At 69.6% G+C, this 56,366-nt stretch carries 52 protein-coding genes (2 of these 52 cut by a window edge); 26 read left to right on the top strand and 26 right to left on the bottom strand.

Translation table 11 applies throughout. The features are described 5' to 3' along the window. Positions 1 to 388, bottom strand: the 5' end (the start) of a protein-coding gene (gene pgm / locus BKA15_RS02995) for a phosphoglucomutase (alpha-D-glucose-1,6-bisphosphate-dependent) (RefSeq protein WP_179748029.1). Its footprint begins 1,241 nt before the window's first position; 388 of the gene's 1,629 nt are visible here — the first part of the coding sequence; the start codon lies at positions 386 to 388; its stop codon lies beyond the left edge, outside the window. A 99-nt stretch (positions 389 to 487) separates the two neighbouring features. Between pgm and BKA15_RS02990 the strand changes: the two genes are divergently transcribed. Continuing rightward, positions 488 to 1,420 (top strand): tetratricopeptide repeat protein, encoded by a 933-nt coding sequence (locus BKA15_RS02990; protein ID WP_179748028.1) that lies wholly within the window; start codon positions 488 to 490, stop codon positions 1,418 to 1,420. A 515-nt stretch (positions 1,421 to 1,935) separates the two neighbouring features. On the opposite strand, the gene BKA15_RS02985 is transcribed toward BKA15_RS02990, so the two are convergent. After that, on the bottom strand, positions 1,936 to 2,988 hold the full coding sequence (locus tag BKA15_RS02985) for a LacI family DNA-binding transcriptional regulator (protein WP_179748027.1): 1,053 nt from the start codon (positions 2,986 to 2,988) through the stop codon (positions 1,936 to 1,938). Between the two features lie 189 nt (positions 2,989 to 3,177). Between BKA15_RS02985 and BKA15_RS02980 the strand changes: the two genes are divergently transcribed. From BKA15_RS02980 to BKA15_RS37460, 8 genes are read left to right on the top strand one after another with little or no spacing between them, the layout of a single operon-like run. Further along, positions 3,178 to 4,461: an ABC transporter substrate-binding protein gene (locus BKA15_RS02980; protein WP_179748026.1), complete on the top strand. Its 1,284-nt coding sequence runs from the start codon at positions 3,178 to 3,180 to the stop codon at positions 4,459 to 4,461. 6 nt (positions 4,462 to 4,467) lie between these two features. Further along, positions 4,468 to 5,427 carry a carbohydrate ABC transporter permease gene (locus tag BKA15_RS02975; RefSeq protein WP_179748025.1) on the top strand — a complete coding sequence of 320 codons (960 nt, stop codon included), beginning with the start codon at positions 4,468 to 4,470 and terminating at the stop codon, positions 5,425 to 5,427. Beyond that, positions 5,414 to 6,319 (top strand): carbohydrate ABC transporter permease, encoded by a 906-nt coding sequence (locus BKA15_RS02970; RefSeq protein WP_218871036.1) that lies wholly within the window; start codon positions 5,414 to 5,416, stop codon positions 6,317 to 6,319. Before BKA15_RS02975 ends, BKA15_RS02970 begins: the two co-directional genes overlap by 14 nt. Positions 6,320 to 6,338: 19 nt before the next feature. Beyond that, entirely contained in the window at positions 6,339 to 7,100 is a 762-nt protein-coding gene (locus BKA15_RS02965) for an SDR family NAD(P)-dependent oxidoreductase (RefSeq protein WP_179748024.1), read from the top strand. Then, positions 7,097 to 8,950 (top strand): heparinase II/III domain-containing protein, encoded by a 1,854-nt coding sequence (locus BKA15_RS02960; protein ID WP_218871035.1) that lies wholly within the window; start codon positions 7,097 to 7,099, stop codon positions 8,948 to 8,950. The genes BKA15_RS02965 and BKA15_RS02960 overlap by 4 nt, the downstream gene beginning before the upstream one ends. Next, entirely contained in the window at positions 8,947 to 10,923 is a 1,977-nt protein-coding gene (locus BKA15_RS02955; protein WP_218871034.1) for a DUF4962 domain-containing protein, read from the top strand. The genes BKA15_RS02960 and BKA15_RS02955 overlap by 4 nt, the downstream gene beginning before the upstream one ends. Then, positions 10,920 to 11,549: a DUF624 domain-containing protein gene (locus BKA15_RS02950; protein WP_179748023.1), complete on the top strand. Its 630-nt coding sequence runs from the start codon at positions 10,920 to 10,922 to the stop codon at positions 11,547 to 11,549. Before BKA15_RS02955 ends, BKA15_RS02950 begins: the two co-directional genes overlap by 4 nt. A gap of 42 nt (positions 11,550 to 11,591) precedes the next feature. Continuing rightward, positions 11,592 to 11,879, top strand: coding sequence for a hypothetical protein (locus tag BKA15_RS37460; RefSeq protein WP_246322248.1), 288 nt, complete (start codon positions 11,592 to 11,594; stop codon positions 11,877 to 11,879). Positions 11,880 to 12,108: 229 nt separating this feature from the next. Here the strand turns inward: BKA15_RS37460 and BKA15_RS02940 are convergent, their stop codons facing one another. From BKA15_RS02940 to BKA15_RS02925, 4 genes are read right to left on the bottom strand one after another with little or no spacing between them, the layout of a single operon-like run. Next, complete coding sequence (locus tag BKA15_RS02940) at positions 12,109 to 12,897, bottom strand: NUDIX domain-containing protein (RefSeq protein ID WP_179748021.1); 789 nt, start codon at positions 12,895 to 12,897, stop codon at positions 12,109 to 12,111. Next, positions 12,897 to 14,864 carry a 1,4-alpha-glucan branching protein GlgB gene (gene glgB, locus BKA15_RS02935; protein WP_179748020.1) on the bottom strand — a complete coding sequence of 656 codons (1,968 nt, stop codon included), beginning with the start codon at positions 14,862 to 14,864 and terminating at the stop codon, positions 12,897 to 12,899. The genes BKA15_RS02940 and glgB overlap by 1 nt, the downstream gene beginning before the upstream one ends. Then, a complete protein-coding gene (locus BKA15_RS02930) occupies positions 14,857 to 16,230 on the bottom strand; it encodes a maltokinase N-terminal cap-like domain-containing protein (RefSeq protein ID WP_179748019.1) in 1,374 nt (457 codons plus the stop codon). The genes glgB and BKA15_RS02930 overlap by 8 nt, the downstream gene beginning before the upstream one ends. Then, positions 16,227 to 18,209 carry an alpha-1,4-glucan--maltose-1-phosphate maltosyltransferase gene (locus tag BKA15_RS02925; protein ID WP_179748018.1) on the bottom strand — a complete coding sequence of 661 codons (1,983 nt, stop codon included), beginning with the start codon at positions 18,207 to 18,209 and terminating at the stop codon, positions 16,227 to 16,229. Before BKA15_RS02925 ends, BKA15_RS02930 begins: the two co-directional genes overlap by 4 nt. A gap of 238 nt (positions 18,210 to 18,447) precedes the next feature. Here BKA15_RS02925 and glgP point away from each other — a divergent pair, with 238 nt between their 5' ends. From glgP to BKA15_RS02905, 4 genes are all read left to right on the top strand, one after another. Next, a complete protein-coding gene (gene glgP / locus BKA15_RS02920; RefSeq protein WP_179758192.1) occupies positions 18,448 to 20,985 on the top strand; it encodes an alpha-glucan family phosphorylase in 2,538 nt (845 codons plus the stop codon). Positions 20,986 to 21,121: 136 nt separating this feature from the next. Beyond that, positions 21,122 to 22,450 carry an ABC transporter substrate-binding protein gene (locus BKA15_RS02915; protein WP_179748017.1) on the top strand — a complete coding sequence of 443 codons (1,329 nt, stop codon included), beginning with the start codon at positions 21,122 to 21,124 and terminating at the stop codon, positions 22,448 to 22,450. After that, positions 22,447 to 23,415, top strand: a complete 969-nt coding sequence (locus BKA15_RS02910) for a carbohydrate ABC transporter permease (RefSeq protein WP_179748016.1) — start codon at positions 22,447 to 22,449, stop codon at positions 23,413 to 23,415. Before BKA15_RS02915 ends, BKA15_RS02910 begins: the two co-directional genes overlap by 4 nt. Further along, positions 23,412 to 24,299 carry a carbohydrate ABC transporter permease gene (locus BKA15_RS02905; RefSeq protein WP_179748015.1) on the top strand — a complete coding sequence of 296 codons (888 nt, stop codon included), beginning with the start codon at positions 23,412 to 23,414 and terminating at the stop codon, positions 24,297 to 24,299. Before BKA15_RS02910 ends, BKA15_RS02905 begins: the two co-directional genes overlap by 4 nt. 125 nt (positions 24,300 to 24,424) lie before the next feature. Here the strand turns inward: BKA15_RS02905 and BKA15_RS02900 are convergent, their stop codons facing one another. The 3 genes from BKA15_RS02900 to glgX all read right to left on the bottom strand — a co-directional run bounded on the left by BKA15_RS02900 (position 24,425) and on the right by glgX (position 28,468). Continuing rightward, entirely contained in the window at positions 24,425 to 25,309 is an 885-nt protein-coding gene (locus BKA15_RS02900) for an endonuclease domain-containing protein (protein ID WP_179748014.1), read from the bottom strand. Positions 25,310 to 25,388: 79 nt separating this feature from the next. After that, entirely contained in the window at positions 25,389 to 26,339 is a 951-nt protein-coding gene (locus BKA15_RS02895; RefSeq protein WP_179748013.1) for an alpha/beta hydrolase, read from the bottom strand. Between the two features lie 26 nt (positions 26,340 to 26,365). Next, on the bottom strand, positions 26,366 to 28,468 hold the full coding sequence (gene glgX, locus BKA15_RS02890; RefSeq protein ID WP_179748012.1) for a glycogen debranching protein GlgX: 2,103 nt from the start codon (positions 28,466 to 28,468) through the stop codon (positions 26,366 to 26,368). A gap of 120 nt (positions 28,469 to 28,588) precedes the next feature. On the opposite strand from glgX, the gene BKA15_RS02885 reads away from it, so the two are divergent. The 4 genes from BKA15_RS02885 to BKA15_RS02870 are packed head-to-tail and all read left to right on the top strand — an operon-like array spanning position 28,589 to position 32,000. Then, complete coding sequence (locus BKA15_RS02885) at positions 28,589 to 29,527, top strand: class I SAM-dependent methyltransferase (RefSeq protein ID WP_179748011.1); 939 nt, start codon at positions 28,589 to 28,591, stop codon at positions 29,525 to 29,527. After that, complete coding sequence (locus BKA15_RS02880; RefSeq protein WP_179748010.1) at positions 29,524 to 30,204, top strand: acyltransferase; 681 nt, start codon at positions 29,524 to 29,526, stop codon at positions 30,202 to 30,204. Before BKA15_RS02885 ends, BKA15_RS02880 begins: the two co-directional genes overlap by 4 nt. A gap of 50 nt (positions 30,205 to 30,254) precedes the next feature. Then, complete coding sequence (locus BKA15_RS02875) at positions 30,255 to 31,034, top strand: electron transfer flavoprotein subunit beta/FixA family protein (protein WP_179748009.1); 780 nt, start codon at positions 30,255 to 30,257, stop codon at positions 31,032 to 31,034. 12 nt (positions 31,035 to 31,046) lie between these two features. Further along, positions 31,047 to 32,000 carry an electron transfer flavoprotein subunit alpha/FixB family protein gene (locus BKA15_RS02870; protein ID WP_179748008.1) on the top strand — a complete coding sequence of 318 codons (954 nt, stop codon included), beginning with the start codon at positions 31,047 to 31,049 and terminating at the stop codon, positions 31,998 to 32,000. A gap of 369 nt (positions 32,001 to 32,369) precedes the next feature. On the opposite strand, the gene BKA15_RS35220 is transcribed toward BKA15_RS02870, so the two are convergent. Further along, positions 32,370 to 32,849, bottom strand: a complete 480-nt coding sequence (locus tag BKA15_RS35220) for an ATP-binding protein (RefSeq protein ID WP_179748007.1) — start codon at positions 32,847 to 32,849, stop codon at positions 32,370 to 32,372. A gap of 27 nt (positions 32,850 to 32,876) precedes the next feature. Between BKA15_RS35220 and BKA15_RS02860 the strand changes: the two genes are divergently transcribed. From BKA15_RS02860 to BKA15_RS02850, 3 genes are all read left to right on the top strand, one after another. After that, positions 32,877 to 34,043 (top strand): cysteine desulfurase family protein, encoded by a 1,167-nt coding sequence (locus BKA15_RS02860; protein ID WP_179748006.1) that lies wholly within the window; start codon positions 32,877 to 32,879, stop codon positions 34,041 to 34,043. A gap of 108 nt (positions 34,044 to 34,151) precedes the next feature. Beyond that, complete coding sequence (locus BKA15_RS02855) at positions 34,152 to 34,370, top strand: hypothetical protein (protein ID WP_179748005.1); 219 nt, start codon at positions 34,152 to 34,154, stop codon at positions 34,368 to 34,370. A 44-nt stretch (positions 34,371 to 34,414) separates the two neighbouring features. Next, positions 34,415 to 35,524, top strand: coding sequence for a hypothetical protein (locus BKA15_RS02850; RefSeq protein WP_179748004.1), 1,110 nt, complete (start codon positions 34,415 to 34,417; stop codon positions 35,522 to 35,524). On the opposite strand, the gene ltrA is transcribed toward BKA15_RS02850, so the two are convergent. The 3 genes from ltrA to BKA15_RS02835 form a co-directional block, all read right to left on the bottom strand. Then, entirely contained in the window at positions 35,466 to 36,827 is a 1,362-nt protein-coding gene (gene ltrA / locus BKA15_RS02845; RefSeq protein WP_312878799.1) for a group II intron reverse transcriptase/maturase, read from the bottom strand. The genes BKA15_RS02850 and ltrA overlap by 59 nt on opposite strands. A gap of 898 nt (positions 36,828 to 37,725) precedes the next feature. Then, positions 37,726 to 38,532 carry a hypothetical protein gene (locus BKA15_RS02840; protein WP_179748002.1) on the bottom strand — a complete coding sequence of 269 codons (807 nt, stop codon included), beginning with the start codon at positions 38,530 to 38,532 and terminating at the stop codon, positions 37,726 to 37,728. Next, positions 38,529 to 39,500, bottom strand: a complete 972-nt coding sequence (locus tag BKA15_RS02835) for an aminoglycoside phosphotransferase/kinase family protein (RefSeq protein ID WP_179748001.1) — start codon at positions 39,498 to 39,500, stop codon at positions 38,529 to 38,531. The genes BKA15_RS02840 and BKA15_RS02835 overlap by 4 nt, the downstream gene beginning before the upstream one ends. 149 nt (positions 39,501 to 39,649) lie before the next feature. Here BKA15_RS02835 and mnmA point away from each other — a divergent pair, with 149 nt between their 5' ends. Both mnmA and BKA15_RS02825 read left to right on the top strand, forming a co-directional pair. Continuing rightward, positions 39,650 to 40,750 (top strand): tRNA 2-thiouridine(34) synthase MnmA, encoded by a 1,101-nt coding sequence (mnmA, locus tag BKA15_RS02830; RefSeq protein ID WP_179748000.1) that lies wholly within the window; start codon positions 39,650 to 39,652, stop codon positions 40,748 to 40,750. Then, a complete protein-coding gene (locus tag BKA15_RS02825) occupies positions 40,747 to 41,736 on the top strand; it encodes a uroporphyrinogen decarboxylase/cobalamine-independent methonine synthase family protein (protein ID WP_179747999.1) in 990 nt (329 codons plus the stop codon). Before mnmA ends, BKA15_RS02825 begins: the two co-directional genes overlap by 4 nt. A 6-nt stretch (positions 41,737 to 41,742) precedes the next feature. Here BKA15_RS02825 and BKA15_RS02820 read toward each other — a convergent pair whose 3' ends face one another. Together BKA15_RS02820 and BKA15_RS02815 are read right to left on the bottom strand one after the other, a co-directional pair. Then, positions 41,743 to 42,189, bottom strand: a complete 447-nt coding sequence (locus tag BKA15_RS02820; RefSeq protein WP_179747998.1) for an ATP-binding protein — start codon at positions 42,187 to 42,189, stop codon at positions 41,743 to 41,745. A gap of 13 nt (positions 42,190 to 42,202) precedes the next feature. Further along, entirely contained in the window at positions 42,203 to 43,708 is a 1,506-nt protein-coding gene (locus BKA15_RS02815) for a hypothetical protein (RefSeq protein WP_179747997.1), read from the bottom strand. A 108-nt stretch (positions 43,709 to 43,816) separates the two neighbouring features. On the opposite strand from BKA15_RS02815, the gene ligA reads away from it, so the two are divergent. From ligA to BKA15_RS02800, 3 genes are read left to right on the top strand one after another with little or no spacing between them, the layout of a single operon-like run. After that, on the top strand, positions 43,817 to 45,946 hold the full coding sequence (gene ligA / locus BKA15_RS02810) for an NAD-dependent DNA ligase LigA (RefSeq protein WP_179747996.1): 2,130 nt from the start codon (positions 43,817 to 43,819) through the stop codon (positions 45,944 to 45,946). Between the two features lie 2 nt (positions 45,947 to 45,948). Next, positions 45,949 to 46,563: a class I SAM-dependent methyltransferase gene (locus tag BKA15_RS02805; protein WP_218871032.1), complete on the top strand. Its 615-nt coding sequence runs from the start codon at positions 45,949 to 45,951 to the stop codon at positions 46,561 to 46,563. Between the two features lie 10 nt (positions 46,564 to 46,573). After that, complete coding sequence (locus BKA15_RS02800) at positions 46,574 to 46,813, top strand: hypothetical protein (protein WP_179747995.1); 240 nt, start codon at positions 46,574 to 46,576, stop codon at positions 46,811 to 46,813. Between the two features lie 16 nt (positions 46,814 to 46,829). On the opposite strand, the gene BKA15_RS34745 is transcribed toward BKA15_RS02800, so the two are convergent. From BKA15_RS34745 to BKA15_RS02760, 9 genes are all read right to left on the bottom strand, one after another. After that, positions 46,830 to 47,234 (bottom strand): VOC family protein, encoded by a 405-nt coding sequence (locus tag BKA15_RS34745; RefSeq protein ID WP_218871031.1) that lies wholly within the window; start codon positions 47,232 to 47,234, stop codon positions 46,830 to 46,832. Further along, positions 47,231 to 47,470: a hypothetical protein gene (locus BKA15_RS34740; protein WP_218871030.1), complete on the bottom strand. Its 240-nt coding sequence runs from the start codon at positions 47,468 to 47,470 to the stop codon at positions 47,231 to 47,233. Before BKA15_RS34740 ends, BKA15_RS34745 begins: the two co-directional genes overlap by 4 nt. Positions 47,471 to 47,499: 29 nt before the next feature. Then, complete coding sequence (locus BKA15_RS02790; RefSeq protein ID WP_179747994.1) at positions 47,500 to 49,260, bottom strand: type 2 periplasmic-binding domain-containing protein; 1,761 nt, start codon at positions 49,258 to 49,260, stop codon at positions 47,500 to 47,502. A gap of 35 nt (positions 49,261 to 49,295) precedes the next feature. Further along, positions 49,296 to 50,264, bottom strand: coding sequence for an ABC transporter permease (locus tag BKA15_RS02785; RefSeq protein WP_179747993.1), 969 nt, complete (start codon positions 50,262 to 50,264; stop codon positions 49,296 to 49,298). A 7-nt stretch (positions 50,265 to 50,271) separates the two neighbouring features. Beyond that, a complete protein-coding gene (locus BKA15_RS02780) occupies positions 50,272 to 51,207 on the bottom strand; it encodes a carbohydrate ABC transporter permease (RefSeq protein WP_179747992.1) in 936 nt (311 codons plus the stop codon). 343 nt (positions 51,208 to 51,550) lie between these two features. After that, positions 51,551 to 52,018: a VOC family protein gene (locus tag BKA15_RS02775; protein ID WP_179747991.1), complete on the bottom strand. Its 468-nt coding sequence runs from the start codon at positions 52,016 to 52,018 to the stop codon at positions 51,551 to 51,553. Positions 52,019 to 52,047: 29 nt separating this feature from the next. After that, positions 52,048 to 52,518 (bottom strand): helix-turn-helix domain-containing protein, encoded by a 471-nt coding sequence (locus tag BKA15_RS02770; RefSeq protein ID WP_179747990.1) that lies wholly within the window; start codon positions 52,516 to 52,518, stop codon positions 52,048 to 52,050. Between the two features lie 2 nt (positions 52,519 to 52,520). Further along, positions 52,521 to 53,021 (bottom strand): hypothetical protein, encoded by a 501-nt coding sequence (locus tag BKA15_RS02765; protein ID WP_179747989.1) that lies wholly within the window; start codon positions 53,019 to 53,021, stop codon positions 52,521 to 52,523. A 29-nt stretch (positions 53,022 to 53,050) separates the two neighbouring features. Continuing rightward, complete coding sequence (locus BKA15_RS02760; protein WP_246322558.1) at positions 53,051 to 53,668, bottom strand: ACT domain-containing protein; 618 nt, start codon at positions 53,666 to 53,668, stop codon at positions 53,051 to 53,053. 72 nt (positions 53,669 to 53,740) lie between these two features. On the opposite strand from BKA15_RS02760, the gene BKA15_RS02755 reads away from it, so the two are divergent. After that, positions 53,741 to 54,913 carry a DUF1015 family protein gene (locus BKA15_RS02755; protein ID WP_179747988.1) on the top strand — a complete coding sequence of 391 codons (1,173 nt, stop codon included), beginning with the start codon at positions 53,741 to 53,743 and terminating at the stop codon, positions 54,911 to 54,913. A 66-nt stretch (positions 54,914 to 54,979) separates the two neighbouring features. Here BKA15_RS02755 and BKA15_RS02750 read toward each other — a convergent pair whose 3' ends face one another. Together BKA15_RS02750 and dgoD are read right to left on the bottom strand one after the other, a co-directional pair. Further along, positions 54,980 to 55,492: a DinB family protein gene (locus tag BKA15_RS02750; protein WP_179747987.1), complete on the bottom strand. Its 513-nt coding sequence runs from the start codon at positions 55,490 to 55,492 to the stop codon at positions 54,980 to 54,982. 1 nt (position 55,493) lies between these two features. Next, a protein-coding gene (gene dgoD / locus BKA15_RS02745) for a galactonate dehydratase (protein WP_281385369.1) crosses the window boundary here: on the bottom strand, positions 55,494 to 56,366 show its 3' portion. The gene runs 471 nt beyond the window's last position; the window shows 873 of its 1,344 coding nt (coding positions 472-1,344); the start codon falls outside the window, past its right edge; it ends in the stop codon at positions 55,494 to 55,496.

Below are 56,366 nucleotides of genomic sequence, written 5' to 3'. Positions count from 1 at the left end.
TGTGCACGACGATCGCCCGCGACACGGCCGGGGTCGGCGTGTACTCGTCCGTACCCTCGCAGCGGACCGAGACGCCGGCGGCGACCAGCACCTCGATCGCGGTCTGCCAGGCCGGCAGCGACAGCGCGTGGGTGTCCTTGCCCAGGTAGAGCGGCCCGGTCACGCCCTGCGCCTTGCGGTACTCGACGATCGCCTGCGTCGTCGCCGCGATGTGCGCCTCGTTGAACGCGGTGTCGAGGCTGGCGCCGCGGTGACCCGAGGTGCCGAAGACGACCTGCTGCGCCGGGTCGTCCGGGTCGGGCCGGCGGTCGTAATAGGCGGTGATCACGGCGTCGACGTCGATCAGGTCTTCGGGGAGTGCCGGCTGACCGGCTCGTGGGTGCGCCATGCACGCCATTCTGGTGCAGATCGGCCCCACTCATCAGATCGGACCGCGCGTTCCGGACCCTTGCCACCGTCCCGGCGCCGGCTTTGACAGGATGGGCCCATGAGTTCGTCGAGCTTCAACCCCAGGGGTGCGGTCGACCTGTCCCAGCTGGCCGAGCAGGCCAAGCAGCGGGCCGCGAGCGGACCGGGCGGATCCCCCGGCGCGAAGGCGGGCGGCAGCTATGTCGTCGAGGTCACCGAGCAGACCTTCGAGGCGCAGGTGATCCGGCCCTCGCTGCAGCACCCGGTCGTCGTCGAGTTCTACTCGCCCCGAGTCTCCAGCGGCCAGCAGCTGTCCGACGCGCTCGCCGCCGCCGCCTCCGAAGCCGGCGGGAAATACCTGATCGCCCGGCTCAACGTCGACGCCGCGCCGCAGCTCGCCCAGCAGCTCGGCCTGCAGGCCGTGCCGACCGTCGTCGGCGTCGTCGGCGGCCAGCTGGTGCCGCTGTTCCAGGGCGTCATCCCCGCCGATCAGGTACGGGCCGCGCTGGACCAGCTGGTCAAGGCCGCCGTCGCCAACGGCATCGTGGGCCGGGCCGAGCCCGTCGGCGGACCGGTCGACGACGGTGCCGAGGACGAGCCCGATCCCCGGTTCGCCGCCGCCGACGCGGCCCTGGAGCGCGGCGACTTCGCCGCCGCCGTCGAGGAGTTCGACAAACTGCTCGCGGCCAACCCGGCCGACGCCGAGGCGAAGGCCGGCAAGGCGCAGGCAGGCCTGCTGGCCCGGACCGCCAACACGTCCGCCGACGTCGTCCTGGCCGCCGCCGCGGCACCCGACGCCGACCTCCAGGTCCACCTGGACGCCGCTGATCTTGAGGTGGTCGGAGGCCAGGTCGACGAGGCCTTCGCCCGCCTGATCGACCAGGTCAAGCGCCGGAGCGGCGACGAACGCGACCAGGCCCGCCTCCGCCTCCTGGAACTCTTCGAAACCATCGGCAACACCGACCCGAGAGTCCAGAAGGCCCGCCGAAACCTGATGGCCGCCCTCTTCTGACCCCCCTCAAACACCGCCGACCGGTCACGAACGCAGCGTTTTTTGCGGCGTGTCGCTGCTGAATTGACTGGTCGGTGGGAGGGGTTGGAGCCGGCTCGCTGATGATCAACGTCATGTCGGCGACCGAGTCAAAGGTCGCGGATCGAGTGAGCGGTCGCCGAGTGCCCTGCGGCATCGCGTGGGCCGGGCTCGGGTCCGGCAGCCGGAGTCTTCTCGCGGCTAAGGCCGGGCTCGACTGCGATCAGCCGCGACCGCTTCTCGTGTCCGCGACTGATGCAGCGGTCGCGGATGGGTGCAGCGGTCGCGGCTGCGTCGGGCGTGCGGTCCGGGCGCGTTCCGGCCGGCGCTTCTCGCGGCGCGATGCGCGGCTGCGCGCTCGTGGTCGTGGCGGCAGGCGCGGTGTGGATCCGCGACCGTTTCTCGTGTCCGCGACCGTTGCAGCGGTCGCGGATGGGTGCAACGGTCGCGGCTGCGTCGAGCCCAAATCAGCCACAGCGGGGACTTCGGCCACAACCTCAGCTGCCGGGGACGGGGGCAGTCGAGGCTCGGACGACCAGGTCGGGCCGGAACAGCAGTGAGCGGCCCGGCTGGACGGTGGCGTCGTCGAGGCGGAGCCGGAGTTCGGTGAAGGCGGCGGCGGCGAGGTCGGGGAGGGGCTGCCGGATCGTGGTCAGCGGCGGCGAGGACAGGTCGGCCAGCACGATGTCGTCGAAGCCGATCACCGAGACGTCCCGGCCGACCTCGAGCCCGGCGTCCCGGACGGCCCGGCAGACCCCGAGCGCGGTCATGTCGTTGATCGCGAAGATCGCGGTAGGCCGGTTCCGGCGGCCCAGCAGCGCGGCGGCGGCCCGGGTCCCCAGTTCGGCGGCCTCGACGTCGCCGAGTTGATCATCGCCCTTCCCGGTCCAGCGCAGCACGTCCTGCTCGCCGATCCCGGCCCGGGACAGCGCGGCCAGGAAGCCGCGCAGGCGCTCCTGCCGGTTGATGCTGCGCAGGGCGCCGGACACGAACGCGATCCGCCGATGGCCCAGCCCGACCAGATGATCACCGGCCAGCTCGCCGCCGATCGCGTTGTCGACGGTGATGCTGACCAGCGAAGCCGGGTCACCGGCCTGGGCCTTGCGGTCGAACGCGACCAGCCGCAGACCTTGATCAACCAGCGGCAGTACGTGCTCCAGCGACGGCAACGACGAGCAGAGCACGATCCCGAACACCCCGTCGGACAGCAGCTCCGACACGTACTGCCGCTCCCGGTCCGGGTCACGCTCGGAGTTGCAGAGCAGCACGTGATAGCCCTCGGCCAGGGCGGCCGACTCCAGGTGCCGCGCGAACGCACCCCAGTACGGGTTGCCGACCGACGGCACCACCAGCCCGATCACCTGGGACCGGCCGGTGCGCAACTGGCGCGCGGCCCGGTTCGGCCGGTAGCCGAGATCCTTGATCGTCCGCTCGATCCGTTGCCGGGTCTCCGGCAGCATCCGGTGCGCCCGGCCGTTGAGCAGGTTCGACACCGTGCTCGGCGAGACGCCGGCAGCGGTCGCCACGTCCTTGATCGTGACATCACTCACCGCAGACCCTCCTCCCGTTGATCATGGTGCAACGATTCGCGGCACGATCACCCTATCCCCATTGACTCCTCTGTCAATCCGTGTCTAGTCTCAGTGCATCGTTGCACCAGGATCGAGGAGAGCCGCGGTGCAGGAGCCCGGGTGCAGCGCCCGCACCCACGGGGTGGTCTCGATGAGGAGAAGACGATCATGGATGTTTCCCGGCGGACCCTGCTGGCGGCCCTCGGACTCGGCGCCCTCGGCACCGCGGCCGGCTGTTCCAGCGGGACCGGAACGACGGGTTCGGCCGACGGCCCGGCCAGCGGCGAGATCACCTTCCTGACCGCGATCTTCGAGGGCGCCACGGGCAAGGAGACCCTCGAGGGTCAGTTGCTGCCGAAGTTCAAGGAGAGCCACCCCGACGTCACGGTCAAGGTCGACTACACCAACTACTCGGCGCTGAACGAGAAGATCACCACCGGCCTGGCCAGCGGGCTGATGCCGGACGTGCTCACCCTCGGCGTCGGCTGGGTCGAGCCGTTCGCATTCAAGAAGGCGATCGCACCGCTGCCCGACGAACTCGGCACCCGCTACGACTACCAGGAACGCGTGCTCAGGCCGTCCCGCTTCGACGACAAGCTGTACGCGTTGCCGATTGTGCTGGACACCCGGTTCGTCGCGTACCGCAAAGATCATTTCGCCGAGGCCGGGATCACCGAGACCCCCAAGAACTTCGCGGAGCTCCGGGCGGCCGCCAAGGAACTGGCGCGGAACGAGGGCGGCAGGCTGACCCGGGCCGGGCTGGACCCGTTCTCGATCGATCTGCGGCAGTGCTGGGAGACGTTCCTGTTCGCCGGCGGCGGTGAGCTGTTCTCGGCCGACGGACGGGAGGTCCTGTTCAACAGCGAGGCCGGAGTCGGCGCGCTGCAGTTCTTCCTGGACCTGGTCGCGGACGGCTCGGCCTCGTTCGACCTGAAGACGGCACAGGGACAGCCGAGCACGCTGCAGCAGGGCACGGCGTCGATGATGATGGTCAACAACTCGCTCTGGATCAACCTCGAGGAAGAGAATCCGGAGTTGATCGAGGACGACCGGATCGGCTCGTTCGTGCTGACCGGGACCCGGCCCGCGCTGTTCCAGGGCGGCACCCTGGTGGCGCAGTCGGCGAGCAGCAAGCATCCGGCCGCTGCCCGGGCCCTGGTCGAGTTCCTCGGATCGCCCGATGTGGTGCTGCCGGCCTGCGAGCAGCGCGGTGCGGTGCCAGGGATGGCGGAACTGGCCGATTCCGAGTACGTGAAGGGCAACGCCTTCGTCGACTTCGCGCTGAGCAATCTTGATCAAGCCTTCTCCGAGGGTGGCACTCCGGCCTGGATGGAGATCCGGGAGAAGATCAAGCCGACCCTGGAATCGGCCGTGGTCGGCCAGCAGTCCGCGCAGCAGGCGATCGAGCAGCTGGCCGGCGTGGCGAACGAGGCCATCGGCCGGCTGGGCTGATCGCCGATGGCCACGATCTCGGCCACGGCGGCCGATCCGCCGGCCGCGCCCGAGCGAGGCGGACGTCCGGGCAGACGGCGCGGCACCAGATCCGGCGCCGTCCGGGCCCGGCACCGGGCCGGCTGGCTGATGGTCGCCCCCGCCCTGCTGCATGCGCTGCTCTGGATCGGCGTTCCGGTGGTGGCGGCGTTGATCTTGTCGCTGACCAGTTACGACGTGCTAACCCCGCCGCGCTTCATCGGCCTGGACAACTACGTCGAGGCGCTCGGCGACCCGGTGTTCCGGCGGGCGATGGCGAACACGGCCGTCTATGCGTTCTTCACGGTGCCGGTGGCGATGGCCGTCGCCCTGGTGATCGCCGTTATGCTCAACACCAGGCTGCGCGGCCGGGCCGTGTTCCGGACCGCGATCTTCCTGCCCCAGGTGACCGCGACGATCGCGGTGGCGCTGGTCTGGCTGTGGATCTACGAGCCGCGCAACGGCCTGGCCAACGCGGTGCTGTCGTTCTTCGGCCTGTCCGGCGTCAACTGGCTGTCCTCGACCACGTTCGCGATGCCGGCGGTGATCGTCGTCGGCATCTGGCAGGGGATCGGGCTGAAGATGTTGATCTACCTCGCCGCCCTGCAGGGACTGCCCCGTGAGCTGTTCGAGGCGGCGTCGGTGGACGGCGCCAGCCGGTTCCGGCAGTTCTTCTCGATTACCGTGCCGCTGCTCCGGCCGGCCACGTTCTTCGTCTTCGTGACCTCGGTGATCGGTGCGTTCCAGTCCTTCGACCAGATCTACATCCTCACCGACGGCGGGCCGGCGAACACCACGACGATGATGACGTACGAGATCTACAAGTCCGCCTTCCGGGAGTTCCGGATGGGGTACGCCTGCGCGCAGTCGCTGATCCTGTTCGTTGTGCTGGCCCTGCTGACGCTGGCCAACCGCCGACTGACCAGGAGTGCCGATGCCGGTTCGTGAGGTACGGCAGCGGCGCGGCACCGATCCCGCCCGGCTCCCGGTGCCGGCCCGGGCCGCGCTCTATCTGGCCCTGATCATGATCGGCGTGATCATGATCGTGCCGTTCGTCTGGATGGTGCTCACCTCGCTGAAGACACCGGCCGAGATCGCTGCCGTACCGCCGCAGCTGCTGCCCGGCGAGTGGGCCTGGAGCAATTACGCCGACGCGATGCGGGCGGCGCCGTTCCCGACCTACGCCCGGAACTCGTTCGTGATCGCGCTCAGCCACACGGTGATCAACCTCACGTTCGCCTCGATGGCCGGCTATGCCCTGGCCCGGTTGCGGTTCCGCGGCAGCGGCGTGATCTTCTTCGGCTTCATCGCCTGCCTGATGATCCCGACCTACACCAAGATCATCCCGGAGTTCCTGATCGTCCGGTTCATGCCGCTGTTCGGCGGCAACGACATCCTCGGCCAGGGCGGCACCGGCTGGCTGGACACCTGGTGGGCCTTGATCATCCCGGGCGCGGTGACGCCGTTCGCGGTGTTCCTGTTCCGGCAGTTCTACGTCGACCTACCGGTGGAACTGGAGGAGGCGGCCCGGCTGGACGCCCTCGGCGAGTTCGGCATCTACGCCCGGATCATGAGCCCGTTGATCAAGCCGGCGTTCATCACGGTCGCGCTGCTCACGTTCGAGAGTTCGTGGAACAACTTCCTCTGGCCGCTGCTGGTGACCAGGTCGGACAGCCTCCGGGTGATCCAGGTCGGCCTGTCGGTGTTCCGGACCGAGAACGCCACCCAGTGGGCGTTCCTGATGGCCGGGACCACCCTCGCCACCGTACCCATGGTGCTGCTGTTCATCATCGGCCAGCGCTACTTCGTCCAGGGCTTCGCCACGGCGGGCATCAAATGATCACGAGGAGATTCCAACCATGACAGACCTCAGCGACACCCGGGCGCTGGTCACCGGCGCCGGCCACGGCATCGGCCGCGGGATCGCGCTCGGCCTGGCCGCGGCCGGGGCGGACGTCGCCGTGCACTACGGCAGCTCGGCGGACGCGGCCGCGGAGACGGTGTCCATGATCGAGAAGCTTGGCCGGAAGGCGACCGCCGTCCAGGCCGACGTGACGTCCGCCGAGCAGGTCGACCGGATGGTCGCCGAGGCGGTCTCGTTCCTCGGCGGCCTGGATGTGCTGGTCTGCAACGCCGGTCACCTGATCGGCCGGGTCCCGGTCGCGGAGATGGCGGAGGAGCACTATCAGCGCGTCGTCGACGTCAACCTGGGCGCGACGTTCCGGACCTGCAAGGCGGCGATCGAAGCGCTCCGGGAGTCCGATCGGCCGAGGATCATCACGATGTCGTCGCTGGCCGCGCACAACGGCGGCGGGCCGGGCTCGGTGATCTACGCGGCGGCCAAGGCCGGCATCCGCGGCTTCACCAAGGGCCTGGCCAAGGAGCTCGGCCCGGACAAGATCACCGTGAACGCGGTCGCTCCCGGCTACATCGCTGACACCGCCTTCCACAACACGTTCAGCACCGCCGAGGCACAGCAGACCATGATCAGGAACGCGCCGATCGGCCGGTCCGGCCAGGTCGAGGACGTCGCCGCGGCGGTGGTCTTCCTGGCCTCCGCCGAGGCCGGCTACCTCACCGGCAGCACGCTCGACATCGACGGCGGGACCTGGCCGCGATGATCATGAACGGTCCGCCAGAGGAGCGGGGCGGCTGGTGGCACGACTACGTCTGCGGGGTGCACGGAGTCGAGCTGGAGCCCGGCGACCTTCTGGGTACGTTCCCGGCGGCGGGAGCGGTCTGCCGGCACGGCTGCCGCCTGGCCTCCGAGCGGGTCCGGGCGGCCTGGCTGGTGTTGTCGCACCAGGCCTGGGCGCGGCGGGCGCGCCGCCTGGCCGGCCACGACGACTCGGCCGACCGGGCGGAGGCGCTGCGGCTGCTCACCGCGTACGCCGGGATCCATGCTCGGCTGGCCGTCGCCGATCATGATCAGGCGCAGGGCTGGATGCTGCGCGGCCGGCTGTTCCACCAGGCCCTGACCGACGCGGTGTGGGGCGTCAACATCGGCCATGCCGCCTGGTCGCTGGCCACGGCCGAGGTCGACAGCGGACGCCGAACGCGCACTGAGCCTGTCGAAGTGCCGGGCCAGATCCGGTCTTGCCCTTCGACAAGCTCAGGGAACGAGTCGTTGGACCCGCTGCTGCCGCTGCTCGACGAGCTGGCCGACGCCGCGCTGCGGGCGCGCGGCGTGCTCATCGCGGAGGACCGGTTCGACTCCAACTACGTCGCCTGGCTCAACGCGGCCGGCCTCGCCTGCTCCCGGGCGGCCGCGCTGATCCGCGGCGGCGACTGTGCCGACCGGGACGGCTGGCTGGCCGGTGATCATGGTCAGCTGGCCCATCTGCTGGCGGCGACCGGTGACGACGGTTGGGAGTGGGAGGGCAGCACGTACTACCACGGCTTCGTCCTCCGGGCCTATCTGCTTTCCTTGCGGGACAGCGATCCCGGCGAACTGCCCGCCGAGGTCGCCGAGCGGCTCGCCGGCATGATCACCGCGCTGGCCCGGCTGGCCACACCCGGCGGCGTGCTGCCCGCGGTGCACGACGGCCCGTACCGGCGCGAGGCGCTGGCGTTGGAGTGGCAGGAGCTCGGCGAGCTCGCCGGTGGGCTGGTCGCCGGCGATCCGCTGCGCTCCGTGACCGACCGTGCGGCGATCGAGTCGGGCAGCCTCGCGGATGATCTTGCCGACGGGTTGACCGGCTGGTTCGCCGGTCCGCCGCTCCCGTACCGCGACAAGCCGGGGGCGATCACGGTGTCCGAGCGGGTCGGCCTGGCCGTCCTCTCCGGAGCCGGGATCCACGCCGTGCTGGACTACGGCCCGCACGGCGGCAGCCACGGGCATCACGACAAGCTGTCCCTCCATCTCTACGGCAGCGAGGATCCGTGGCAGCCGGACTACGGCCAGGTGCCCTACGGCAACCGGCCCTGGCGGGACCGCTACGCCGTGGCGGCAGCGCATCCGACGATCCGGATCGATGACCGGGAACCGGGCGAGGCGGCCGGCCGGCTGGTCGAGCGGACGGAACGGTCGATCACCGTCGCCATCGACGATCCGGCCTGGTGTCCGGGCGTGTCCGCCAGCCGCCGGGTGTCCCTTGAGGATGATCACCTGATCGATCTGGTGACCGTCCGCTGCACCGAGGAGCACCGGATCCGGCTCGGCCTGCGCGCCGGCGTCGACGTGAGCGCCGTCGATCACGTGCCGTACACCCGCACGGAGTGGTCCGGCCGGGAGTCCTTGTCCGGTTGGCATCTGGGCGCCCCGCTGATCGCGTACCCAGGTTTCGGGCCGGCCGACGACCCGGCCCGGCAGCGCACCTGGTTCGACTTCGAGACGACCGGCCGGGAAGCCGTGTTCTGCTCGGTGTATCAGACGAGGGCGGCGAGCCGACGCATCTCGGCGGTCTCCCTGGTCGGTGGCGAGGCCGTGATCGACTTCGAGCCCTACGGCGAGCTCGGGGGACCGGCATGATGATCTTGACCGAGGAACGGCTGACCGGGCTCCGGGCCGGGCTGACCGGTCCGTACGCGGGGGAGTGGCAGCGCCTGGTCGAGCAGTGCGACCGGTACCGGCAGGCGGCCCCGCCGGAGACGCATCCCGAGGCGAGCATCACCTACCTCGGCCCGACGGCGATCAACCTCGCGCTCGCGTACCGATTGACCGGGCACCGGCACTACCTGGACGAGGCCTGGCGCTGGATCTCGGCGACGATCCGGCTGCCGCACTGGGGCCGGGCCCACCTGCCCGATCATGATCTCGACGCCGGCTGGCTGTTGCACGGGCTGTCGCTCGCCTATGACTGGATCGGCGATGATCTTGCACCGGCCGACGCCGAGGAACTGCGGGCCAAGCTGGAACTCCAGGGCACCAGGCTGTACGACTACGCGGTCGAGACCGAGGGCCGCTGGTGGAGCTCCAGCTACTGGCAGAACCACAACTGGATCTGTTACACCGGCCTCGCCGCCGCCGGGTACGCCCTCGGCCGGACCGACTGGACCGAGCGGGCGAAGCTCAACGTCGAGCGGGTGGTGGACCTGCTCAACGACGACGGCTCGGACTCCGAGGGGGTCGTCTACTGGCGCTACGGCGTGATCTGGATCGCGGTCTATCTCGACCTGCTCCGGGACCGGGAGGGGATCGACTGGTTCGGCCGCTGCGCCTTCCTGGCCAACACGTTCGCCTACCGGCTGCACCAGGCGGCGCCCGGCTACGGCGAGATCGTTGATCATGGTGACTGTCATGATCGGCGCAGCGGCCACAGCGTCGCGCTCTACCGCAAGCTCGCGGCCGAGTACCGGATCGGCGAGGCCCAGTGGCTGGCCGACTTCGTCGTGGAACGGCTCTACTACCGCGAGGCGTACGAGAGCGGCGTGAAGCCCGGCGTGCTGCCCGAGGTCTGGGCCGAACTGCTCTGGCTGGACCGCAGCGTCACCCCGGTCGACCCGGCGGAGGGGACGCCGACGACGGCCCACTTCCCGGACCTCGGCCTGATCAGCGCCCGCACCGGCTGGGACGACAAGGCGAGCCTGGTCTCCTTCAAATCAAGCCCGGGCGGCGGTCACCGGGCCTGGCGGGAGTCGCACCGGCTCGACGCCGAGCACGGCTGGGACACGCTCAGCGCCGGTCACCATCATCCGGATGCCGGCTCGTTCGTGCTGATCAGCCACGGCGCGCACCTGCTGGTCGACGAGGGCTACAGCAACGCCAAGCGGACCGCCCACCACAACGCGCTGCTGGTCGATGATCACGGCTACGCCGACGAGGACAGATATCACGTCTACCAGGGCATCCCGGCGACCAGGACCGCCGATCTGACCGACGTCGTGATCATGGACGGCTTCGTCCACGCCACTGCGCGGGTGGCGGCGATGTATCCGGCGGAGCTCGGCCTGCGCCGGCTGGACCGGACCATGATCAGGTTCCCGTCCGGCCGGCTGGTGCTGCGCGACCGGCTCGCCGCCGACCGGCCGCGGACGCTGACCGTCCTGCAGCAGGCGGACTGGCCCTGGCAGCCCGGCGAGGACGGTCGCTGGTTGGTCCGGTCCGGCTCCGGCCAGGCGTGGATCAGCCCGCTGACCCCGCCGGCGACCGCCGAGCAGGTGATCTCCGCGGTGCGGGCCAACCCGACCTCGAGCACGCCGAGCCTCAGCCTGGCCCGGACCCTGCACACGCTCCGGCTGTCCGCGGCGCCGGCCGCCGAGACGACCATGATCACCGCGATCGAGCCGACCTCCTCGCTGACGCCGGCGCGGCCGACGGCGATCTTGGTCGAGGCCGCCGGCGGGACAGCGGCGGTGCTGGGTGACGAGCTCGTCTGGTTCGGCGATGATCAAACCGTGCTGGTGGCGGGCGATCGCTCGGTCCCGGTCCGGGCCGTCGCCGGCGTACCGGCACCGGCAGCGGCCGATCTGTGGGCCGCGGTCCGAACCGGGGTCGGCGGATGATCACGGCGGCGACCGCCCGACCGGGCCGAACCAGGCGCTCCTGGTCGTCGGCGCTGCTCGGCGGCCTCGGCTATCTGGCTCATCCGGTTCAGGCCGGTGCCGCGCTGCTGTTGCTGGGCCTCGGCGTGATCACCTGGCTGCCGGCCGCTGCGGCCGCCGCGCACGCGCTGCACCGCTGGCGCAGCGACGACGACCAGGCCTGCTTCACCGAGACGTTCCGGGCCTTCCCGCGCTACTGGCGCCGGCTCTGGGGGCTCGGAGTCGTCGCCGCGGCCGGCGCTGCCCTGCTGATCGCCAACCTGAGCTTCCTGTACGGCCGCGGCGGCCCGGCCCCGATCCTGCTGCTGGCCCAACTCGGGCTGATCGCGGTGGCGGTCCCGTACCTGCTGGCCGTCGCGGTCGTCGCCGCTCGCGCCCCGGACCAGGCCACCCGGGACTGGCTCCGCGTCGCCGCCTGGTTCGCCTTCGGCTCGGCCGCCCGCGGCACGGCCCTGCTCGGCGCCGCCGTGGCAACGCCGATCGTGTCGATCGTCGTGCCGGCCGGCCCGCTGCTGCTCGGCGCGACCGTACCGCTGCTGGTCGGACTGATCATCGCGGAACACACCGCGAAAACCTCGACAGCGTAACCTGGGCGGAGTCGGCTACGGACCCGAGGAAGAGGAGTCGTCATGGGAGCCCTGACTCGACTGCTCGGTCGGTCCGTCGGTCGGTTCGTCGGAGGGTTCTTCGCTCTGATCACTCGACTGGGCGGATGGCTGTTCGGTCGGCTCTTCGGATGGTTCCTCGGCTGGCTGATCGGTTGGATCGTCGGACGGCTCGTCGGTCTGGCCGGTGGGCTGCTCGGACGGCTGGTCGGTGGGGTCTTCGGCGGGCTCCTCACCGGGCTGATCGGTGAGTTCCTGCGATGGTTCCTCGGATGGCTGCGCGGTCGGGTCTTCCCCCGCTGGCCCGGTTGATTCCGCGTCCGGGGTCGGCTTGGCGTTCTCGTCGTCCCTGCCGTCGGTGCCGCGGCCGGAGCCGCCCTCGACCAGCTCGCCGACCGTCGTCCGACCCTGGCCACCGGCCAGCGAGGAACCGCTGACCAGTTCGATCCCGATCACCAGCCCGGCCGCGACCGCGGTGGCAGCGGCCAGGCCGCCGCCGGCCGCGTGGCAATCAGCGGAACCGGTGAGGTTCGCGGGAGCCTCAGACCCGGCGGCCGTGTTCGGTGTACGCGGTCTCTCCGTCGGCCACCGTGCAGGCGGCGGTGAGCCGCCGATGGGCTCCCTCGGTGACCAGGCCGGCCGCCTCCTCGAGGGTGCACAGCCGGACGGCAGCGATCTCGCGCTGGTCCAGCACGAAGCCGGCCAGGTCGTCGGTGGTGACCGGCCCGCCGTCGAAGATCAACTCGCAGGCGTCCTCCCAGCCCAGGTACGGCGGCAGCCAGTCGACCACCAGCAGCCGGCCGATCTCCCGGTCGACGCCCAGCTCCTCCTTGACCTCGCGGACGGCGCCCTGCCGCGGCGGCTCACCCGGCTCGACGATGCCGCCGGGCAGTTCCCAGTCCGGCTTGAACGTGGTCTGGCAGAGCAGCACCCGGCCGCCCTCGTCCCGCATCACGACGTGCGCGATCAGCCGCTTCCTGGGCAGCGCGGAGTTCATCACGCCGGAGAAGCCGGTCTGCCCGTGCACGGCGTCCGAGGCCAGCCGGGCGTAGACGACCAGATCGCCGTGGCCGCCGTCCGGCAGCGGCGCCGCCTGGCGCAGCACGCCCTCCTGCCGGAACCCGGACAGCAGCAGGGCCCGCCGGCCGAGCAGGTCGCCGGCCGGCCGGGTCGCCTCGACCCGGTGCCGGCCCCGGCCCAGCACGTCCTCCGCTGCCGCCACCACGGCGATCCGCAGCGTCTCGACGTCGGCCGGCTCCGGGGCGTCGGGCCAGCGCAGCGCGGCGCTGCCGTCCCGGATCGGCACGACCTCGATCACGAACTCCGTCATCAGGAGACCAGCCGGGCTGCCTCGTGTGCGGCCGCGTCGGCCTTCTCCTGGTCCGGCTGGTCGTCGACGACGTGCGGCTCGTACCGGAACCACACCGCGCCGAGCGGCGGCACCGCAACCGTCGCCGAGGCCGGGAAGCCGTTCAGCCCGACCTCGTTGGCGACCACCTGGCCCAGGTTGCCGATCAGGCCGCTGCCGTCGTAGATCGTCGAGTCCGTGTTGAGGATCTCGGTCCAGATCCCGTCGGCGGGCAGGCCGATCCGGTAGTCCGGCCGCGGATCGGCGGAGAAGTTGATCACGCTGGCGATCAACTGGCCCTCGCCGTCGACCCGGAGGAAGGAGAACACGTTGGAGCCGGCGTCGTCGGCGTTGATCCAGCGGAACCCGGCCGGGTCGTTGTCCAGCTTCCACAGCGCGGGGTGAGCCCGGTAGAGCCGGTTCATGTCCTTGATCAACAACTGCACGCCGCGGTGGCCCCACTGCTGGGTCAGGTCCCAGTCGATGCTGCGCTGCTCGGAGAACTCGCGCCGCTGCCCGAACTCGGTGCCCATGAACAGCAGGTTCTTGCCGGGATGGGACCACATGAACGCGTAGAACGCCCGCAGGGTGGCGAACTTGCGCCACTCGTCGCCGGCCGCCCGTTCGAACATCGAGCCCTTGCCGTGCACCACCTCGTCGTGACTGATCGGCAGGATGAAGTTCTCCGAGTACGCGTACGACATGGCGAACGTCAACTCGTGATGATGATGCTGGCGGTGGATCGGGTCGCGGCCGAAGTAGCTCAGCGAGTCGTTCATCCAGCCCATGTTCCACTTGAACCCGAAGCCGAGCCCGTCATGATCAACCGGTGCCGTCACGCCGGGCCAGGAGGTCGACTCCTCGGCGACCAGGAAGACCCCGGGCTTGCGCCGGTACGCGTGCGCGTTCACCTCCTGCAGCAGCGAGATCGCCTCCAGGTTCTCGTTGCCGCCATGGACGTTCGGCACCCATTCGCCCGGTCCGCGCGAGTAGTCGAGGTAGAGCATCGAGGCGACCGCGTCGATCCGCAGTGCGTCGATGTGGTACTCCTCCAGCCAGTAATAGGCGTTGGAAACAAGGAAACTGCGCACCTCGTTGCGCCCGAAGTTGAAGATGTAGGAGCCCCAGTCGGGGTGCCAGCCGAGCCGCGGGTCCTCGTGCTCGTAGAGCGCCGTGCCGTCGAACCGCTGCAGCGCCCAGGCGTCGGTGGCGAAGTGCCCGGGCACCCAGTCCACGATCACGCCGATCCCGGCCTGGTGAAGTTGATCAACGAGAAAACGGAACTCGTCGGGGGAGCCGAACCGGGAGACCGGTGCGAAGTAGCCGGTGACGTGATAGCCCCAGGAACCCTCGTACGGATGCTCGGCGACGGGCAGGAACTCGACGTGGGTGAAGCCCTGCCAGGTGACGTACTCGACGAGTTCCTTGGCCAGTTGCAGGTACGTCAGCCCGCGGCGCCAGGAGCCGAGATGGACCTCGTACACGCTCATCGGCTCGGCGTGCGGCCGGTAGTCCCGCCGCTGCTCCAGCCACGCGTCGTCGTTCCAGGCGTAGCCGCTGGAGTAGACGATCGAGGCGGTGTGCGGCGCGGCCTCGCAGAACCGGGCCATCGGGTCCGCCTTCAGCCGCCACACGCCGTCGGCGCCGAGGATCTCGAACTTGTACAGCGCCCCGGTGCCGACGCCGGGCAGGAAGGTGACCCAGACCCCGGAGTCGGGCACCCGGCGCAGCGGGGTGTCGTCGCCGGACCAGCCGTTGAAGTCGCCGACCAGCCGGACCTGCTGGGCGTTCGGGGCCCAGACCGAGAACCGGGTCCCGGACACCGGACCGTCCGGGCCGTCGACCGTGAGCTCGATCGCGCCGAGCCGCCGCCAGCACTCGGTGTCGTGCCCGCCGTGGAAGCCACTCAGGTCTGTCCCGGTCAGGCCAAGGGTCTCCGCGTCAGCCATGATCTTCGTCCTCGCTGTCCTTGCCGGGTTGGTGGGTACGGGAGCTGCCGGCGATCCGGGCGATCGCGGAGAGCGGGATGCGGACCCAGTCCGGGCGGTTGCGGATCTCGTAGCCGAGCTCGTAGACCGCCTTGTCCGCAACGTAGGCGTCGATGATCACCAGGTCGTCCTCGACGAGTTGATCATCGCCGGTGTAGCCGCTCAGGAACGCCTCGCGCACCGCCGTCGCCCAGCCGTTGTGCTCGGCCTCGGGCGAGTCGGCGACCGCGTAGTCGAACGAGCGCAGCATGCCCGCGACATCGCGCCACGGGCTGTCCGGCAGCAGCCGTTCCGCCATCGGCTTCGCGGGTTCGCCCTCGAAGTCGATGATCTTCCAGCCGTCCGGGGTGTGCAGGGTCTGGCCGAGGTGGAAGTCGCCGTGCACCCGCTGGGTCTCCAGCGTCCGCCCGTTCAGTCGCTCGAACCGGGCCCGGAGCGCGTCGGCATGATCATTCAGCGGCTCGGCGAACTCCCGGGTCCGCTGCAGCCGGTCGACCATGCCGGCCGCGATCTCGTCGCCGGCCCGGGTCGCGGCCGGGAACGCCGAGCCGAGCGCGCGGTGCACCTCGGCCAGCGCCACTCCCAACTGGCGGGCCTGGTCGGTGAAGTCGGTGCCGGACTCGGCCGCGGCGACCGCCAGCTCCCAGCCGTCCTCGGCGTGCGGGAACAGCTCGGTCAGCATCGCCAGGTCGGCCCGCAGTCGTGTCCCGCGGGATTCCCATTCGGCGGTGAGCTGCCCGTACAGGCGGGCGGTGCCGGCCGTCTCGGCCCGGTTCAGGGCCCGGTGCACGGTGATGTCGAGGTTGTCGCCGAGCTCCAGCCTCCGGAAGATCTTGAGCAGCGCCCGATCCCCGTACCGGACGGACGTGTTGCTCTGTTCGGCCGTCAGCCGGGTCGCGGCCAGGTCGGCGGACAGGTCCGCCGCGGCTTCGGTCCGGCACACGACCCGACCATGATCAGCATCCAGGGTGGTCCCGGCCAGCAGCGCGCTCATGATCACCGAGCCAGCGACCGGATCGTCGGTGGCGTCGGTGCCGGACAGCGCTCCGTGATCTTGATCGTCGATCACCCGTACGGCAGCGTCCGTGTCGCTGGATTCCGCCGGCCGGTAGGCGAGCGGAATCTGGTAGAACTCGCCGGGCGCATCGGGATAGCCGATCTCGGCGATCTCGATCCGGACCGCCGGCCAGTCACCCGGGGACCGCAGCCAAGGCAGCGGCGTGACCGACCGCAGCGTGGCCGAACGACCCTTGCCGGCGAACCAGCGGGACGCGGTCAGGAAGCCGAGCAACCGATCGGCGTCCGGATCGGCAGCGGAATCGCTCATGATCGCCGGGAGACGGTCAGGATGTGCGCCGGGTCGTCGTGGGTGAGCCGCACGAACGCGCGCTGCCCCCAGCGCCAGGTCTGCCCGGTCAGCTCGTCGTGCACCTGGTAGACCTCTCCCGGGGCCAGGCCGAGCGCCTCCATGTCGATCCGGATCTCGGACTCGACGACGTTGTGCGGATCCAGGCTGCAGACGACGATGATCACGTCGTCGCCGGACCGCTTCGAGTAGGCGATCACCTCCGAATGGGAGGCGTGGTGGAAATCGATGTCGCGCAATTGCTGCAGCGCCGGATGTTCCCGCCGGATCTGGTTCAGCCGGCCCAGCAGCAGTCCGAGATGCTCGCCGCTCGCTTCGGCGGCCTTCCAGTCCCGCGGGCGATACTCGTACTTCTCGGAATCGAGGTATTCCTCGCTGCCCGGACGTACCGCGGCGTTCTCGAAGAGTTCATAACCGGAATAGACGCCCCAGGACGGCGACATCGTCGCGGCCAGGACGGCCCGGATCGTGAATGCCGGCCGACCGCCGTGCTGGAGATAGCCGGGCAGGATGTCCGGCGTGTTGACGAAGAAGTTCGGCCGGAAGAACGGCGCGGTCTCCCGGCTCAGCTCGGTGAGATATTCCTCGAGCTCCCACTTCTGATTGCGCCACGTGAAATAGGTGTACGACTGCTGGAAGCCGACCTTGCCCAGCAGATGCATCATCGGCGGCTTGGTGAACGCCTCGGCCAGGAAGATCACGTCCGGGTCCGTGCGGCGGACCTCGGCGAGCAGCCAGGCCCAGAAGCTGACCGGCTTCGTGTGCGGATTGTCGACCCGGAAGATCCTGACGCCGTGCGACATCCAGAGCCGGACGATCCGCAGGCACTCGTTGGCGACGCCGGCCGGGTCCCGGTCGAAGTTGACCGGGTAGATGTCCTGGTACTTCTTCGGCGGGTTCTCGGCGTACGCGATCGTTCCGTCGGCGCGGACGGTGAACCATTCCGGATGATCCTTCACCCAGGGATGGTCCGGAGAGCAGGTGATCGCGAAGTCGAGCGCGACCTCGAGGCCGAGCGATTTGGCCTTGGCGACGAATCGGTCGAACGCCGCAAAATCGCCGAGCTCGGGATGAATCGTGTCGTGGCCGCCCTCGACGCCGCCGATCGCATAGACCGAGCCGGGATCGTTCGGCCCGGCATTCAGCGTGTTGTTCGGACCCTTGCGGAAGGTCTTGCCGATCGGATGGATCGGCGGCATGTAGACGACGTCGAAGCCCATCGCGGCGGCCGCTTCGAGCCGTTCGTGGGACGAGTCGAACGTGCCCGACGTCCAGCGCTTCGTCTTCTCGTCGTAGGTCGCGCCCTGGGACCGCGGGAAGAATTCGTACCAGGCCGAGAAGAGGGCCCGCTTGCGGTCGCAGAAGATCGGGTAGTCCGGCGAGACGGTGATCAACTCCCGGGGGCCGTACTGTGCGATCGCGGCCCGGGCGTCCGCGGCGAGCGCGATCGTGAGCCGGTCCTCGGCCTGCTGCCCGGCCGACAGCGACACCGCGCCGTGCCGCAGGACCAGCGCCGAGGTCTCGTCACCGGCCGCTTCGGCACGCTGCGCCGCCTCGGCGTACAGCTGCTTGCCCTCGGCGCAGACGAGGTTGATGTCGATCCCGGCTGGGATCTTGATCTCCGCGGCGTGCACCCAGGTTGCCCACGGGTCGCTCCAGCCCTCGATCCGGAACGACCACCACCCCTCGACGTCGAGTGCGACGGTCGCCTCCCGCCAGCAGAAGCCGGCCGGGGTGCTCTCCGCCATGGCATAGCGATGCTCGGTGCCGTCCGGCGCGATCAGGACGGCGGTGGCGTTGACCGCGTCGTGGCCCTCCCGGAAAACGGTCGTCCGGATCGGGAACTCCTCGCCGACCACGGCCTTCGCCGGATAGGCGCCGCCCTCGATCACCGGGGAGATGTTGGTGATCGGGATCCGGCCGATCGGGTTGCCTCGCACCGGTACCGGGGTGCCCGGGCTGGCCGGGCCGGCCGGCTCGTCAACCCTGGCCGAAGATCGCCGTCGCCGAGGTTCCTTCTTGGCAACATCCTTCTTCGCCGGATCTTTCCGGGTCGATTCTTTCCTGATCGGAGAGCGAGGGGCGCGTGTCACACAGCCAACCTAGTGGTCCGGGAGGGGTCCGTTCCACCGCGGTCTCAGTAACCTCGCGTTCACATGATCAGGGTTACCGTTGACCGTGCGCGCCATCCAACGCTTCACCGTCCGTCCCGTACTTCCGGACGTCCTGAAACCCCTCGGTGATCTTGCCCTGAACCTCCGCTGGAGTTGGCATGCCGACACCGGCGAACTGTTCCGGACCATCGATCCGGAGCTGTGGCGACGGACCGGTGGCGACCCGGTCCGGCTGCTCGCCGAGGCGGCGCCGGAACGACTGGCGGCCCTCGCCGCGGACCCGTCCTTCGTTGCTGATCTTGATCGGGTCCGGGCCGACCTGGCGGACTATCTGACCGGTGATCGCTGGTATCAGCGCTACGCCGCCGACACGCCCGACGCGCCCGCCGCGATCGGCTATTTCTCGCCGGAGTTCGGGATCACCGAGGTGCTGCCGCAGTACTCCGGCGGGCTGGGCATCCTGGCTGGTGATCATCTCAAGACCGCGAGCGATCTGGGCGTGCCGATCATCGGCGTCGGCCTGCTCTACCGGCAGGGCTACTTCCGGCAGTCCCTGGACGCGTCCGGCTGGCAGCAGGAGCAGTACCCGCTGCTGGATCCGAACGCCCTGCCGCTGAGCCTGCTCCGCGATCACGAGGGCCCGGTCCGGATCGAGGTGCCGCTGGCCGGGCATCGGCTGCTCGCCCAGGTCTGGCTGGCCGACGTCGGCCGGGTGCCGTTGCTGTTGCTGGATTCGGATCTGGAGGACAACGAGGGCCCGGAACGCATGATCACCGACCGGCTGTACGGCGGCGGCGCCGATCACCGGCTGGCCCAGGAGGTGCTGCTCGGCATCGGCGGAGTGCGGGCGATCCGGGCCTACTGCGCGGCCACCGGCCATCCGGCGCCGGAGGTGTTCCACACCAACGAGGGTCATGCCGGATTCCTCGGCCTGGAACGGATCCGGGAGTATCTGGCCGACGGATCCGGCTTCGACGCGGCCGTGGAGCGGACCCGGGCCGGGACCGTCTTCACCACTCACACGCCCGTCCCGGCCGGGATCGACCGGTTCCCGCGGGAGTTGATCGCCGCCCAGTTCGAGGGCTTCGGTGATCTTGACCTGGACCGGGTGCTGGCGCTCGGCGCGGAGGACTACGGGGGCGGCGACCCGGGCACCTTCAACATGGCCGTGATGGGACTCCGGCTGGCCCAGCGGGCCAACGGCGTGTCCCGGCTGCACGGCGAGGTGTCCCGGCGGATGTTCCGCGGCCTGTGGCGCGAGTTCGACGAGGCCGAGGTGCCGATCGGTTCGATCACCAACGGTGTGCACCACCGGACCTGGATGCATCCGGAGCTGGTGAGCCTGCTCGACGGTGCCCGGGATGCCGGCGACGACCCGGACGCCGAGCGCTGGGACGCGTTGGCCGGCTTGGACGACGGAGCGCTGTGGGCGCTGAAGCGGCGGCTGCGTGGCGAGTTGATCAACGTCTGCCGGCAGCGGCTGGCGGCCAGCGCCGCCCATCGCGGTCAGCCGGCCGAGTGGACCGGGGCCGTGCTGGACGACGACGTGATCACGATCGGCTTCGCCCGCCGGGTGCCGTCGTACAAACGCCTGACCCTGATGCTGCGCGACCCGGAGCGGCTGGCCAGGCTACTCACCCATCCGACCCGGCCGATCCAGCTGGTGATCGCCGGCAAGTCGCATCCCGCCGACGAGGGCGGCAAGCGGCTGATCCAGCAGCTGGTCCAGTTCGCCGACGCGGAACGGGTCCGGCGCCGGATCGTCTTCCTGCCCGACTACGACATCGCGCTGGCCAAGCCGTTGTATCCCGGCTGTGATGTGTGGCTGAACAACCCGCTGCGCCCGTACGAGGCGTGCGGCACGTCGGGGATGAAGGCCGCGCTGAACGGTGCCGCCAACCTGTCCATCCGGGACGGCTGGTGGGACGAGTGGTACGACCCGCACTTCGGCTGGGAGATCCCGTCCGCCGAAGGGGCGGCCGACCAAGATCATCGCGACGCGGTCGAGGCGGCGGCGCTCTACGACGTGATCGAGAACGAGATCGTGCCGCGGTTCTACGACGCCGATGCCGACGGCGTGCCGCGCCGCTGGGTCCGGCTGATCCGCGACGCGGTGGCCGGGCTCGGCCCGAAGGTGACGGCGGCCCGGATGGTCCGCGAGTACGTCAGCGAGCTGTACACGCCGGCCGCGGCGTCGTCGAAGATCCTGGACTCGGCGGCCGCCGAACAGCTGGCCGCCTGGGCCGACCGGGTTCGGGCCGGCTGGCCCGGGGTGCTCGTCGATCATGTCGCGAGCCGGGCCGAGGACTCGGTTCAGGTCGGCGACCGGATCGAGGTGACCGCGCTGATCCGGCTCGGTGATCTTGAACCGGACGACGTCGAGGTGCAGCTGGTGGCGGGCCGACTGGACGGCGACGACGAACTCCGCGAGCTGCGCCCGGTGCCGTTGCAGGCCGAGCCGGGGCCGTCCGACGAGGTGCACCGCTACAGTGGCACGGTCGCGGTCGAGCGGGCCGGCGCCATCGGTTACACGGTACGGATCCTGCCGCGGAACCGGTATCTGGCCAACAGTGCCGAGCTCAACCTGGTCCGCTATCCGTGACCGTACCGAAGATCATGATCGTCCGGCCATAACCCCGGATCGCCAGGAAATCAAGGCTTCCCCGCATTCGCCAGCTGGCGTATCGTCCAGCTAGCGGAACCGGGCTTTCACGGCCCGGCCTCGGCGAGGAGGCCCCATGCCGGGAGTCATTGGTGATCACCCCATCCTCACGCGGCGGCGCGCGCTGGCCCTCGGCGCGGCCGGCGTCGCCGGAGCCGTCGGCGGCTCTGCGCTCGCGGGGTGCGCTGCGCAGACCGGGGGACCGACCCCGGCCGGCTCGAAGTCGCTGACCTGGTCCAGTTGGGCCAACCCTGGCGAGGCCGAGCGGTTCCGCCAGTTCAGCGCCGACTACCGAGAGCGGACGGGCATCGATCCGCTGTTCCAGATCGTCGTCGGCGACTACACCCAGAAGCTGCTCACCCGGATCGTCGGCGACACCGCGCCGGACGCGTTCTACGTCAACGAGATCATCATGGGCCAGCTGGTCAAGGCCAAGCTGGTGACCGACTTCGAACCGTACGCGGCCCAGGCCGACGCCGAGATCGACCTGAGTCGCTTCTATCCGGGGCTGATGAACTGGTGCCGCGGCCCGGACGGCAGCGGCCTATATGGGATCCCGGTCGACTGCAACCCGAAGGTGTTCTGGTTCAACCAGAACCTGCTCACCGAGGCGGGCATCACCGAGAACCCGGCCCAACTGCAGGAGGCCGGCCGGTGGGACCAGAACGCGCTGACCGAGCTGCTGACCAAGATCAAGAGCACCGGCAAGCGGGGCATGGTGTTCGAGGCGAACTGGTTCGACCTGCTCGGCTGGATCTCCACGTTCGGCGGCGCCACGCTCGATGATCAAGGTCGGGCGATCTTCCACGAGGACCCGAAGGCGCTGGCCGTCCTCGAGTGGCTCTGGGACCAGCTGGCCAGCGAGAACGTCAGCTACGGCGGCACCCTGCCGCGCGGCCAGGGCGTCGACGCCCTGTTCTACGGCGGCCAGCTGGCCACGATCCAGTACGGGCGGTGGATCCTGCCGAACCTGCGCAAGATCGACAGCTTCAGGTACGACATCGCTCCGCTGCCGTCGGAGTCCGGCCGGGACATCTCCACCACGGCGGTCTACTGCGCGGCGATGTGCGTCAACGTGAAGACCAACAACCCGGTCGAGGCGAACCAGTTCGCGGCCCGCTTCTGCAACGCCGAGGGCCAGCGGTTCCGGCTGGCCGGCGGCGGCAATGCGGTGCCGGCCATCGAAGGCCTGGACGACCTGGTGACCGAGGGCGGCGTGCCGGAGCACGGACACTGGTTCACCGAGATCGCCGCCCGCGGCTTCACCACGCCACAGGTCCTGGTCAACTATCCCGAACGCTCGGTGAACCTGAGCACCAACCTCGACTCGTTGATGCGGGCCAAGACCGACTTCCGGACCTTCGCCCAGAAGGCCGCCGGCTACATGAACGGGGAGGCGGTATGACCGAGGCCACGAAGCAGGCCGAGTCCGTCGGCGCCGCCGCCGCTGCCGCGCAGCCGCGGCGCGAACCTCCGCCACGGGACGCCCTGCGGGCCAGCCGGCGGCGGGAATCCGTGTGGGCGTTGGGATTCCTCGGACCGCAGCTGATCGGGTTGCTGGTCTTCATGATCGGCCCGCTGATCTTCGCGCTCTACCTGTCCTTCACCAACTGGACCGGCTTCGGCGAACGGACCTGGGCCGGCTTCGGCAACTACGCCTTCATCTTCACCGACCCGCAGATCGCGGTGTCGGCCCGGAACACGGTCTGGTTGACCGTGCTGCAGGTGCCCGGCCTGCTGCTGTCCGGGTTCATCGCCGCGTTCTTCCTGCAGAAGGCCGGCCGGATGACCGGTGTCTACCGGGTGCTCTTCTTCGCGCCCCAGGTCACCTCGTGGGTCGCGATCGCGGCGATCTGGCTGTGGCTGTTCAACCCGGAGATCTCGCCGATCAACAACGCCCTGGCCGGGGTCGGGATCGTCGGCCCGGACTGGCTGCAGGACCCCAACACGGTGATCTTGTCCTTCGCGCTGGTCGGCGTCTGGCAGGGGATCGGCTATCAGGTCGTCATGTTCATGGCGGGCCTGGCGAACGTTCCGCGGGCCTTGATCGAGGCGGCCGACATCGACGGCGCGAACGGCTGGCAGAAGCTGCGCAGCGTGACCCTGCCGATCCTGTCGCCGACCATCCTGTTCCTCTCGATCACCTCGATCATCGCCTCGTTCCAGATCTTCGACATCGTCTACGTCATGCTCGACACGACCGCGCCGTCGGGCTCCCGGACCATCGTGTACGAGATCGTCCAGATCGGCTTCCGGCAGTTCGCGTACGGCAAGGCCTCCGCGATCGCGGTGTGTCTGTTCCTCTCCCTGTTGATCTTGACCGGCCTGCAGCTGCTGGCCCAGCGCAGATGGGTGTATTACGCAGAATGACCGCCACCGACCTGAGCATCAGAGCCGTCTCGGCGATCGAGGAGACCGGCCCCAACCGACGCCCGTTCCGGCCGAGCATGATCGTCCTGCACCTCCTGTTGATCTTCTTCGGCCTGCTGATGGCGATGCCGTTCGTCTGGATGCTGCTGTCCTCCTTCAAGCCGCTGGAGGAGATCTTCCGGGTGCCGCCACTGCTGTTCCCGGAAGCCTGGACGTCGGAGAACTACGCCGCCGCCGTCGAGGGCGCCAACTTCCTGCAGGGCTTCGGCAACAGCGTCCTGGTCGCGGTCACCGTGACCGTGGTGTCGCTGATCACCTGCTGCATGGCCGCGTACGCCTTCGCCCGGCTCCGGTTCCCCGGCCGGGAGGTGCTGTTCCTGGTCTTCCTGGCCACCATGATGGTGCCGCAGCAGCTGACGATCATCCCGCTGTACGTGATCATGGGCCAACTGCGGCTGGTGGACACGCTGTGGGCGCTGATCCTGCCGGCCGCGCTGTTCAACGCGTTCGGCGTGTTCCTGATGCGGCAGTACGTCCGCGGCATCCCGCTCGAGCTGGAGGAGGCGGCCGCGATCGACGGCGCCGGCCGGATCCGGATCTTCGTCACCATCGTGCTGCCGCTGCTGCGGACCCCGATGGTCGCGCTAGGGATCTTCATCTTCCTCGGCCAGTGGAACTCGTTCTTCTACCCGCTGATCTTCCTGAACACGGAGAGCAACTACACCCTGCCGCTGCTGGTGAACCAGTTCAAGGGCGCCTACTCCTCCGACTGGGGAGCCCTGATGGCCGCAGTCACCATCGCCGCCGCCCCGCTGCTGATCGTGTTCGTGATCGCCCAGCGCCAGATCGTGGAAGGCATCGCCCTGTCGGGGTCCAAGACGTAACTGTCGCCGCTCCGCCACGGTCCGGAGCTGGCGTGTGGTCGGCAGGCGTGTCGCTTTCCTCCACGCTCCAAGCGTTTCCGCGTGGCAATCGCGATTCGGTGGTCGCCCGTGGAGGAAAAACGACATCAGCGGGCTTTGCGGCATTGCGCCATGGCCTGCCTGACCCGGTCGACGACCCAGGCTCGGTCGTAGACCAGGTGGTCCCAGGTCAGGTGGAGCACGGTCCAGCCGGCCGCGGTCAGGTCGGTCCACTTCCGCCGGTCACGATGGAACTGGTCCTGGTTCTCCGCCCGATGGAAGGCGTAGCCGTCGACCTCGATGATCAACCGCAGTCGGTCGAAGACCACGTCGACCGGATAGCGGCGACCGCCGCAGGGAACGACGACGTTGCCGGACCAACCGCGGATGCCGGCCTCGCGCAACAGGCTGTGGAGCAGGCGTTCGGCTTCCGACCACGGTGCCTTCCGCGAGTCGATGAGTGCGGCCCGGCGAAGCGAGTTCCCGGGGCGGCGCGGCGTTGCGGACAGCGCAGACCACAGCTGGTCGACGGTCGCCGAGCCGGTCCGCAGGACGTCGTCGATTCCCTGAGGCCCGATCCAGGGAACCAGGTTCAAGGCGGTGAGTGCAGGGACCGTGCTCCAGCATCCTCGGCTGCGCGTGATCAACGCGTCGGGAATCCGTTCCCGGCAGACCCGGAATCCAGGGCCCGGGGTGCGTCGCATCGGCCCGGACAGGGTGACCACCGGAACGGCGAGGTCGGGCCATTCACTCAGCCAACCGGCGGCCGGTCCGGTGAACACGGCGTCGGGGGCCCACAGGGCAGCGGCACGGACCCGAATCTCGGTCCGCTGGGCGTCCTCGACGGCGCAATGGATCCCAGGAAGGACCGACGTCAGCACGCCGGACGCGGTCAGCCGCTGGATCGACCTGGCCAGCTGCGGATGGTCGCGGGTCCTGAACACTCCGCCGCTGTCGCGGAGTGCCCGTGCGATCTCGTTCCGTGCCCTCACCCGAGAAGCTTCGAGCGAGGCGACGGCCCAGGCCCGGTTGTTCACAGGCGAAGGTGTTGTCCGTTCGGCCGAGGTGTCGTCAGGCCTCGAGGTCGGCGATGATCTCGTTGATCGCGGGGAGGGCGTCGGGGGCGATCCGGGGCATGGACAGGAAGCCGTGCACGGCGTCGGGATAGATGATCACCCGGTTCGGCACGCCGGCGGCGGTCAGGACGTCGCCGTAGCGTGGGGCGTCGTCGCGGAGCGGGTCCTGGCCGGCGGCGATCAGCAGGGCCCGGGGCAGACCGGTGTGGTCGCCGGCGTGGATCGGGCTGATCGAGGGATCGGCGCCGTCGAGGCTGTCCGGGCGGCCCTGCGGCAGGTACTGCCGGCCGTACCAGTCGAGTACCCGCCGCCCGGCCAACGGCGCGTCGTGGAACTCGGCGACCGACGCCGAGGACAGGGTGAGGTCGAGGGCGGGGTAGAGCAGGATCTGTCGCCACAGCGGTACGGCGAGCGGCTCGCCCCGGGCCCGGAGCGCGATCAGCGCCGCCAAGGTCCCGCCGGCGCTGTTGCCGATCACCCCGACCCGCTCCGGGTCGGCGTCGAACCGGGGGACCATGGCGGCCGCCAGCCGAGCCATCTGCCACGCGTCGTCGACGGCGGCCGGTGCGGGATGCTCGGGCGCCAGCCGGTAGTTCGCCGAGATCACGGTCAGGTTGCCCCGGTCGGCCAGCTGCCCGCACAGCCAGTCGGTCTGGGCCAGGTTGCCCAGCACGAACCCGCCGCCCGGGAAGTTGATCAAGAGCGGTCGGCCCGGCTCCAGGTCACGCGGCCGGTAGGCCCGCATCCGCGGCTTCGGATTCTCCGAGCCCCAGACGGAAAGATCGGTCACCTCGACCCGGCGCGGCAGCGGCCCGTAGACGATCCGGGCCAGCGGCCGGACCGGCTCGGCCCGGAGCAGCCGCAGCACCATCGTCGACGGCGGGTCAGGGTGCGGGATCATGCGTGCGGCCAGGCCGATCAGCCGGTTGCGTCGTTGCGGAGTCATGATCACCTTCCTCACCGTGCAGCGAGTCAGCCCACCCGGAGCAGCACGACCACGCGTCCCGGCAGGACCAGTCGCCGGCCGGCGTCGACCTGCTCGTCCGGCAGTTCGCCGGTCTCGCCGGTGTGCGCCTGCACCGTGTAGCTCTTCGCCCAGGGTCCGGCCGGCAGCTCCACCTCGACCGGATCCGCGCCGGCGTGGAACCAGATCAGGTACGCCTCGTCATGATCACGTTCCGGCGTGTCGTCGGCCAGGTAGAGGCCCAGCGTACGGCGGCCGCCGTCGCCCCACTCGACCTCGGTGAGCTCCTCCGGTCCGCCGCCGAACCAGGCCAGGTTCTTCCGGCCGCTCGGCCGGCCGCGGGCGTCCAGGATCGGCTCCGAATGCCGGAACCGGGTGGCCTGGAACAGCGGCGAATCGGCCCGCAGTGCGAGCAGTTCTCGGGTCAGCGCGCCGAGATCGGCCCAGTCGTCCGCGGTGTCCCAGTGCACCCAGGACAGCGGCGAGTCCTGGCAGTAGGCGTTGTTGTTGCCCTGCTGGGTCCGGCCCAGCTCGTCGCCGGCGGTGATCATCGGCGTACCGGCCGCGAGCAGCAGCGTGGCCATCAGGTTCCGGGCCTGCCGGTGCCGCAGCGCGTTGACGCCCGGATCGTCCGTTTCGCCTTCGTGGCCACAGTTCCAGGACCGGTTGTCGTCGGCGCCGTCGGCGTTGTGCTCGCCGTTGGCCTCGTTGTGCTTGCCGTCGTAGCTGACCAGGTCGCGCAGGGTGAAGCCGTCGTGCGCCGTGATGAAGTTGATCGACGCGGACGGGTCCCGGCCGGACTCCTCGAACAGGTCCGCCGAGCCGGTCAGCCGGGTCGCCAGCTCCCGTACCCCATGGGTGTGACCGCGCCAGAAATCCCTGACCGTGTTGCGGAACGCGTCGTTCCACTCGCTCCAGCCCTCGCCGAACGCGCCCAGCTGGTAGCCGTACGGACCGACGTCCCACGGCTCCGCGATGATCTTGGTCCCGGACAGCACCGGGTCCTCGGCGATCGCCGCCAGCAGCGGATGATCATGATCGACATGGTGCCGCTGGTCCCTGATCAAGGTCGTCGCAAGATCGAACCGGAACCCGTCGACACCGAGTTCGGTGACCCAGTAGCGCAGCGAGTCCAGCACCAGCCGGAGCACCCCGGGATTCGAGGTGTCGAGCGAGTTGCCGCAGCCGGTCACGTCGTAGTCGTCGATCTGATCATCGGTGAGCCGGTAGTAGCCGCGATGATCAATCCCGCGGTACGCCAGCGTCGGCCCGGTGTGACCGCCCTCGCCGGTGTGGTTGTAGACGACGTCGAGGATCACCTCGATGCCGGCCCGGTGCAGCGCCGTCACCATCTCCTTGAACTCGGTGACCTGCTCGCCCTGGGTCCCGACCGAGCAGTACGCGGCGTGCGGCGCGAAGAAGCCCAGCGTGTTGTAGCCCCAGTAGTTGGTCAGCCCGCGGCCGACCAGGAACGGCTCCGAGACGAAGTGCTGCACCGGCAGCAGCTCGACCGAGGTCACCCCGAGCGAGCGCAGGTGCTCGGTCACGGCCGGATAGCCGAGCCCGGCGAAGGTGCCGCGGAGGTGTTCCGGCACCAGCGGGTGCAGCCGGGTGTAGCCGCCGACGTGCAGCTCGTACACGCTGGTCCGGTCCCGCGGTACCGGCGCCGCGATCGGCTCCGGCGGGGGCGTGTCGGCCACCACCACGCTGAGCGGGACCGCGAGCAGCGAATCGGTCCGGTCCGGCACCTCGGGCGAGCCCGGAGCGTGGTCCAGGATCGGGCCGTTGTAGTCGACGCCGCCGGTGATCGCGCGGGCGTACGGGTCCAGCAGCAGCCGGGCCGGATTGAACCTCGCGCCCTGCTCCGGATCCCACTCGCCGTGCACCCGGTAGCCGTACCGCTGGCCGGCCCCGATGCCGGCAACGTGCCCGGTCCAGACGCCGTCGTCGCCCCTGGCCAGATCGCGATTCGCTTGCGTCCGATCCTCGGCGACCAGGACCAGTTCGACGCGGCTGGCCCGCGGCGCCCAGAGCGCGAAGCTGACCCCGCCGTCGCGTACGCGAGCGCCGAGCACCGTCGTCGCACTGGGCGCGATGCTGGCCGTCGTCATCTCTCGTACCCCCAAGGTGTCACCTCTCCTGCCGGTCGTTCCGAGTCAGTTCGGTCGACTCTGGCCGGACAGTCCATTCTGCAGGTTACCCACCGGTAACCAGGCCGGTAGTCTTCTGGCATGTCGCAGTCGCCCTCTCCGGACCAGGTGGAAGCCGCTTGGTCGGACAACAAGCTCGCCCAGGTGCTGTACCACGACTGGGAGGCGGACACGTACGACGACAAGTGGTCGATCTCGTTCGACGAACGCTGCATCGACTACGCCCGGGACCGGTTCACCGCGGTCGCGGGCACGGACGGCTGGCCGTACGCCAGGTCGCTGGAGATCGGCGCCGGCACCGGCTTCTTCACGCTCAACCTGATGCAGGCCGGCGTCATCGTGGACGGTGAGGTGAGCGACATCTCGGCGGGCATGGTCGCGGCCGCCCAGCGCAATGCTGAGCGGCTCGGGTTCGCGATCGGCGGGCGGGTCGGCGATGCGGAGTCGCTGCCGTACGACGACGACAGCTTCGACCTGGTCATCGGGCACGCCGTGATCCACCATCTGCCCGACGTGCGGCAGGCGTTCGCCGAGATCCGGCGGGTGCTGAAGCCCGGCGGCCGAGTGGTGATCTGCGGCGAACCGACCCGGCTCGGCGACGCGATCGCCCGCCGGCTGTCCCGCGCGACCTGGGCCGCGACCACGAAGTTGACCAGCCGCGGCCCGTTCCGGAACTGGTCCCGGCCGAAGCAGGAGCTCGACGAGTCGTCCCGCGCCGCGGCGCTGGAGGCGGTGGTCGACCTGCACACGTTCGACCCGGACGAGTTGGCCGAGACCGTCCGGTCGACCGGGCTGATCGACGTCGCCACGGTGACCGAGGAGCTCACCGCGGCCTGGGTCGGCTGGCCGATCCGTACCTTCGAGGCGGCGATCCGGCCGGAGCGACTCGGCTGGGGCTGGCGGATGTTCGCGTACCGGACCTGGCTCGGGCTGAGCGCGGTCGACCGGCTGCTGTCCCGAGTGGTGCCGGACGAGCTCTACTACAACGTGTCGGTCACCGGGCTGAAGCCCCGCGGATGATCAAGACCCTGGGCTGGCTGGCCCGGCGCGGCTTCCTGACGCCGGGGCATCTGCGCAGCGCGCTGCGCTATCTCTGGGTACGGCTGCGGCACCCGGAGGTCGAGTTCGAGGGGTACGCGTTCATCGGGCCCGGCGTCCGGTTCGAGGTCCGGCGCGGCTACGGCCGGTTGATCATCGGTGCCTGGTCCCACCTCGGCGAGCGGGTCAAACTCCGTGCCCACGAAGGCGTGCTGCGGATCGGGCCCAAGTGCGTGATCGGCTACGACAGCACGGTGAACTGCTATCTCGACATCGAGATCGGCGAGGCGACGATCATCGGGGACCGGGTCTACGTCTGCGATTTCGATCACCGTACCGACGACCCCGCGGTGCCGATCAAGGACCAGGGCTTGATCAAGTCGCCGGTCCGGATCGGCCCGGACTGCTGGCTCGGCACCGGCGTCACCGTGGTGCGCGGAGTTGATCTTGGTGAGGGTTCGGTGGCGGCCGCGCATGCCGTGGTCCGCGGCACCATCCCGCCCCGGTCGATCTGTGCCGGGGTGCCGGCCCGGGTGGTGGCCGACCGGGTGCAGCGCTACGCCGACACCGACCGGGAACGGGCCTACGTCAAGGCCCTCGGCGACCGGGCCGAGGCGGCGGTCCGCCGGATCCTCGAGGGCGGGGTCGATGTCGCGTAAGTTACTCGTCAGTAATATGCTGTGCTGAAGGCGAACCCGAGGGAGCTGCGATGAAGATCGTGACGCTGGTCAAGTATGTGCCGGATGCCACCGGCGACCGAACGTTCACCGATGACGGGACGGTCGACCGGAGCGTCGACGGCCTGCTGTCCGAGCTCGACGAGTACGCCGTCGAGCAGGCGCTGCAACTGGCCGACGACGGCGACGACGTCGAGGTGGTCGCGCTGACCGTCGGACCGGACGACGCCGCCGACGCGATCAAGCGGGCGCTGCAGATGGGTGCCTCGGCCGGCGTCCACGTCTGCGACGACGCCGTGCACGGCACCGACGTGATCGGCACCAGCGCCATCCTCGCCGCGGCGATCCAGCGGCTGGAACCGGATCTGGTGATCACCGGCATGTCGTCCACCGACGGCACCATGGGCGTGATGGCCGCGCTGCTCTCGGAGCGGCTCGGCTGGCCGGCGTTGAGCTTCGGGGCGACCGTCGCGGTCGAGGGGAGCACGGTGTCGATCCGGCGCGACGGCGACGTGGCCAGCCAGACGGTCGAGGCCGACCTGCCGGCGATCGTCAGCGTCACCGACCAGTCGGGCGAGGCCCGCTATCCGTCGATGAAGGGCATCCTGGCCGCGAAGAAGAAGCCGGTGGAGGAGTGGACCGTCGCCGACCTCGGCCTGGATCCGGCCGACCTGGGCTTCGACGGCGCCTGGACCGCCGTCGCCGAGACCCAGCCGCGGCCGCCGAAGCAGGCCGGCCAGGTCGTCACCGACGCCGACGGCAGCGGTGCCGCCGCCTTTGTCGAGTTCCTGTCCGCCGGCAAGTACGTCTGAGAGGGAGACCTGATGTCGACAGTCGTTGTCCTGGTCGAGCACACCGACGGCCAGGTGGCCAAGCCGGCCCTGGAACTGCTCACCCTGGCCCGCCGGATCGGCGAGCCGGTTGCCGTCGTCCTCGGCGCCGGTGCCGAGACCGCCGCGCCGAAGCTGGGCGAGTACGGCGCCACCAAGATCATCTCCGTGGACGACCCGGCGCTGGACGAGTTCCTGATCGCGCCGAAGGCCGACGCGCTGGCCCAGGTCGCGCAGCCGCTGCAGCCGGCCGCGATCTTGATCAGCTCCACCGTGGACGGCAAGGAGATCGCCGCCCGGGTGGCCTTCAAGCTGGAGTCCGGGTTGATCACGGACGCCGTCGACCTGGAGGTCGTCGACGGCGAGGTGATCACCACCCAGTCGGTGTTCGCCGGCAACTGGAGCGTCCGTTCCAAGATCACCCGCGGCGCCCCGGTGATCACCGTGAAGGCCAACGCCGTCGCGCCGGAACAGGCGCCGGCCGAGCCGGCGGTCGAGACCGCCGCGGTGACCATCGGCGACGCGGCCCGGAAGGCGCGGATCGTCAAGGTGGAGCCGAAGCAGGCCAGTGGTCGTCCCGAGCTGACCGAGGCGGCGATCGTCGTCGCCGGCGGCCGCGGCACCGGCGGCAACTTCGGTCCGGTCGAGGAACTGGCCGACGTGCTCGGCGCGGCCGTCGGCGCGTCCCGGGCTGCGGTCGACTCCGGTTGGTATCCGCACGCGTACCAGGTCGGCCAGACCGGCAAGACCGTGTCGCCGCAGCTCTACGTCGCGGCCGGCATCTCCGGTGCCATCCAGCACCGGGCCGGCATGCAGACCTCGAAGTCGATCGTGGTGATCAACAAGGATCCCGAGGCGCCGATCTTCGCCTTGGCCGACCTCGGCATCGTCGGCGACCTGCACGCCGTGCTGCCGGCCGTCACCGCCGAGGTGAAGTCCCGCAAATGATCTTGTGCGCGACCCCGGCGGCGACGTCGCCGGGGTCGCGGCTCGGGATAGGTTGACGGCGTGGGATTCCTTGGTGCGCCTCAGCTGGAGAACGAGTTCGTCCGCCTGGAACCCTTGGGGCAGGGGCATCGGGACGATCTGGCGGCTGCCGTACGGGTCGGCGAACTGTGGCGGACCTGGTACACGCACATCCCGTCGCCCGACTTGCGTCCCGGCCGAGCCAGGTGGAGCCGATCTCGAGGCGCCGGTTCTCCTGCTGGGCCGCGCCTTCGACGACCTCGGCTGCGGCGCCGTCGAGTTCCGTACCCACTGGCACAACCGGGCCGACCGTGAAGTTTGCCCTCCAGGAGCGCCTGCGGCGTTGAACCTTCAGCGCCGGGGCACGGCCGCGGACGTGATCTTGTGGACGACCTCCGCGGCGACATCGCCCGGGTCCCGCTCGGTCGAATCCACCCGCGGCAGCCCGAGCTTGCGATAGGCGGCCGCGTCGGTCACGCCCTCCATGATCACCGCGGGGTCGTCCCGGGACGCCAGCCTGGCCTGGCGCTCGGCGTCGGCGCAGTCGAGCAGCAGCCACGGACCGCCCGGCCAGCCCTGCAGTTCCTCCGGGGTGCAGACCCAGAGCAGCAACACCGGATTCGGCAGCACCAGTTCGATGACCGTGCGGAGCAGCCCTTCGTAGGCCGGCCAGGTCGCCGGGGTGGAGGCGATCGGCGCTCCGGCGAGCCGCTCCGCGTCCGGCATCAGCGCGTCGCCGTCCAGGACGGTCCAGCCCGGCAGCCGCGGGCGGAGGTGGGGGATCAGCGTCGTCTTGCCCGACCCCGGCGCCCCGAGCACGTACCCGATCATGGGCGGAACCTTATTAGTCTTGGCCCGGTGACGAACCGGGTTTATCTCGATCACGCGGCGACCACCGCTCTGGTGCCGGCCGCGATCGAGGCGATCACCCGGGAGCTGGCTCGGCTGGGCAATCCTTCCTCGCTGCACGGTTCAGGCCGGGACGCCCGGCGGGTGGTGGAGGAGAGCCGGGAGGCGGTCGCGGCGGCGTTCGGGGCCCACCCGACCGAGGTGATCTTCACGGCGGGCGGGACCGAGGCGGACAACCTGGCGATCAAGGGCGGTTTCTGGGCCGCGCGGTCGGCCGACCCGGCCCGGAACCGGGTCGCGATCAGCGCGATCGAGCACCACGCCGTGCTGGAGTCGGCCGACTGGCTGGGTCGCGAGCAGGGCGCCGTCGTCGATGTGTTGCCCGTGGACGCCGAGGGCCGGGTCGATCCCGGCGCAGTCGGCGGCCAGGACACCGCACTGGTGTCGGTGATCTGGGCCAACAACGAGATCGGCACCGTGCAGCCGGTTCCGGCGATCGCCGAGGCCGCGCACCGGATCGGCGCGCTGGCCCATTCCGACGGGGTCCAGGCTGCCGGGACGTTGCCGGTCGACTTCGCCGCCAGCGGGCTCGACCTGCTCACCGTGACCGGCCACAAGCTCGGCGGGCCGGTCGGCGTCGGCGCCCTGTTCGCCCGGCGGGAGTTGACCCTCACTCCGGTGCTGCACGGCGGCGGCCAGGAGCGTGACGTACGGTCCGGGACGCTCGACGTACCCTCCGTCGCCGGGTTCGCCGCCGCAGTCGATGCCTCGATCGCCGACCGGGCTGATCATGCGGTACGGCTGCGGGCGTTGCGGGACCGGCTGACCGCCGGGCTGGCGACCCTGCCCGGCGTCCGCGTGAACGGCCCGACCGCCCCCGACGAGGTGCTGCCGGGCATCGTCAACGCATCCTTCGACGGCTGCGACGCCGACGCGATCGTGCTGCTGCTCGACCAGGCCGGCATCGACGCGTCCGCCGGAGCCGCCTGCTCCGCCGGCGTCACCGAGCCGTCGCACGTGCTCCTGGCGATGGGCCGTACCCCCGCCGAGGCCCGGTCCGCCGTCAGGTTCTCCTTCGGCCGTACGACCAGCGATGTTGATCTTGATCGACTGCTGGCCGTCCTGCCCGACATTGTCGTACGGGCTCGCGCGGCCGGCTCCTTGTCCTCCTGGTAACCCGCTGCTCGCATGCCCCGAGCCTGTCGAAGGGCGGAGCCAAGATCACCCCTAGATTCCCTTGTTTTGTTGGGATATCTGTCGGTTGATCATGCTAGAATAGCTGACATGTTCGAATCACTGGAGTCGGAGGTCGCCGGTTACGGCACCGATGACGTCCTCAAGGCCGCCGGCGAGGTGAAGCGTGCCCGGATCGCGGCCGCGAACAAGATCTTGGTGCTGACCGCGGCCTGGGCGGATGCGTATCCGGCGGAGTCGATCATGGGTGACGGGCCGGGGATGGCAGGCGGTCCGGCCGGGTGGTGCGGGCACGCCGGCGGTGAATGACCTGGCGATGCTGGAGCTGGTGGCAGGCCTGCCAGCTGGCCCGGATGACGCACGACCTGTCGGTGGAGAATGCCGCCGCGGTGGATCGGGCGGTCGCCCGGATCGCCGGCGCGCAGCCGTTCGGCAAGGTGCGGGATGTGACCGAGGCGGCGATCCTGCGGGTCGATGGGGACCGGGCCCGTGCGGAGTACGAGCAGCGGCGCAACCAGGTCGGGGTGTGGAAGTCGCAGGCCGACGACAACGGCCACAGAGGGCTCTTCGCCCGGCTGGAACCGCTGGCCGCGGCCCGCGTGTACGGCCGCGTCCAGGAATTGGCGGACCGCCTCGATGAAGGCACGGCCGATGAGCGGCGGGCCGAAGCGTTCGGACTGCTCGGTGACGTCGGCGCGATCACCCGGCTCCTGGCCAGGCGGCGCCAGCCGGAACTGTTCGACGAGGATCTCGCCGAGTCGATCGAGGCGCTCACTCCCGACGATGAGCCGGATGCGGTGATCGAGGAGTCCGAGGTGCATCCGGCGTTGCGGGACCGCCCGGCCCGGGTTGAGGTGGAGTCGGCGATGTTCCAGGCAGCGGTCGATCGGATCGTCGCGCAACTGGACCCGACCGTGTTGCGGCCGACCACCACGATGATCGTGCACATCGCGGCCGAGGACCTCGTCGACGGTGACGGTGTGTGCCGGGTGTCCGAGGTCGGTCCGGTGCTGAAGAGTGTGATCGGTGACTGGCTGGGCCATGATCGGGTCGTGGTCCGGCCGGTGATCGAACTGAACGACGTGCCGCCGGCGGTGGACGACTACGAGATCCCGCCGCGTTTTCGTGATCAGGTGTTGTTGCGGCAGCCCGCGAGCGCGTTCCCGTGGTCGACGTCGACCCGGCGTCTTGATCTTGACCACACCGAGCCGTACCAGCACAAGGACGGACCGCCCGGCCAAACCCGGGTCGAGAAACTGTGCCCGATGGACCGGTTCGAACAGTTGAGTCGGCCTGGGGCGCGGTGTCGGGATTGCTCCCGGTCCGTTTCCCCAGGCCGCTCTCCGAACCCGGCGTGCGTGTTTCCACGCACCGGGCTCTCCATGGTTCTGCCGGTGGGTTGGTTCAGACAGTGTGGGTCCAGGGGTTGGGGATCTTGTAGCCGCGGTAGCGGTAGCGAGTGATCGGTTCCGCTGCCGGGTTGAACAGTACGATCCCGTCCGCGCTGATCGGCCTCCATCTTCCGGTGGGGGTGACGAGCCAGCGTCGGACGTCCTTCCATTTCCAGCGGTGCCGGGTTCGCATCATGTGCACGATCCGCCACCCGGTAAACCAATAGAGGTGGCTGAAGGTGTGTTTCGCGACGGCGTGCTTGAAATAGTTGGTCCAGCCGCGACTGATCTGGTTGATCCGGATCAGCACGTTCCTGAGCTCTTGCTGTGACGTTCTGGGGGTCAGGGCACGAATCTTGTCCCGGATCGACCGGATCGGTCGTTTCGCGACGAAGGTGTAGACGTACCATCTCTGCGTTCCTCGTTTTCGTTTCCACTGGATGTGGAACCCGAGGAAGTCGAACCCCTCACTCATGTGCACGATCTGGGTTTTCGCCTCTGACAGCGTCAATCCGATCGGTGCAAGCACCTGAATGATCTTCTCGTGTAGGCCCTCGACATGGGCCCGTTCACCGTGGACCAGAACGACGAAATCGTCGGCGTAGCGGACGATCCGCCAGTTCGGCTCACCTTTCTGGACCCGTGTTTTACGTCGTTGCTGAGTCGACATCGACCCGCCTGGCTGCCATGGCTGCTGGACGTGCTCGTCGAGCACTGACAGCGCAATATTGGCCAGGAGCGGGGACAGGATGCCGCCTTGCGGAGTGCCGGTGTTGGTGTCCTCAACCTCGCCGAGTTCGGTCAAGATCCCGGCTTTGAGGAACGCCTTCACCAGCCGCAACACGCGCTTGTCTTTGACCCGGAGCCGCACCCGGTCCATCAGGGCCGCGTGGTCGATCCGGTCGAAACACGCCTCGATGTCAGCATCGAGCACCCAGCGGTATCCGTTGGTGCCGTACTGGTGGATCTCGGCGATTGCGTCGTGTGCGCGCCGTTCGGGCCGGAACCCGTAGGAGACCGGCTGAAAGTCGGCCTCGAAGATTGGTTCCAGCACCAGCTTCAACGCGGCCTGGACGACCCGGTCAATCACCGTCGGAATCCCCAACCGGCGGACCTTCCCGGCCCCGCCCGGTTTGGGAATCTTGCGTTCCCGCACCGGTTGCGGCCGAAACTCCCCAGACTTGATCAAGGAGCGTAGATCGTCCAGGAACCGCGTGACTCCGACCTCGCGTTCGATCCGGGCGACTGTCCACCCGTCCGAACCCGCCGTCACAGCTCCGCGATTGCCCGCGACCCGATCCCACGCCATGATCAGCGTGGCCGGGTCATGCACGAGATTAAACAGATCGTCGAACCGGCGGCCGGGATCGGCCACCGCCCAACGGTGAAGTTTGGCCTGAATCCCCGATACCCGCCGCCGAGGACCATCCGGCACTATCGGCAGCGAGGCGTCCCCGTTCGGGGCAGCGTCTTTCGGCATGACAATCTCCAATTCTCTTCTCGATACCACTGCCGCCCTTCGCCCTGTGACCGGCTCTCCCGGACTCCGATGGCGGGTCGTGACTCCCGCGACTACTACGACGGCTCCGCCCCGTCCCCGACCGATCGGTCGACGGTGAACCCAGCCCCCACGCTCACACCGGCTGTGTGGCGTTCTGAGGCGGACCGGGGACGGTTCCCGTGTTCACTTGTTGATCGCTCGACGAAGGAGGCAGCCGACTTGGACCCTGCGACCTCGCTGTGGCTACGCCACAGACCTTCACCACAGCCTTCCTATCGCCGCTCGAATAGCTCCAGGAAGTTCCCCACAAGATCACCAATCGATGATCAACAGCGGGTGCGCGTCGCATCCGGCCCTGATCCGCCAGGTTTCGAGCCGGTGTGTCATTGAGGGACGTATACGCCGGTTTCTCGCGTCTACCTTTCCGTCCTCGCTAGCCGGACCCGCACCATCTGGCAGTACTGACACGTCCCGGCATCGTCAGGGCCGCTTCCACCCATCCCGGCACCTCCCGGGACAGGCTGCCCTCAGCTTCGCAGTCCTGCTGCGACAGAACCACGGTGCAGGCCTCTCACCTCCACTCGATCAACAAGCGCCTCACGGCGCACCCGGGCGGTCACCCATGGCGGTTGGTCGCGGCGGAGACCGGACCCGACCACGATGATCTTCCGATCCCCACACGGCCACGTGTACGTGACGAACCGTACCGGCACCCATGATCTTGGTGACGGACCGGCCGCCCACTCCCTCTGGGCCGCGACCGCCCACTGACCTACTGGGTGGTCGCGGTGCTCCTCGGAACGCACACCGGCTTGAGCGCCTGTGCGTGCCGGTTCGCGATCTCCACCCTCGTCACCCACGCAATCGGATCCGTGTCGTGGCGATCCGCTTCGTCGTCGAAATCCTCGACAATTCGATACGACAGCCCGTTCGCTTCACGATAGGCGATGCTCAAACCTCGTTGCTCGGCGAGCATTGGCCACTCGATGTCGCTGGCGATCGAGTTCTCGGTGCCGTGCTCGACGATGGCGAGGGCGGCGGCTGGCGACATCGCCCGGAAGGCGAACATCAGGTCCCACGCCCGGCCGGTGGTGAGCTCATAGATGTGGTTGACGATGGCCTCGGTTAGGCGCAGCCGTCTCGGACACGCACTCCTGGCATCTTCGGTCCGACCGATCACGAGGAAGTCTGCGGGCAGCACCTCAAGATGCTGTTCGAGCTCGGCCCGGTCGGCCTCAATCCAGCGCATCACGTGATCGAGGTCCGAGTACAGCACGATCGACGGCTTGAACTCGAGCGCCAGCCGAACCGCTTCTCGGCGATGTGCCCCGACGTGCTCGTCCGATGGTCGATCGCGGACGACGTTCGCGCCAAGATCAACTTCGAGGAATGACACAACAGCTGGCGCTGTCCTTGTCGTCGCGAGCACACCGAACCCGGCGAAGACCTCGCGCAGCGGTGTCGCCAACCTCCGGAGGCCTTCGAGGAGATTCCCTCCTCGATCATGCACGGTTGCGGCCAGCACGGCTCGCCGTTCAACAGTGCCCACGGGCCAATCCTGGCTCACATCGTTCGTCATGAGCGGATTGCTTGAGTGACGTAGCTGTCGGTTGCGGCACGCCAGACCGATGGGAGACGCCAGGATGGATCCGTATCCGGTCCGAGGATCGACCACATCCGTAGTGCGTACCACCCGAGAGCGATGGCCTCGACACGCTTCAGGTCGGTGCCGCTGATCGTTTGCAGCCCGAGAGCGGCGCGTCGCACACCCATGAGTGGTACGAGTCCCTGCCAGCCGACGCGGTCCGGATCGGAATTCAGGACCTGGCAATAGGCGGCTTCGAACGCCCAGGGCATCAAGCTTGGTTCGAAGTCGATCAAGACCGCGTCACTGAGCTGCGGTGCTGGCGTGCGCATGAGGACGTTGGCCATGTGGAGGTCACCGTGACAGATCTCCGGCGGGCAAACATCACAGACGAACGTCCAATCTTGATCGAGGCGGTCGAGCATGGATGCTGCTGGTCCGGGCGCGCCGCGCACCATTGCGGAGCGAATCCAGCCGGCGACGTCATCGACTGTCACGACGGAGTGGGGCCCGGTCGGGTGATTGCGGGCCAAGCGGTGGAAGCGGGCGCCGGCCGCCATCAACATCCCGAACTCGAGCCCGCACCAGCCTGGATGGAGACCGCCAGGCAGCCGCTCCGCCAGGATCCAACCCAAGTCGATATCGCCGAGTCGACTCCCGCTCGCGAACAGCATCGGCGCAAGGCTCGGGTCTTCCTTGGCGATGGTCTCCGTCCACCAGCGTTGAGCTGGCGACACGCCGACCTTCAAGATCACGTCGGCACCCGAAGCTCTCCACTTTCCGGCGAAATGGAGGCCGCTCGAGCCCCATTCGGCCCCGAAGAACTCGAGGTCAGCCAGGCCGCGCAACGCAGGTTCAGCACGAGCTCGATGATGAACGAGGGCGACAGCTTCCGGATCATTCCGAAGGTGGCCGTCTGCGCCGATGAACGATGATCCGTCCCGTGTCGCGCTCGACGCCATGGCCGACATCCTCGCCGGGTGCCTGCAAGGTTTCAATCGGATAAGGCTGTACGAGGGCACGCTTAGCTGCGGTCCGTGGTCCGGTCAGGTGCTGGTGCCGCGACGGATTAGACTCGGGCGGTCCAGGGAATCTCTCGAAGGTGTTGACGATGAAGGTCTTGGCAGCGATGTCCGGCGGCGTCGATTCGGCGGTGGCCGCGGCGCGCGCGGTCGACGCCGGGCACGACGTGACCGGTGTTCATCTCGCGCTGTCCAAGAATCCGCAGTCGTTCCGGTCCGGAGCCCGCGGGTGCTGCTCGCGGGAGGACTCCCACGATGCCCGGCGGGCCGCCGACGTGCTCGGGATTCCCTTCTATGTCTGGGATCTCTCGGACCGGTTCGCGGCCGACGTCGTGGACGATTTCGTCGCCGAGTACGCGGCGGGCCGGACCCCGAATCCGTGCTTGCGCTGCAACGAGAAGATCAAGTTCTCGGCGGTGCTGGACCGGGGGATCGCGCTCGGCTACGACGCCGTGTGCACCGGGCACTACGCCCGGCTGGTGCGCACCGACGACGCCATCGAGTTGCATCGCGCGGCGGACGCGGAGAAGGACCAGAGCTACGTGCTCGGGGTGCTGACACCGGATCAGCTCAAGCGGTCGTACTTCCCGCTCGGCACGTCGGTGAAGGCCGAGGTCCGGGCCGAGGCGGCGCGGCGCGGCCTGGCGGTCGCGGACAAGCCCGACAGCCACGACATCTGCTTCATCCCGGACGGCGACACCGCGGGTTTCCTGGAGCGGCGGCTCGGCGAGCGGCCGGGCGCGATCGTCGACGAGTCCGGAACCCGGCTGGGTGAGCACGCCGGCAGCCACCGGTTCACCATCGGCCAGCGGCGCGGGCTGAAGTTGGGCGATCCGGCCGGCGACGGCAAGCCCCGCTACGTGCTGGACATCTCGCCGGTCACCAACACGGTCACGGTCGGCCCGCGGGAGTCGCTCGAGGTCGGCGAGATCGTCGGGATCCGGCCGAGCCGACTGGGCTGGTCCGGTGAGCGGCGCCGGGCCGAGGTGCAGGTACGGGCTCACGGCGCGGCCCTGCCGGCCGAAGTGATCATGGACGACGACGGCTGCCGGGCGGTGCTGGACCAGCCGGCGACCGGGATCGCCCCGGGCCAGGCCCTGGTGATCTACGACGGCAGCCGGGTGATCGCCAGTGCCACGATCGACCGCGCGACGACCGACACCATGACTGCCGTGCCCGGTCCGGCATGACCCTCGAGCAGACCGTCGTCCACACCGGAGTCGGCTCCTGGCCCGGCACCGACATCGTCGAGGCGATCAAGATCACCTTCGACGAGTGCCCGGAACTCCCTTATCTGCCTGAGCTTCCGGCCCGCGGCGCAGCCGCCGGGCTGATCGGCCGCGGCGCCGGACAGCTGGCCGACCTGACCGTCGACCTGCAGCCCTCGGGCTGGCGGCTGACCGACGGGCTCGGACTCGATCATCGCCGGGCGGTCGCGTTGTTCCGTGATGATCTTGATCTGCTGGAGGAGCAGGCGCAGGGCTACGCCGGCTGTTTCAAGATCGGCTTCGCCGGGCCGTGGACGCTGGCCGCTTCGATCGAACGCCAGCGCGGCGGGCTGGTCCTGGCCGATCGCGGCGCCCGCCGCGATCTCGGCCAGTCGCTCGCCGAGGGCCTGGCCGAGTTGATCAGCGAGCTGAACCGGCGGTTGCCGGACCTGCGCCTGATCATCCAGCTCGACGAGCCGCTGCTGCCGGCGGTGCACCAGGGCCGGGTCCCGACGGCGAGCGGGTACGCCACCCACCGGCCGATCGACGATCCGGAGCTGAGCGAGACCCTGACCCACGTCGTCCGTCGGCTCGACCCGACGCCCGTGGTGGTTCACTGCTGTGCCGCCGGGGCGCCGATCCCGCTGCTGGCGGGCACCGGCCTGCACAGCCTCGGCCTCGACCTGGATCAGCTCCGGCCAGCCGACTGGGACGGTATCGGGCCGGCCCTGGAACAGGGCCTCTGGTTCGGCATCGGCGCGGCGCCGACCGACCGGGTGATCGGACCGGACGCGGTGGCCGAGCGCGTGCTCGGGCCGGTTCGCGATCTTGCTCTGGACCCGGCCACGACCCGGCTCGCGATCACGCCCGCCTGCGGGCTGGCCGGTGCCACCCCGGCCGACGCGCTGGCGATCCTGCGCTCGGTCCGTACCGCCGCCGGCATCGTGGCCGACGAACTGCCGCGCTGACGCCGGCTAGCCCGAACGCAGGCACTCCCCGACCCGGTCGGCCAGGGCCGCGACCGGCAGCCGGCCGTCCAGCTCGAGCGAAGCCCCGGGCAGGATCAGCGGTTCGACCTCGGCGACGTAGCGCGCGATGTCGGCCTGCTGCTCGGCCGTCCTGCCGTACGGGTTGTTGGTCCGTGTCCGTACCCGCTCCAGGAGCACGGGCAGCGGCACCCGGAGATAGATCACGTGCTCGAACCGGTCGTAGAACCGACCCTGGTTCTCGACCGTGCCGCTGACCGCGACCGTGGAATGTTCGGCGAGCAGGGCGCTCATCCGCGGCTCGTCCCACAACCCGTCGGGCAGCACCCAGTCGTCGTAGTCGGTGTCGACGGTACGGAAGCCCCGCTCGGCGACGGCGTCCAGCAGCGTGGTCTTCCCCGCCCCGGACATCCCGGTCACCAGCACTCGTGCCACCGCAGGAGCGTAGCTAACCGGTGCCGATCAGCAGCGGCGGCCGGCCGGGCAGGACGACCAGGACCCGCCTGTCACCGGCCGGCACGACGCGGCCGGGCAGCGCGTCCGGTGCCACCCGCGGGAGCCGGAGCCGGGCCAGCTCGGTGCCGTCCGCGAGGTCGTACGCGAGCAGAGTGGACTCCTCGCCCAGCGTGCCGAACGGTCCGGGCGGCGCGTCGCCGAGCACCACAACGGTCGAGCCGACGACGCTGACCACGGGCCGGGTCGGGCCGGCGACCGGCAGTGGGGCAGTCCGCCAGGCGGGCGGGGCGCCGGTTCGGACGAACGGGGTCCAGGGCCAGCCCTCCAGCACGTCGCCGGTCAGCCGGGCCCGGCCGTGCTGGCCGAGGTCGCTGTCCGGGGTCCGGCCGAGGGCCGTCGCGGTCTCGAACGGCTCGCCGCCGCCGATCACTGGGCCGGGCCGGACGACGGAGACGTAGCCGTGCGGCTGCTCGACGATCAGCAACCCGTTCCGGACCCGGATCGACCACGGGCTGACGCAGTCGACGGCCTCGGTCGGCCCGTTCTGGAGCCGCACGATGCAAGGCCCGAGATCGTCGCCGCCCAGCGTGATCGCCGCCCCGTCGATCAGCCGGATCGCCTTGCCCTCAAGGGTTCCAGCGGGTTCGCCGGTGGCCGAGCGGAGCTCCCAGTGGGGCGATTCGGCGGGACCGTCGGTGGTCCGGACGGCGAGCTGGCTCGGCAGCCCGGTCGAGGCGTACTCGGCGATGTCGGGCCGGTGCAGGGCCACGTACGGCACCTCGAGCTGCCAGGTCCGCTCACCGGTGGCGGCCCGGCCCTCGACCCGGCAGTCGCCGCCGGCGCAGAAGGCGAGCGCGACGACACCCTCGTCGTAGGCGAGGATCCGGTGGCTGTCGACCGGGCTCGGCCAGGTCGGTCGGCCGGCGAGGTCGTACCGCAGGAAGCCGGCGGTGGTCCGGACCAGGATCCCGTCGCCGACGGCGGTGGCCACGGCCGACCGCTCGATGGGTATGTCGGCGATGAGCGACCCGTCGCCGACGCGCAGGAACACCAGTCGCCCCTCGCCGGCCAGCACCGCGGTGTCCCCGACGACGGTCAGCGGTCGGGTCCCCGCTCCGTCGGCCCCGGCCACCCACCGCAGCCCGGAGCCGCGCGGCCCCAGCTGCGGCAGCGCCAGCGGGGCGATCACCAGCAGCAGCGTCGCGCCGCCGACCAGGAACGTCGTGATCAGGGTGATTCGGGACCGGAGCTCGGGCGCGGCGGTCCGGGCGGCCAGCCAGACCAGCGCCACCACGAACAGGGCCGGCACCGTCGCGGTGGCCAGCCGCATTTCGAGGGTGCGCCCGGACCAGTCCAGCGCGGCCACGACGAGGCTCGTGCCGAGCAGCAGCGCGAGTCCGACCATGAGCCAGGGCCCGCGGGCGGCGGCGCGCCCGGACCCGTCCTCGTCGGACGCGATTCGGGGGTCCTCCCGCCCGAGGACATCCTTCGCGGACATGGTCAGGTCGCTTTCCGGTGCCGGCGCAGTGCCACCCTCCAAGCCAGTATGGCGGCGAAACGAGGGCCGATGTCGGCTCGGCACACTACTGTTTCGCTCGTGGCACGGATGAGTGAAGAGGATCTGCCGGACACCGCGAAGATCGATGTCGACCTGGACGACCCGGACCCGAAGTCCAGGGATCGGCACGCCGATCTGGCCGAGGCGTTGAACGAGGCGCGCTGGCGCTACCACGTGCTGGACGCGCCGACGATCTCCGACGCCGAGTTCGACGCGATGATGCGGGAGCTGAACGGGCTGGAGGACCGGTTCCCGTCGCTGCGGACGCCGGACTCGCCGAGTCAGCAGGTCGGCGGGCCGCCGTCGACGACGTTCACGCCGGTGCAGCACCTGCAGCCGCTGATGAGCCTGGACAACGCGTTCTCCGCCGAGGAGCTGGATCGCTGGGCGCAGCGGGCGATCCGGGAGCTGGGCGAGCAGCAGATCACCAAGTCCGGGTTCCTCTGCGAGCTGAAGGTGGACGGGCTGGCCATCGATCTGGTGTACGAGAAGGGCCGGCTGGTCCGGGCCGCCACCCGCGGCGACGGCCGGGTCGGTGAGGACGTCACCGCCAACGTCCGGACCATCGACACGGTGCCGGGGCGGCTGTCCGGGAAGGACGTGCCGGATCTGCTCGAGGTCCGCGGCGAGGTGTTCTTCGCGGTGGAGGACTTCGCGGCGCTGAACGAGCACCTGGTCGCCGACGGCAAGGCGCCGTTCGCCAACCCGCGCAACGCCGCGGCCGGGTCGCTGCGGCAGAAGGACCCCAAGATCACCGCGTCCCGCCGGCTCGGCTTCGTTGCGCACGGTCTCGGTGCCACCGAGGGGTTCGCGGTGGAGCGGCTGTCCGAGGTCTATCCGGCGCTGAAGGCCTGGGGCCTCCCGGTCAGCGCGCACGCCAAGCTCTGCCATGACCTGGACGAGGTCTGGCAGGTGATCAACCACTTCGGCGAGCACCGGCACTCGGTCGAGCACGAGATCGACGGCATCGTGATCAAGCTCGACCTGCGCTCGGTCCAAGATCAACTCGGGTCCACGTCGCGGGCGCCGCGCTGGGCGATTGCGTTCAAGTACCCGCCGGAGGAGGTCAACACGAAGTTGATCGACATCCGGGTCAACGTCGGCCGGACCGGCCGGGTCACGCCGTACGGAGTGATGGAGCCGGTCAAGGTGGCCGGGTCGACCGTGGCGATGGCGACCCTGCACAACGCGTCCGAGGTGGTCCGCAAGGGCGTGCTGATCGGCGACACGGTGGTGCTGCGCAAGGCCGGCGACGTGATCCCCGAGATCGTCGGCCCGGTTGTCGATCTTCGTACCGGCGACGAGCGGGCGTTCGAGATGCCGACCCACTGCCCGGAGTGCGGCACCGCGCTGGCGTACGAGAAGGAGGGCGATGCGGACATCCGCTGCCCGAACACCCGGTCCTGCCCGGCCCAGTTGCGGGAGCGGCTGTTCCACCTGTCCGGGCGGGCCGCGCTGGACATCGAGGTGCTCGGCTACCAGTCCGGCCAGGCGCTGCTGGACGCCGGCCTGATCGGCGACGAGGGCGACCTGTTCGGACTGACCGAGGAAGGGCTGCTGCAGAGCGAGTTCTTCACCACCAAGGCTGGCGCGCTGTCGGCGAACGGGCGCAAGCTGCTGGCCAACCTGGAGGAGGCCAAGACCCGGCCGCTGGCGAAGTTCCTGGTCGCCCTGTCGATCCGGCACGTCGGCCCCGGTGTCGCCCCCGACCTGGCGGCCGCGTTCGGCAGCATCCAGGCACTGATGGAGGCGTCCGAGGAGCAGCTCGCCGACGTCGAGGGGATCGGCCCGACCCTGGTCACGGCGATCCGGGAGCACTTCGCCGAACCGTGGCGGCGGGAGATCGTCGAGAAGTGGCTGGCCGCCGGCTGTGTGATGGCCGACGAGCCGGGGGAGGAGCGGGACCAGACGCTGGCCGGGCACTCGTTCGTCGTGACCGGCTCGATCCCCGGCTACACCCGCGACTCGGCGGCCGAGGCGATCACAAGCCGCGGCGGCAAGGTCAGCGGTTCCGTGTCGAAGAAGACCTCCTTCGTCGTGGTCGGTGAATCGCAGGGATCCAAGTACGACAAGGCGGTCACGCTGAAGGTGCCGATCCTGGACGCTGAGGGCTTCGAGGTGCTGCTGCACAACGGGCCCGAGGCGGCCGCCGAGGTGGCCCGGGTCGGCGAGGAGTGACCGTGTCCGATCCGAGAGACAGGTTCAGCGAGATGTACGCGGCCGCGGAGCGGGGCGGTGCGGCCGTGCCGTGGGACCACGAGGGCCCGCACTCGCACCTCCGGCACTGGCTGGAGCGCCGGCCCGTCGACGGTGCCGGGAAGTCCGCCGTCGTCGTCGGTTGCGGGTACGGTCGCGACGCGGCCCACCTGGCCTCGCTGGGTTTCCGTACCACCGGCTTCGACTTCGTGCCCGAAGCGGTCGCCGAGGCCCGCCGCCGGCACGGCGACACCGGAATCGACCTCCGGGTCGCCGACCTGCTCGCCCTGCCGGCCGAATGGCTGCGCGCCTTCGACCTTGTCTTCGAGAGCCTGACCATCCAGTCGATCCCGCCGGACCGCCGGGCCGACGCGACCGCGGCCGTCGCGAGCCTGGTCGCGCCCGGCGGGACCCTCGTCGTGGTGGCGTCCGCGCTGGACGAGGGCGAGGTCAAGGGTCCGCCGTGGCCGTTGTACCGGGCCGACATCGACCGCTTCACCGAGCACGGCCTGGAGCCGGTGAGCATCGACCGGGTCGGCCCGCCGGACCGCTTCGCCACCGACCCCTGGCTCGCCGAGTTCCGAGCCGCCGTTGGCTAAGGTGGTCGTCGTGCCGAAGATCTTCTCCAACCTGAACCTGAACGGGCAGGCTCCGCCGCGGGTGCAGCCCAACGTAGGCGAGTGGGGGCCGGAGAAGGTGCCCAGCACGAAGTCGAAGAAGCGGATGCGGATCTGGGTCAGCCTCGCCCTGTTCGGCGCGATGCTGGCCTGCTTCCTGCTGGGTTGGTACGTCTACTACGTGATGACCGGCGACATCGGCTTCGGGATCGGCCGCCCAGAGGGCGAATAGTTCCGCTGAGCGCCGGCTACGCGCCGTCAGGCCACGCGGTCAGGCACACCTTGTTGCCGGCCCGGTCCGCGAGCAGCCACGACGCGGGTCCGTTGTCCTCGACGACCCGGCCGCCGGCCGCGACGGCGGCCGCGAACCGTTCCTCGGCCTGCTCGCGAGCCAGCGACACGTCGACGTGCATGGCGTGCCGCAGTGGCTTGGCCTCGTCGAGGGGCTGCAGCCACACCGTCGACCCGTGTCCCAGCGGGTCCACGGCGTTGTCGTCGGACATCGGGGCGTAGCCGAGCACCGCACGCCAGAACCCGACGTCGATCGTGTCGGGCTTCGCGGCGATCGCGAACTGGACCTCGTGCACCGCGGCCCGGTCGGCGACGGCGCCATGGGCCCGCGCGACCGCCGAGACCTGCCGGGCCAGTTTCACTGGTGCCGGCCCAACAGCCACAGGTCACGGGTCAACCGCACCGTGACCCGGCCGTCGGTGATCGTGAGCACCGTCCCGGAGCCGGCCAGCCCCGGGACGTCGGAGAGCGCCGCGACGAGGTGGGCGGCCGCGCCGAGCGACGCAACGCGGAAGGCCGCGGTCGCTCCGCCGTGCAGCACGACCCAGTCGGCCACCCCGTCCGCGGCCAGGAACTCGCGCCAACCCTCGTCGCTCATGGCCGCTCCCCGTCCGATTCCGGCGTGGCCTACTTGGGCCGGTTATCGTACGCCTGCTGGTAGATCTCGAGGTAGGCCGGCATCCCCATGGTCTCGAACTTGGCCACGTACGCGTCCCAGGCGGCGTCGTCGTTGACATCGAGCTCGCCGGTGCTGAACTTCGCCAGGTGCTCCTTGACGGCGAGCTCGATCGCGGCCGCGGTGTCCGCCTTCTGGGCGGCACTCGACTCGTCGAACAGCAGCGGCGGCAGCTGCATCTCCTTCGGCTGCTGGTGCGGCTCGTAGACCAGGCTCGCCTCGTAGAGGTCCTTCTCGAACGTCGGCTGCTTCGGGTCGACCCACTGGCCGAGCCGGAAGTCGTTCGAGCGGTACATGACCGAGTGCTGATCCCAGGACGTGCCCGTCGGTGCCGGGAACTCGACCGAGTACCAGACGGCCTGCTTGCCGTTGATCGCCGTGTCGCCCTCCTTGGCCCAGCCCCAGTTGTCGTCCTTGATGCCGCCGTAGGCGCCCATGACCGCCTCCAGCTCCATCTGGGCGTCGGCCCACTGGACCAGGATCTCCGGGTTGCTGCACTTGCTGGTGATCACGAGGTTGCCGGACGCGTAGCCGTAGTGGTCCCAGGCCGCGTACTGGACCCCGCCCGGTCCCTTCAGCGGCGGCACCGGCACATAGTCGTGCCAGAGCGCGTCCTCCTTGTACTCGAGGTCCATGAAGCTGCCCCACCAGTAGCCGCGCATGACGCCGAACCGGCCCGTGTTGCCCGCCTTGAGCAGTGCTTCCTGGGGCATCGTGAACGACGTCTTCGGCAGCGTGCCGTCGTCGTACAGGGTGCGCAGGAAACGCAGGCCCTCGCGCCACTCCGGCTTGTCCGCGACGAACTCGACCTTGCCGTCGTTCAGCCGCAGCCAGCCACCGTTGCGGTCGCCGCCGGGGTTGTAGAGGAACGCGTTCATGACGAACCGGTCGAGCGGGTTGGTCAGCGAGGCGCCGAACGGGATGATGTTCTTGCCCGGCGTCGGGTCGTTGTCCTTCAACGCCTTCAGGACGGTACGGAGCTCCTCGGTGGTGGTCGGGATCTTGGCGCCGACCGCGTCGAGGTACTTCTGGTTGACGAAGGCCCGGCCGGGGGAGACCCGGCAGTGGAAGCAATCGTTGATCCCGCGGAACCAGTACGTGTTGCCGTCCTGGGCCCGGTTCAGCGCGTCGAAGTCCGGATACTCCTGGCGCATCCGCCGGGCCTCGGGGGCGTAGGTCTCGATGTAGTCCTGCAGGGCGACGAACAGACCCTGCTGGCCGTACAGCGAGACCTGGTCGCTGGTGAACGGGATGTTGAGGAACGCGTCCGGCAACTCGTTCGAGGCCAGCATCGCGTTGATCTTGGTCATGTCGACGCTGCCGTCGGTGCCGGTCACCATGACCTGGACGAACTCGATCTTGACGCCGGTCCGCTTCTCCAGCCAGGCGGAGAACTTGTTGGTGGACCAGTCGCCGACATCCTCGGCGTCGACCTGGACCACCACCTTGAACGACTTCGACGGGTCGCCGAACGGCTCCTTCTGGCTCGCCCGCGGACCGACGTAGCCGTCCGGGTAGATCACCCCGGGCGTTTCCGCGCCGAGCTGCTTCTGCTCGACGTTCTCGATGCCCTCGGGCTTCTCCGGTCCGCTGCCCTCGGTGGAGCAGGCGGCCAGGGCCCCGGGCACGGCAAGACCGGCGGCGCCGATCCCGGCGGCCCGGACGAACGCGCGCCGGTCCAGCTGCAGTGGCTTGAATTCCTTGGATTGCATGATCGACACCCCTGTGTTGACGATGTACTGACGGACTAGAAGAGGCTCTGCTTCGCGACTCGCCGGGCGAGCCAGTTGGCGACGACGAGCAAGATCACGCCGATCACGGACTTGAACAGCCCGATCGCGGTCGCGTACGAGAACTGCGGGATGGTCGCGAAGCCGATCCGGTACGAGTAGGTGTCGATCACCTCCGAGACCGACTGGTTCAGCGGGTTCTGCATCAGCAGGACCTTCTCGAACCCGGTGTTGAGCATGTTGCCCATGTTGAGGATCAGCAAGGTGATCATGACCGGGACGACGGCCGGCAGGTCGATGTGCCAGATCCGGCGGAGCAGGTTGGCCCCGTCCACCTTGGCGGCTTCGTGCAGCTGCGGGTCGACCCCGGTCAACGCGGCGAGGTAGATGATCGCCGAGAAGCCGAGCGTCTGCCAGGCATCGGACCAGACGTAGGTGTGCCGGAACGCGCCCGAGCTGAGGAAGTCCACAGGCTGGCCGCCGAACGTCGCGATGGCCTGGTTGATCACGCCGCCGGACGGGTCGAACAGCATGATGATGATGCCGACCACGACCACCGTCGAGATGAAGTGCGGCGCGTAGGTGATCATCTGCACGACCCGCTGGTACTTGACGCTGCGTACCGTGTTCACCAGCAGGGCCAAGATCACCGGCAACGGGAACAGGGCGATCAGCTGGTAGAAGTTCAAGATCAACGTATTGCTGAGGATCGGCCAGAACTGGTACGAGGTGACGAACTGCTCGATGTATTTGAACCCGACCCAGGGGCTGCCCTCGATGCCCTTGACCACGCTGAAGTTCTTGAACGCCATCTGCAGGCCGTACAGCGGCCACCAGAGGAAGATCAACGCATAGATCGTCGGCGGGATCAGCAGGACGTACAGCTGCCAGGACCGGCGCAGCCGGAGCGACAGCTTGGTCTTCGGCTTCTCGGTCCGCTCCGGCTCCGCGGCCGGCCGGGTGGTGGGGGTCGTCGTTGCAGTCATCGCGGCCTCACTTCAGCGATCCGATGAGCGCACCCTTGACGAAGTGCTTCTGGACGAACGGGTAGACGATCAGCGGCGGCAGCATGGCGACCACGATCACCGCGTACTTGAGCTTGTCGAACAGTTCCCGGTTCCGGATCAGCTCCTGGACGTCCACGCCGGACAGCTGGGCCGGGTCTGGCGCGCTCTTGGCCAGGATGTTGCGCAGCACCAACTGCAGTGGATAGAGGTCGGAGTTGGTCAGGTAGAGGAAGGCGCTGAACCAGCTGTTCCACTGCGTCACGCCGTAGAACAACAGGTTCACCGCGATGATCGGCTTGCTCAGCGGCAGCGCCACCTGGAAGAAGAACCGGAAGTCGCTGGCGCCGTCGACCCGGGAGGCCTCGAGCAGCTCCTTCGGGATGTTGATCTGGTAGAAGGTCCGGGTGACGATCATGTTGAAGATCGCCATCGCGCCCGGGAGGATGATCGCCCAGCGGGTGTCCAGCAGGCCGAGCTGGCGGACCACGATGTAGTTCGGGATGATCCCGGCGCTGAACATCGTCGGGATCAGGAAGAAGAACGTCAGCGGCCGGCGGAACGGCAGGTCGTCCCGGGACAGCGGATAGGCGGCCAAGATCGTGATCGCGGTGCCGATCAGCGCGCCGGCCACCGCGTAGAACAGCGAGTTCAGCAGGCCGCCGAACAGTTCGGGGGAGCGGAAGATGTCGACGTAGGCGTCGATGTTGAAGCCGACCGGCCAGAGGATGACCTGGCCCGAGTTGATCGCCGACGCCGAGCTGACCGACGCGCTCAGCACGAAGATCAACGGGTAGAGCACGGAGAGGCAGAACAGCGCCAGCACCCCGTAGTTGATGATCAAGAACGCGTGGTCGGACTTGGGCTCCTTGATCCGTCGCGACTGAATGCGTTCTCTGGGCCGGCGGGTCGCGAGGACACTCATCAGCGGATTCCCCCTCCTGCGTCCTGATGGTCGGTGTCTGATTGGGCTGGGGCCGGCGAGCTCGCATCCCTCGTGGTCGTTGGAGGGATCGGTGTCTGTGGCCAAGCCGTCGCTTCGTTCGGTGAGCGACGATGCATCCGATGAACCAGGGTCATTCCTCCCAGTAAGCCTGCGGTGGCTGCGCTCATCATGGGCAAATGATCAGATGTTTGTCAACGGCGACGCTGGATCGATGCGAAATCGCAGCGACCTTCAGCGTTAATCGTTTCACCAGCTGGACAGCAGAAACGGCGCGGCCCGCTCGCTCGCGGATCCGCGCCGTGACTGGGGACAGCGCCGGAACTCAGCCGGCGGTGTCGCCCGGCTCGTAGTGCCGGCTGATCTCGTCGGCGTTGTCGGCGAGATCGTTGGTCTCGTTCAGGCTGTACCAGTTCCCGAACGGGTCCCGGAACACCGCCTCGACACCGTACGGGCGGTCCTGCGGCTCCTGCAGGAACTCGACGCCGCGGGCGGTGAACTCGCGATGGGTGGCCCGGCAGTCGTCGGTGTTCCAGGCGCCGCCGCTGAGCGCGCCCTTGGCCAGCAGCATCCGGATCGCCGCCGTCGTCTCCTCGTCGTGCATCGGCGGCCCGGGCACGGTCAGGTTGAGCTGGAAGTCCGGCGCGCCCGGCGGGGCGACGGTGCACCAGCGGTAGCCGTTGTCCAGCTTGACGTCGAACCGCTCGGTGAAGCCGAGCTTGCCGACGAAGAACTCCTTGGCCTGGTCGTAGTCGGTGACGTAGATGCTGGCGACACCCAGTTTGGTGATCATGGAAGGCTCCTTTCGGGTCGCTCCCGACGCTACTGAGGTGGCGGCGGTTCGGGCTTCTCCGAGCTTGCTCTCTTCTGCGGTCGCCCGTACATCAGCACGTAGCAGCCCGGGATCGGCGGTCGACCGCTCCGGTGGGCGTCGGCCTGGAACCGGGCCGGGGAGGTGCCCACGAAGTCCGTGAAGGCGCTGCTGAACGAGCCCAGGCTGCTGAACCCGACCAGGTGGCAGACCTCGGTCACGGTGAGGTTGACCCAGCGGAGCAGTTCGGCGGCCCGTTCGATCCGGCGCCGGGTGAGATAGCGGGCCGGCGTCTCGCCGTACGCCGCTCGGAAGGCCCGGGCGAAGTGGAACCGGGAGTAGCCGGCCGCCGCGGCGAGGTCGTCCAGGTCCAGCGGCTCGGCGTAGTGGCGGTCCACCAGGTCCCGGGCCCGGCGCAGCGCGGCCAGCTGGGCGGCGTCACGGAGCCGCCAGGGCTCCCGTACCGGATCGTGGTCGGTCATGATCACCAGAACGGTAACCAGCCGACGCCGAGCGCGACTAGCACGAACCGGGTGACCCGGCCGGCGGCGACGACGAGCCAGAACCAGAGGGCACCCATCCGGCTGGCGCCGGCGACCAGGGAAACGGCGTAGAGCGGCGGAATCCCGACCACCGCCGCCAGGGCGACGATCGGCAGTCCCCAGCGGTTGGTCCCGACCAGTTCCAGCAGCCGGGCGAGGAAGGCCCGGATCCTGGTCCGGACCGGCCCGACCGGTTGTTGATCATGGTGTTGGCGGCGGACGAACCAGAAGTCGCGACCGCGCCGGACGGCGATGAACAGCAGCAGCTTGCCGGCCGACTGGCCGAGGCCCACGCCGACCGCGACCGGGAGCGGGCCGGCGACGGCAGTGACCTGCGACGCGATCACGTACGCCTCGGCATTGGCGATCGGGACGATGGCCGAGACGACGCCGAACGCGAGCGAGGTCAGCAGCGCGAGGAGTTCCGGCCAGCCGAGGTGCACGAAGCGTACGGTAGCGCTCGGGACCGCACCTACTTGACGAGCGCGGCGAGATGGTTCAGCCGGGCGATCTCCGAATCCAGGAACGGCGGGCCGCCGAGCCGGCCGATGATGATCACCCGATCGTCCGCGACCGGCGTGATCACGACCGTGGAGTCACCCCAGCCCGGCAGCCAACCGGCCGGCAGATCGACCCGGCGGGTCTCGTGGAACGGCGCCAGCGAGTCCGGCGGCCGGTCGCCGAAGTCCGGCGCCAGCGTGGTCGAGTAGATCGCCCGCGGCGGGTCGGCGGCGACGTCCAGCAGCGTCGCCCAATGGGACCGGAACACCACCGGGCACATCGAGGCCAGCGTCTCCGCGGCCTGCTTCGGGTCGGCCGTCATCCGTTCCAGCGCCTCGAGGTCGGACTGCAGCCCGCCGCCCTCCGGGTAGCGGGAGATCCATTCGACGCGGACTCCGTCCAGCACCTCGCAGGCGGTCACCAGCGTCTCCGGCAGTTGCCCGTTCGGCAGGTCGACGATGAAGTCGTCGATGACGACCTCGCCGGTCTTGTCGACGATCTCCACCGCATTGATGTCGGCGCCGACCGTGCCCAACGCCGACGCGACGGCACCCAGCGAACCGGGTCGGTCGGGCAGGGACACGCGCATCAGGAACACACACCCCATCATGGCCTATCGCGATGACAGCGGTGTTTCGGTCTCGTCTGGCAGGCTGGGGCGGTGCCCGCCTTCGTGCCCTTCGCCGCCCTGCGCTATGCCGCCACCGACGACCTGGACGCGCTCGTCGCGCCACCGTACGACGTGCTGTCCGAGGCCGACGCCGAGACCTTCCGGCAGCGCTCCGAGCACAACATCGTGCACCTGGACGTGCCCTCCGGCCCCGACGGCTATGCCCGGTCCGGCCGCTTGCTCGAGCGGTGGCAGCGGACCGGGATCCTGGTCGCCGATGCCGGGCCGACGTTCACGATCTACCGGGTGCGGTTCACCGACGCGGCCGGCGTGCCGCGCGATCTGGCCGGGGTGATCGGCGGGCTCGAGGTCGTCGACGAGGGGGCCGGCGGGGTGCTGCCGCACGAACGGACCACGCCGAAGGCGTCCACCGACCGGCTCGATCTGACCCGGGCCACCCGGGCCAACCTCTCGCCGGTCTGGGGTCTCGCCCTGGCGTCCGGCCTGACCGCGCTGCTGGCCGAGCCCGGCGAGCCGGTCGGCAAGGTGAGCGACGAGGGCGTGGAGCACGTCGTGGAACGGGTCGCCGACCCGGCCCGGGTGGCCGCGATCGCCGAGCTGGTCGGCTCCGACGACGTGCTGATCGCCGACGGCCACCACCGCTACGGGGTGAGCCGGATCTATCGCGACGAAGTACGGGCGGCGACGGGCCGGACCGACACGGCGGCCGAGCAGACGCTGGCGTACGTCGGCGAGTTGGTGGCCGATCAGCTCAGCGTCGCGGCGATCCACCGGCTCTACCAGGGGATCTCCGCCGCCGACCTGCTGGCCGCCTTGCGTCGCCGCTTCCGTACCAGCGAGATCGCGGCGCCGACCCCGGAGACCCTCGCCGCGATGGAGGCCGACGGCTACCTGGTGCTGGTCGGGAGCGACGTGGCGTGGCGGCTGGACCCGTTGCCCGGCGCCTTCGAAGACGTACGGGAGCTGGACGGAGCCTGGCTGGAAGCCGCGCTGGCCGACGTGCCGCACGAGGTGACGTACCAGCACGGGCTCGCGGAGGTGACCGCCGCCGTCCGGGACGGCCGGGCCGAAGCGGGCGTCCTGATCCGCCCGGTCTCGGTCGCCGAGATCCAGCGCACCGCCCGGGAACACCTGCTGATGCCCCCCAAATCGACCTTCTTCACCCCCAAACTCAAAACCGGCCTCGTCCTCCGCCCCCTCTAAGAACCCGCCGACCAGTCACAAAAGCAGCGGTTTTTGCGGCGTGTCGCTGCACTTGTGACCGGTCGATCAGCCGCTCTCACCCTGAGCGAGCGCGTCGGTGAGCAGGTCGAGGTGGCCGACATGGCAGGCCGTCTCCTCCAGCAGGTGCACCAGGACCCAGCGCAGGGTGACCGGGCCCTTGCCGAAGGACGGCTTGGGAGCGAGCGTGTCCAGGGACGGCAACCGGTCGGTGACCTCGCGGCTGCGGGCACAGGCGGCCCGATACAGGTCGGCGAGCTCTCGTACCGTGTCGTCGGCGGCGGACCTGAAGTCCCAGTCCGGCTGAGTGGTCAGGGGCGCCGACGCCCACGGTTCGGGGAGCTCGCCGCCGCCGACCCGGGCGGTGAACCAGTGGTCCTCCATGTGCGCCAGGTGCTTGAGGATCCCGCCGGCCGTCAGATCCGTGGCGAGCAGGACCCGCCGCCGCGCCTGCGCGTCGGTCAGCCGCTCCACCCGCTGCAGGGCTCGCCCGCGGTAGTGATCAAGGAACTGGCGCAGTGTGGTGCGCTCGTCCGCGGCGAGGTCGGGGTAGGCCTCCATCTCACCACTCGGCGAAGCTGTCGTCGGCCGGGTAGAACCAGGTCGGCGACCCCGGGGCCAGCGGCTCGGTGGCGACCTGGGCCCGGACGGCGTCCTCGTCGATCTCGATGCCGAGGCCTGGCCCGGTGAGCACCGGCAGATAGCCGTCGACCGGGGCGAGCACTTCCGGGTTGGTCAGCAACTCCAGGCCGCGGCCGGGTTGTTGATCATGGAGTTCGATCACGGTCTCCTGGGCCAGGAAGTTCGGCACCGCGGTGTCGACCTGCAGGCAGGCGGCCAGGGCGACCGGTCCGAGCGGGCAGTGCGGCGCCAGCTGCGCGTCGTAGATCTCTGCCTGGGTGGCGATCCGGAACGATTCCGAGATCCCGCCGGCGTGCGAGAGGTCGGGCTGAACCACGGCGACGCCGGCCTCCAGCACGGCGCGGAACTCGGTCCGGGTGTAGAGCCGCTCGCCGGTCGCGATCGGGATCGACGTGCTGTCCACCACGGAGCCGATCAACTCGGAGTGCTCGGGCCGGAGCGGCTCCTCCACGAACGCGGGCGCCAGGTGCTCGATCAGCGGCAGGGCCCGGCGCGACATCGGCACCGAGAACCGGCCGTGCAGGTCGATCCCGAAGTCCACCGCGCCGCCGATCGCCTCCCGCAGCTCGGTGACGTCGGCGACGAACCGGTCCAGGTAGTCGGCGGTGTCGACGAACCCGACCTGGCCGTCGGGTGCGACCTTGATCATCGTGTAGCCGGCCTCGACCAGCATGCGGGCCCGCTCCGGGCTGCCGGTGTGACCGGGCCGACCGCCGGCGTGGGCGTAGATCCTGATCTTGGACCGCACCGCGCCGCCGAGCAGCTCGTGGATCGGTACGCCGAGCGCGCGGCC

It is taken from the genome of Microlunatus parietis (genome assembly GCF_013407955.1).
In the GTDB taxonomy this organism is placed as follows: domain Bacteria; phylum Actinomycetota; class Actinomycetes; order Propionibacteriales; family Propionibacteriaceae; genus Microlunatus; species Microlunatus parietis.
This window is presented reverse-complemented; position numbering and strand designations above follow the sequence as displayed.

Excerpts from the sequence above, each read along its gene's own strand:
- BKA15_RS02990 (WP_179748028.1), top strand. The coding sequence starts at position 488 with ATGAGTTCGTCGAGCTTCAACCCCAGGGGTGCGGTCGACCTGTCCCAG.
- BKA15_RS02980 (WP_179748026.1), top strand. The coding sequence starts at position 3,178 with ATGGATGTTTCCCGGCGGACCCTGCTGGCGGCCCTCGGACTCGGCGCC.
- BKA15_RS02975 (WP_179748025.1), top strand. The coding sequence starts at position 4,468 with ATGGCCACGATCTCGGCCACGGCGGCCGATCCGCCGGCCGCGCCCGAG.
- BKA15_RS02970 (WP_218871036.1), top strand. The coding sequence starts at position 5,414 with ATGCCGGTTCGTGAGGTACGGCAGCGGCGCGGCACCGATCCCGCCCGG.
- BKA15_RS02965 (WP_179748024.1), top strand. The coding sequence starts at position 6,339 with ATGACAGACCTCAGCGACACCCGGGCGCTGGTCACCGGCGCCGGCCAC.
- BKA15_RS02960 (WP_218871035.1), top strand. The coding sequence starts at position 7,097 with ATGATCATGAACGGTCCGCCAGAGGAGCGGGGCGGCTGGTGGCACGAC.
- BKA15_RS02955 (WP_218871034.1), top strand. The coding sequence starts at position 8,947 with ATGATGATCTTGACCGAGGAACGGCTGACCGGGCTCCGGGCCGGGCTG.
- BKA15_RS02950 (WP_179748023.1), top strand. The coding sequence starts at position 10,920 with ATGATCACGGCGGCGACCGCCCGACCGGGCCGAACCAGGCGCTCCTGG.
- BKA15_RS37460 (WP_246322248.1), top strand. The coding sequence starts at position 11,592 with ATGGGAGCCCTGACTCGACTGCTCGGTCGGTCCGTCGGTCGGTTCGTC.
- BKA15_RS02940 (WP_179748021.1), bottom strand. The coding sequence starts at position 12,897 with ATGACGGAGTTCGTGATCGAGGTCGTGCCGATCCGGGACGGCAGCGCC.
- glgB (WP_179748020.1), bottom strand. The coding sequence starts at position 14,864 with ATGGCTGACGCGGAGACCCTTGGCCTGACCGGGACAGACCTGAGTGGC.
- BKA15_RS02930 (WP_179748019.1), bottom strand. The coding sequence starts at position 16,230 with ATGAGCGATTCCGCTGCCGATCCGGACGCCGATCGGTTGCTCGGCTTC.
- BKA15_RS02915 (WP_179748017.1), top strand. The coding sequence starts at position 21,122 with ATGCCGGGAGTCATTGGTGATCACCCCATCCTCACGCGGCGGCGCGCG.
- BKA15_RS02910 (WP_179748016.1), top strand. The coding sequence starts at position 22,447 with ATGACCGAGGCCACGAAGCAGGCCGAGTCCGTCGGCGCCGCCGCCGCT.
- BKA15_RS02905 (WP_179748015.1), top strand. The coding sequence starts at position 23,412 with ATGACCGCCACCGACCTGAGCATCAGAGCCGTCTCGGCGATCGAGGAG.
- BKA15_RS02895 (WP_179748013.1), bottom strand. The coding sequence starts at position 26,339 with ATGACTCCGCAACGACGCAACCGGCTGATCGGCCTGGCCGCACGCATG.
- glgX (WP_179748012.1), bottom strand. The coding sequence starts at position 28,468 with ATGACGACGGCCAGCATCGCGCCCAGTGCGACGACGGTGCTCGGCGCT.
- BKA15_RS02885 (WP_179748011.1), top strand. The coding sequence starts at position 28,589 with ATGTCGCAGTCGCCCTCTCCGGACCAGGTGGAAGCCGCTTGGTCGGAC.
- BKA15_RS02880 (WP_179748010.1), top strand. The coding sequence starts at position 29,524 with ATGATCAAGACCCTGGGCTGGCTGGCCCGGCGCGGCTTCCTGACGCCG.
- BKA15_RS02875 (WP_179748009.1), top strand. The coding sequence starts at position 30,255 with ATGAAGATCGTGACGCTGGTCAAGTATGTGCCGGATGCCACCGGCGAC.
- BKA15_RS02870 (WP_179748008.1), top strand. The coding sequence starts at position 31,047 with ATGTCGACAGTCGTTGTCCTGGTCGAGCACACCGACGGCCAGGTGGCC.
- BKA15_RS35220 (WP_179748007.1), bottom strand. The coding sequence starts at position 32,849 with ATGATCGGGTACGTGCTCGGGGCGCCGGGGTCGGGCAAGACGACGCTG.
- BKA15_RS02855 (WP_179748005.1), top strand. The coding sequence starts at position 34,152 with ATGTTCGAATCACTGGAGTCGGAGGTCGCCGGTTACGGCACCGATGAC.
- BKA15_RS02850 (WP_179748004.1), top strand. The coding sequence starts at position 34,415 with ATGACGCACGACCTGTCGGTGGAGAATGCCGCCGCGGTGGATCGGGCG.
- BKA15_RS02840 (WP_179748002.1), bottom strand. The coding sequence starts at position 38,532 with ATGACGAACGATGTGAGCCAGGATTGGCCCGTGGGCACTGTTGAACGG.
- BKA15_RS02835 (WP_179748001.1), bottom strand. The coding sequence starts at position 39,500 with ATGGCGTCGAGCGCGACACGGGACGGATCATCGTTCATCGGCGCAGAC.
- mnmA (WP_179748000.1), top strand. The coding sequence starts at position 39,650 with ATGAAGGTCTTGGCAGCGATGTCCGGCGGCGTCGATTCGGCGGTGGCC.
- BKA15_RS02825 (WP_179747999.1), top strand. The coding sequence starts at position 40,747 with ATGACCCTCGAGCAGACCGTCGTCCACACCGGAGTCGGCTCCTGGCCC.
- BKA15_RS02815 (WP_179747997.1), bottom strand. The coding sequence starts at position 43,708 with ATGTCCGCGAAGGATGTCCTCGGGCGGGAGGACCCCCGAATCGCGTCC.
- ligA (WP_179747996.1), top strand. The coding sequence starts at position 43,817 with ATGAGTGAAGAGGATCTGCCGGACACCGCGAAGATCGATGTCGACCTG.
- BKA15_RS34740 (WP_218871030.1), bottom strand. The coding sequence starts at position 47,470 with ATGAGCGACGAGGGTTGGCGCGAGTTCCTGGCCGCGGACGGGGTGGCC.
- BKA15_RS02790 (WP_179747994.1), bottom strand. The coding sequence starts at position 49,260 with ATGCAATCCAAGGAATTCAAGCCACTGCAGCTGGACCGGCGCGCGTTC.
- BKA15_RS02785 (WP_179747993.1), bottom strand. The coding sequence starts at position 50,264 with ATGACTGCAACGACGACCCCCACCACCCGGCCGGCCGCGGAGCCGGAG.
- BKA15_RS02780 (WP_179747992.1), bottom strand. The coding sequence starts at position 51,207 with ATGAGTGTCCTCGCGACCCGCCGGCCCAGAGAACGCATTCAGTCGCGA.
- BKA15_RS02775 (WP_179747991.1), bottom strand. The coding sequence starts at position 52,018 with ATGATCACCAAACTGGGTGTCGCCAGCATCTACGTCACCGACTACGAC.
- BKA15_RS02770 (WP_179747990.1), bottom strand. The coding sequence starts at position 52,518 with ATGACCGACCACGATCCGGTACGGGAGCCCTGGCGGCTCCGTGACGCC.
- BKA15_RS02760 (WP_246322558.1), bottom strand. The coding sequence starts at position 53,668 with ATGCGCGTGTCCCTGCCCGACCGACCCGGTTCGCTGGGTGCCGTCGCG.
- BKA15_RS02750 (WP_179747987.1), bottom strand. The coding sequence starts at position 55,492 with ATGGAGGCCTACCCCGACCTCGCCGCGGACGAGCGCACCACACTGCGC.